The organism is Asticcacaulis sp. W401b (assembly GCF_046503825.1).
Lineage (GTDB): Bacteria > Pseudomonadota > Alphaproteobacteria > Caulobacterales > Caulobacteraceae > Asticcacaulis.
The window spans coordinates 1-57,671 of the sequence record NZ_JBKFEE010000013.1 but is presented as its reverse complement, the minus strand read 5'-3'; the positions used below and the strand labels follow the sequence as shown (position 1 = coordinate 57,671).

Annotated in this window: 46 protein-coding genes; 23 read left to right on the top strand and 23 right to left on the bottom strand. The window is 61.7% G+C overall.

Going from position 1 to position 57,671, the window contains the following annotated elements:
* Window positions 1-2 precede the first annotated feature (2 nt).
* From kdpF to ACK8OE_RS17425, 6 genes are read left to right on the top strand one after another with little or no spacing between them, the layout of a single operon-like run.
* Window positions 3-95 carry a K(+)-transporting ATPase subunit F gene (gene kdpF / locus ACK8OE_RS17450; RefSeq protein WP_126422718.1) on the top strand — a complete coding sequence of 31 codons (93 nt, stop codon included), beginning with the start codon at window positions 3-5 and terminating at the stop codon, window positions 93-95.
* Between the two features lie 15 nt (window positions 96-110).
* Window positions 111-1,820 carry a potassium-transporting ATPase subunit KdpA gene (kdpA, locus tag ACK8OE_RS17445; protein ID WP_410273627.1) on the top strand — a complete coding sequence of 570 codons (1,710 nt, stop codon included), beginning with the start codon at window positions 111-113 and terminating at the stop codon, window positions 1,818-1,820.
* 4 nt (window positions 1,821-1,824) lie between these two features.
* A complete protein-coding gene (gene kdpB / locus ACK8OE_RS17440) occupies window positions 1,825-3,891 on the top strand; it encodes a potassium-transporting ATPase subunit KdpB (protein ID WP_410273626.1) in 2,067 nt (688 codons plus the stop codon).
* Window positions 3,892-3,919: 28 nt separating this feature from the next.
* Entirely contained in the window at window positions 3,920-4,480 is a 561-nt protein-coding gene (gene kdpC / locus ACK8OE_RS17435; RefSeq protein WP_410273640.1) for a potassium-transporting ATPase subunit KdpC, read from the top strand.
* The gene (locus ACK8OE_RS17430; RefSeq protein ID WP_410273625.1) at window positions 4,477-7,137 is read left to right on the top strand and encodes a DUF4118 domain-containing protein; all 2,661 of its coding nucleotides are present in this window, start codon (window positions 4,477-4,479) and stop codon (window positions 7,135-7,137) included. Before kdpC ends, ACK8OE_RS17430 begins: the two co-directional genes overlap by 4 nt.
* Entirely contained in the window at window positions 7,134-7,811 is a 678-nt protein-coding gene (locus ACK8OE_RS17425; protein ID WP_410273624.1) for a response regulator, read from the top strand. The genes ACK8OE_RS17430 and ACK8OE_RS17425 overlap by 4 nt, the downstream gene beginning before the upstream one ends.
* 83 nt (window positions 7,812-7,894) lie before the next feature.
* On the opposite strand, the gene ACK8OE_RS17420 is transcribed toward ACK8OE_RS17425, so the two are convergent.
* The 15 genes from ACK8OE_RS17420 to ACK8OE_RS17350 form a co-directional block, all read right to left on the bottom strand.
* Complete coding sequence (locus ACK8OE_RS17420) at window positions 7,895-9,394, bottom strand: CoA-acylating methylmalonate-semialdehyde dehydrogenase (RefSeq protein ID WP_410273623.1); 1,500 nt, start codon at window positions 9,392-9,394, stop codon at window positions 7,895-7,897.
* 110 nt (window positions 9,395-9,504) lie between these two features.
* Window positions 9,505-10,680, bottom strand: coding sequence for an aminotransferase (locus ACK8OE_RS17415; protein WP_410273622.1), 1,176 nt, complete (start codon window positions 10,678-10,680; stop codon window positions 9,505-9,507).
* Window positions 10,681-10,694: 14 nt separating this feature from the next.
* Complete coding sequence (locus ACK8OE_RS17410) at window positions 10,695-10,847, bottom strand: DUF2256 domain-containing protein (protein WP_290795748.1); 153 nt, start codon at window positions 10,845-10,847, stop codon at window positions 10,695-10,697.
* The gene (locus ACK8OE_RS17405) at window positions 10,847-12,367 is read right to left on the bottom strand and encodes a cryptochrome/photolyase family protein (protein ID WP_410273621.1); all 1,521 of its coding nucleotides are present in this window, start codon (window positions 12,365-12,367) and stop codon (window positions 10,847-10,849) included. The genes ACK8OE_RS17410 and ACK8OE_RS17405 overlap by 1 nt, the downstream gene beginning before the upstream one ends.
* Window positions 12,368-12,398: 31 nt before the next feature.
* Window positions 12,399-12,797, bottom strand: coding sequence for a hypothetical protein (locus ACK8OE_RS17400; RefSeq protein ID WP_410273620.1), 399 nt, complete (start codon window positions 12,795-12,797; stop codon window positions 12,399-12,401).
* A gap of 268 nt (window positions 12,798-13,065) precedes the next feature.
* The gene (locus tag ACK8OE_RS17395; RefSeq protein WP_410273619.1) at window positions 13,066-14,379 is read right to left on the bottom strand and encodes an NADPH cytochrome P450 oxidoreductase family protein; all 1,314 of its coding nucleotides are present in this window, start codon (window positions 14,377-14,379) and stop codon (window positions 13,066-13,068) included.
* Entirely contained in the window at window positions 14,376-15,377 is a 1,002-nt protein-coding gene (locus ACK8OE_RS17390; protein WP_410273618.1) for an FAD:protein FMN transferase, read from the bottom strand. The genes ACK8OE_RS17395 and ACK8OE_RS17390 overlap by 4 nt, the downstream gene beginning before the upstream one ends.
* 141 nt (window positions 15,378-15,518) lie before the next feature.
* Window positions 15,519-16,025, bottom strand: coding sequence for a DUF2271 domain-containing protein (locus ACK8OE_RS17385; RefSeq protein WP_410273617.1), 507 nt, complete (start codon window positions 16,023-16,025; stop codon window positions 15,519-15,521).
* A gap of 8 nt (window positions 16,026-16,033) precedes the next feature.
* Window positions 16,034-16,654, bottom strand: coding sequence for a PepSY-associated TM helix domain-containing protein (locus ACK8OE_RS17380; protein ID WP_410273616.1), 621 nt, complete (start codon window positions 16,652-16,654; stop codon window positions 16,034-16,036).
* Between the two features lie 73 nt (window positions 16,655-16,727).
* A complete protein-coding gene (locus ACK8OE_RS17375) occupies window positions 16,728-17,825 on the bottom strand; it encodes an alpha-hydroxy acid oxidase (RefSeq protein ID WP_410273639.1) in 1,098 nt (365 codons plus the stop codon).
* A complete protein-coding gene (locus ACK8OE_RS17370) occupies window positions 17,825-18,505 on the bottom strand; it encodes a Fe2+-dependent dioxygenase (protein WP_410273615.1) in 681 nt (226 codons plus the stop codon). Before ACK8OE_RS17370 ends, ACK8OE_RS17375 begins: the two co-directional genes overlap by 1 nt.
* A 116-nt stretch (window positions 18,506-18,621) precedes the next feature.
* Window positions 18,622-20,259, bottom strand: coding sequence for a TonB-dependent receptor domain-containing protein (locus tag ACK8OE_RS17365; RefSeq protein WP_410273614.1), 1,638 nt, complete (start codon window positions 20,257-20,259; stop codon window positions 18,622-18,624).
* Window positions 20,260-20,392: 133 nt separating this feature from the next.
* Window positions 20,393-20,860 carry a TonB-dependent receptor plug domain-containing protein gene (locus tag ACK8OE_RS17360; RefSeq protein ID WP_410273613.1) on the bottom strand — a complete coding sequence of 156 codons (468 nt, stop codon included), beginning with the start codon at window positions 20,858-20,860 and terminating at the stop codon, window positions 20,393-20,395.
* A 313-nt stretch (window positions 20,861-21,173) separates the two neighbouring features.
* Complete coding sequence (locus tag ACK8OE_RS17355) at window positions 21,174-22,097, bottom strand: DUF4198 domain-containing protein (RefSeq protein ID WP_410273612.1); 924 nt, start codon at window positions 22,095-22,097, stop codon at window positions 21,174-21,176.
* Window positions 22,098-22,907, bottom strand: coding sequence for a TonB family protein (locus tag ACK8OE_RS17350; RefSeq protein ID WP_410273611.1), 810 nt, complete (start codon window positions 22,905-22,907; stop codon window positions 22,098-22,100).
* Between the two features lie 205 nt (window positions 22,908-23,112).
* Between ACK8OE_RS17350 and ACK8OE_RS17345 the strand changes: the two genes are divergently transcribed.
* The 3 genes from ACK8OE_RS17345 to ACK8OE_RS17335 all read left to right on the top strand — a co-directional run bounded on the left by ACK8OE_RS17345 (window position 23,113) and on the right by ACK8OE_RS17335 (window position 28,494).
* Complete coding sequence (locus ACK8OE_RS17345; RefSeq protein ID WP_410273610.1) at window positions 23,113-25,584, top strand: prolyl oligopeptidase family serine peptidase; 2,472 nt, start codon at window positions 23,113-23,115, stop codon at window positions 25,582-25,584.
* Between the two features lie 290 nt (window positions 25,585-25,874).
* Complete coding sequence (gene typA / locus ACK8OE_RS17340) at window positions 25,875-27,710, top strand: translational GTPase TypA (protein ID WP_126420263.1); 1,836 nt, start codon at window positions 25,875-25,877, stop codon at window positions 27,708-27,710.
* Window positions 27,711-27,843: 133 nt separating this feature from the next.
* Window positions 27,844-28,494, top strand: coding sequence for a hypothetical protein (locus tag ACK8OE_RS17335; protein WP_410273609.1), 651 nt, complete (start codon window positions 27,844-27,846; stop codon window positions 28,492-28,494).
* A gap of 59 nt (window positions 28,495-28,553) precedes the next feature.
* On the opposite strand, the gene ACK8OE_RS17330 is transcribed toward ACK8OE_RS17335, so the two are convergent.
* Together ACK8OE_RS17330 and ACK8OE_RS17325 are read right to left on the bottom strand one after the other, a co-directional pair.
* Complete coding sequence (locus ACK8OE_RS17330; RefSeq protein ID WP_410273638.1) at window positions 28,554-30,149, bottom strand: FMN-binding glutamate synthase family protein; 1,596 nt, start codon at window positions 30,147-30,149, stop codon at window positions 28,554-28,556.
* Window positions 30,150-30,259: 110 nt separating this feature from the next.
* Window positions 30,260-32,443 carry a TonB-dependent receptor gene (locus tag ACK8OE_RS17325; RefSeq protein ID WP_410273608.1) on the bottom strand — a complete coding sequence of 728 codons (2,184 nt, stop codon included), beginning with the start codon at window positions 32,441-32,443 and terminating at the stop codon, window positions 30,260-30,262.
* A 270-nt stretch (window positions 32,444-32,713) separates the two neighbouring features.
* On the opposite strand from ACK8OE_RS17325, the gene ACK8OE_RS17320 reads away from it, so the two are divergent.
* Complete coding sequence (locus ACK8OE_RS17320; RefSeq protein WP_410273607.1) at window positions 32,714-35,878, top strand: autotransporter domain-containing protein; 3,165 nt, start codon at window positions 32,714-32,716, stop codon at window positions 35,876-35,878.
* Between the two features lie 232 nt (window positions 35,879-36,110).
* A complete protein-coding gene (locus tag ACK8OE_RS17315) occupies window positions 36,111-37,058 on the top strand; it encodes an SMP-30/gluconolactonase/LRE family protein (RefSeq protein ID WP_410273606.1) in 948 nt (315 codons plus the stop codon).
* Here ACK8OE_RS17315 and ACK8OE_RS17310 read toward each other — a convergent pair.
* Window positions 37,055-38,221, bottom strand: coding sequence for a Gfo/Idh/MocA family protein (locus ACK8OE_RS17310; RefSeq protein WP_410273605.1), 1,167 nt, complete (start codon window positions 38,219-38,221; stop codon window positions 37,055-37,057). The two genes, ACK8OE_RS17315 and ACK8OE_RS17310, sit on opposite strands and share 4 nt — an antisense overlap.
* 158 nt (window positions 38,222-38,379) lie before the next feature.
* On the opposite strand from ACK8OE_RS17310, the gene ACK8OE_RS17305 reads away from it, so the two are divergent.
* Both ACK8OE_RS17305 and ACK8OE_RS17300 read left to right on the top strand, forming a co-directional pair.
* Window positions 38,380-38,757, top strand: a complete 378-nt coding sequence (locus ACK8OE_RS17305; protein ID WP_410273604.1) for a hypothetical protein — start codon at window positions 38,380-38,382, stop codon at window positions 38,755-38,757.
* Complete coding sequence (locus ACK8OE_RS17300) at window positions 38,648-39,502, top strand: PA0069 family radical SAM protein (protein WP_410273637.1); 855 nt, start codon at window positions 38,648-38,650, stop codon at window positions 39,500-39,502. Before ACK8OE_RS17305 ends, ACK8OE_RS17300 begins: the two co-directional genes overlap by 110 nt.
* Here ACK8OE_RS17300 and ACK8OE_RS17295 read toward each other — a convergent pair.
* Window positions 39,499-40,227: a TetR/AcrR family transcriptional regulator gene (locus ACK8OE_RS17295; RefSeq protein ID WP_410273603.1), complete on the bottom strand. Its 729-nt coding sequence runs from the start codon at window positions 40,225-40,227 to the stop codon at window positions 39,499-39,501. The genes ACK8OE_RS17300 and ACK8OE_RS17295 overlap by 4 nt on opposite strands.
* A gap of 279 nt (window positions 40,228-40,506) precedes the next feature.
* Here ACK8OE_RS17295 and ACK8OE_RS17290 point away from each other — a divergent pair, with 279 nt between their 5' ends.
* The 4 genes from ACK8OE_RS17290 (at window position 40,507) to ACK8OE_RS17275 (ending at window position 47,772) form a co-directional block, all read left to right on the top strand.
* Window positions 40,507-41,709 carry an efflux RND transporter periplasmic adaptor subunit gene (locus ACK8OE_RS17290; protein ID WP_290795693.1) on the top strand — a complete coding sequence of 401 codons (1,203 nt, stop codon included), beginning with the start codon at window positions 40,507-40,509 and terminating at the stop codon, window positions 41,707-41,709.
* A 188-nt stretch (window positions 41,710-41,897) separates the two neighbouring features.
* Window positions 41,898-45,122 carry an efflux RND transporter permease subunit gene (locus ACK8OE_RS17285; protein ID WP_410273602.1) on the top strand — a complete coding sequence of 1,075 codons (3,225 nt, stop codon included), beginning with the start codon at window positions 41,898-41,900 and terminating at the stop codon, window positions 45,120-45,122.
* Window positions 45,122-46,639: an efflux transporter outer membrane subunit gene (locus ACK8OE_RS17280; protein ID WP_410273601.1), complete on the top strand. Its 1,518-nt coding sequence runs from the start codon at window positions 45,122-45,124 to the stop codon at window positions 46,637-46,639. Before ACK8OE_RS17285 ends, ACK8OE_RS17280 begins: the two co-directional genes overlap by 1 nt.
* 125 nt (window positions 46,640-46,764) lie before the next feature.
* The gene (locus tag ACK8OE_RS17275; protein ID WP_410273600.1) at window positions 46,765-47,772 is read left to right on the top strand and encodes a family 43 glycosylhydrolase; all 1,008 of its coding nucleotides are present in this window, start codon (window positions 46,765-46,767) and stop codon (window positions 47,770-47,772) included.
* Here ACK8OE_RS17275 and ACK8OE_RS17270 read toward each other — a convergent pair whose 3' ends face one another.
* Window positions 47,773-48,225 (bottom strand): Lrp/AsnC family transcriptional regulator, encoded by a 453-nt coding sequence (locus ACK8OE_RS17270; protein ID WP_272740131.1) that lies wholly within the window; start codon window positions 48,223-48,225, stop codon window positions 47,773-47,775.
* 129 nt (window positions 48,226-48,354) lie between these two features.
* On the opposite strand from ACK8OE_RS17270, the gene alr reads away from it, so the two are divergent.
* From alr to ACK8OE_RS17255, 3 genes are all read left to right on the top strand, one after another.
* The gene (alr, locus tag ACK8OE_RS17265; protein WP_410273599.1) at window positions 48,355-49,485 is read left to right on the top strand and encodes an alanine racemase; all 1,131 of its coding nucleotides are present in this window, start codon (window positions 48,355-48,357) and stop codon (window positions 49,483-49,485) included.
* Between the two features lie 3 nt (window positions 49,486-49,488).
* On the top strand, window positions 49,489-50,745 hold the full coding sequence (locus ACK8OE_RS17260; protein ID WP_410273598.1) for a D-amino acid dehydrogenase: 1,257 nt from the start codon (window positions 49,489-49,491) through the stop codon (window positions 50,743-50,745).
* A 114-nt stretch (window positions 50,746-50,859) separates the two neighbouring features.
* Complete coding sequence (locus ACK8OE_RS17255) at window positions 50,860-52,617, top strand: DUF885 domain-containing protein (RefSeq protein ID WP_410273597.1); 1,758 nt, start codon at window positions 50,860-50,862, stop codon at window positions 52,615-52,617.
* Between the two features lie 24 nt (window positions 52,618-52,641).
* On the opposite strand, the gene ACK8OE_RS17250 is transcribed toward ACK8OE_RS17255, so the two are convergent.
* Together ACK8OE_RS17250 and surE are read right to left on the bottom strand one after the other, a co-directional pair.
* Window positions 52,642-53,289 (bottom strand): protein-L-isoaspartate(D-aspartate) O-methyltransferase, encoded by a 648-nt coding sequence (locus tag ACK8OE_RS17250; protein WP_410273596.1) that lies wholly within the window; start codon window positions 53,287-53,289, stop codon window positions 52,642-52,644.
* Entirely contained in the window at window positions 53,286-54,095 is an 810-nt protein-coding gene (gene surE / locus ACK8OE_RS17245) for a 5'/3'-nucleotidase SurE (RefSeq protein ID WP_410273595.1), read from the bottom strand. Before surE ends, ACK8OE_RS17250 begins: the two co-directional genes overlap by 4 nt.
* 332 nt (window positions 54,096-54,427) lie before the next feature.
* Between surE and ACK8OE_RS17240 the strand changes: the two genes are divergently transcribed.
* The gene (locus ACK8OE_RS17240) at window positions 54,428-55,153 is read left to right on the top strand and encodes a sugar transferase (protein ID WP_410273594.1); all 726 of its coding nucleotides are present in this window, start codon (window positions 54,428-54,430) and stop codon (window positions 55,151-55,153) included.
* Between the two features lie 223 nt (window positions 55,154-55,376).
* Window positions 55,377-56,390, top strand: a complete 1,014-nt coding sequence (locus ACK8OE_RS17235) for an NAD-dependent epimerase/dehydratase family protein (RefSeq protein WP_290795666.1) — start codon at window positions 55,377-55,379, stop codon at window positions 56,388-56,390.
* A gap of 222 nt (window positions 56,391-56,612) precedes the next feature.
* On the opposite strand, the gene ACK8OE_RS17230 is transcribed toward ACK8OE_RS17235, so the two are convergent.
* Window positions 56,613-57,095, bottom strand: a complete 483-nt coding sequence (locus tag ACK8OE_RS17230) for a GNAT family N-acetyltransferase (protein ID WP_410273593.1) — start codon at window positions 57,093-57,095, stop codon at window positions 56,613-56,615.
* 173 nt (window positions 57,096-57,268) lie between these two features.
* Here ACK8OE_RS17230 and ACK8OE_RS17225 point away from each other — a divergent pair.
* On the top strand, window positions 57,269-57,671 hold a 403-nt coding region (locus ACK8OE_RS17225; protein WP_410273592.1), incomplete at its 3' end, for a WbqC family protein.

The following is a 57,671-nucleotide window of genomic DNA, read 5'->3' as shown; positions in this document are numbered from 1 at the left end:
CAATGACCGCGCTCTACATCGCTTCCGCCATTATCGTCGTGGCGCTGGCGGGCTATCTGATCGTTGCGCTGATCAAGCCCGAACTTTTTCCTTAAATCCGGAAGACTAACATGTTCCTCGGTATCACCTCCGCAGGCTGGCTTCAGCTTGTGCTGTTTATGGCTGCGCTGACGGCGCTGGCCGTGCCGCTCGGCGGCTATGTGGCGCGCGTCCTGTCGGGTCAGCGCAACCTGCTCAGTCCGGTCATTAAACCGGTTGAAGGCCTCATCTACACTATGGGCGATGTCCGCCCCGATCAGGACATGACGTGGACGGATTACGCCACGGCGGTCATCCTGTTTTCGTTCGGCGGGTTTATTTTGCTGTTCGGGCTGTTGCTAACGCAGGGCTTTCTGCCGCTAAATCCGCAGCACCTGCCCAATCTCACGCCGGATCTGGCGTTCAATACAGCGGTCAGCTTTGTGACCAACACCAACTGGCAGTCCTATGCCGGCGAAGCGACCCTAAGCTATTTCAGCCAGATGGTCGGCCTGACCGTGCAGAACTTCGTGTCGGCGGCCGTCGGCATCGCTGTCCTGGCGGCGCTCATCCGGGGTCTGACAGGTCAGACGACGGATAAGCTCGGTAACTTCTGGGTCGATCTGGTCCGCATCCATCTCTACATCCTTCTGCCTCTGGCGCTGATCGTCGCGGTCGCGCTCAGTAGTCAGGGCGTCATCCAGACCTTCGCCAGCTACGTCACCGCTCACACGCTCGAAGGGCCCCATCAGACCCTCGCTCTGGGTCCGGTGGCCTCGCAGGAAGCCATCAAGATGCTGGGCACCAATGGGGGCGGCTTCTTCAACACCAACTCCGCACACCCGTTTGAGAACCCGACGCCCCTGTCAAACCTGATCGAGATGCTGTCGATCCTGCTCATCCCGGCGGCCCTGTGCTTCACCTTCGGCCAGATGATCGGTGAGCGCAGACAAGGCATCGCGATTTTCGCTGCAATGACGCTGGTCTTTGTGCCCCTGACCGCCGCGTGCATCGGTTTGGAGCAGGCCGGCAATCCGCATCTGACCACAATAGGTTCCGATAGCGCAACCAATATGGAAGGAAAAGAGACGCGCTTCGGCATCGCCAATTCGGCCATCTGGGCGACGGCGACCACCGCGGCCTCAAACGGCTCGGTCAACGCCATGCATGACAGCTTTACCCCGCTGGGCGGGCTGATCCCGATGATCCTGATGCAGTTCGGTGAAGTCATCTATGGCGGCGTTGGTTCGGGGCTTTACGGGACGCTGGTCTTTGTCATCCTGACGGTCTTCATCGCAGGCCTGATGGTCGGGCGCACGCCGGAATACCTCGGCAAGAAGATCGGCGCGTTTGAAATCAAGATGGCGTCCATGGCGGTGCTCCTGCCCTGCGCCCTTGTGCTGATCTGCACGGCTTTGGCGGTGCTGACGCCGTGGGGTCAGGCCGGTATCTACAATCCGGGCGCGCAGGGCTTTTCGGAGGTACTCTACGCCTTCACCTCAGCCGCCAATAATAACGGTTCCGCCTTCGCCGGTCTGAGCGCCAACACCCCCTTCTACAATTCCCTGCTTGGCCTGTGCATGTTGTTTGGCCGCTTCTTTGTGCTGCTGCCGGTGCTGGCCATTGCGGGCTCACTCGCCGCCAAGCGCACCGTTCCGGCCTCTTCTGGTACACTTCCCACCCACACGCCGCTGTTCGTCGTCTTCCTGATCGGCGTCATCGTCCTCGTCGGCGTTCTGACCTATGCCCCGGCGCTGGCGCTCGGCCCGGTCATCGAACACCTGAGCCTGATCAAGGGCTAACCCCATGTCCGCAACTCCGCAAACCCGTAAAACCGACTTCAGGCTGGCCGTTCTTCAGGCTATCCAGCGGCTCGATCCGCGCTATCAGGCGCGCAACCCGGTGATGTTCCTTGTCTGGGTCGGGTCGATCATCACCACCCTCATCCTGGCCATCATGCTGGTCGTTCCCGGCACGGTCATCAGCGGCGGGCAGCCTATGTGGTTCGTCGGCCTGATCGCCTTCTGGCTATGGTTCACCGTCCTGTTCGCCAACTTCGCCGAGTCCCTCGCGGAAGGGCGCGGCAAGGCGCAGGCCGATAGCCTCAAGATGGCGCGCCGCGATGTCGAAGCCCGCAAGCTCGACAAGTCTGGCAAGCTGACCACGGTCGCCGCCAGCACCCTGCGCAAGGGCGATACGGTCCGCGTCGAGGCCGGGGATATCGTCCCCGCCGACGGGCAGGTCATCGAAGGCATTGCCAGCGTCGATGAAAGCGCCATCACCGGCGAGTCCGCCCCGGTCATCCGTGAATCCGGCGGCGACCGCGACGCGGTAACCGGAGGCACGCGCGTCCTCAGTGACTGGGTTATCGTGCGCGTCACCGCCGATCCGGGCGAGAGCTTCCTCGACAAGATGATCGGGCTGGTGGAATCCGCCAAACGGCAGAAGACCCCCAATGAAATCGCCCTGTCTATCCTGCTGGCAGCCCTGACTCTGGTCTTCCTGATGGCCTGCGCCACGCTGTTGCCCTTCTCGCTGTTCAGCGTCGCTAAGGCCGGATCGGGCACGGTCATCTCCATCACCGTCCTCATCGCCCTGCTCGTCTGCCTGATACCGACCACCATAGGCGGACTTTTGTCAGCCATCGGCATTTCGGGTATGCAGCGCCTGATCAAGGCCAATGTCATCGCCACCTCTGGCCGGGCGGTCGAAGCAGCTGGCGACGTCAATGTGCTGCTGCTGGACAAGACCGGCACCATCACCTTCGGCAACCGTCAGGCAGTCGAGTTCTTCCCCGCCCCGAATGTCAGCCTTCAGCAACTCGCCGAAGCCGCCGAACTGTCGTCGCTGGCCGACGAGACGCCCGAAGGCCGCTCAATCGTCGCCCTGGCGCGCGGCCAGTACGGCTTGCCGGAACGCTCGGCCGCCGACCTCAAGGCCGAGTTTATCCCGTTTTCGGCCGAACAGCGCGTGTCGGGCATCGTCATCAACGAGCGCCACATTCTGAAAGGCGCCGGCGATGCCATTGCGGGCCTGATCAACCTCAAGGGCGGGCTGGTCCCCGCTGAGGTCACCACCACCGTCGAGGACATCGCCAAAAAGGGCGGCACGCCCCTGATGGTGGCCGAAGGACCCAAGGTTCTGGGCGTGGTCTATCTTAAGGACATCGTCAAACCGGACATCAAGGTGCGTCTGGCCGAACTGCGCAAGATGGGCATCAAGAGCGTGATGATCACCGGCGACAACCCGCTGACGGCAGCGGCCATTGCGTCCGAGGCCGGTGTCGATGACTTTGTGGCCGAGGCCACGCCGGAAACAAAGCTCAGATATATCCGCAAGATGCAGGAAGGCGGCGAGATGGTCGCCATGGTCGGCGACGGCACCAATGACGCTCCGGCTCTGGCGCAATCGGACGTGGCCGTGGCCATGAACTCCGGCACGCAGGCCGCCAAGGAGGCCGGGAACATGGTCGATCTCGACTCCGATCCAACCAAGCTGATAGAAATTGTGGAGATCGGCAAGCAACTGCTGATGACGCGCGGGGCGCTGACGACGTTCAGCATCTCAAACGATCTGGCCAAGTATTTTGCCATCATCCCGGCGGCCTTTGCCACGACCTACCCGGCGCTGGGCGTGCTCAATGTCATGGGCCTGTCGTCCCCGCAAAGCGCCATCCTGTCGGCGGTCATCTTCAATGCGCTGATCATCATTGCCCTGATCCCGCTGGCGCTGAAGGGGGTCAAGTACCGGGCCGAGTCCGCGTCCCACATGCTGACCCGCCACGCGCTGATTTACGGGCTGGGCGGCATTGTGGCGCCCTTCATTGGCATCAAGCTGATCGATATGGCCCTGACCGTGGTCGGTCTGGTTTAACCCCACACAAAGGACAACCACCATGTCACTGATCAAACACATCCATCCCACCGTCGTCTCTCTGGCCGTCTTCACCGTCCTGTTTGGTGGGCTCTATCCGCTGGCGACCACGGCCATCGTCCAGACCGCCTTTCCCGACAAGGCGCAGGGCTCGCTGATCCGCGATAGTCAGACCGTTATCGGTTCGCGCCTGATCGGGCAGAACTTCACCCAGCCGCAGTATCTGTGGGGTCGCCTCTCCGCCACGGGGCCAGCCCCCTACAACGCCGCCGCCTCGTCAGGCTCCAATTACGGCGTGAATAATCCCGCCCTGATCGAAGCGGCCAAGGCCCGCCGCGATGCGCTGAACCTGACGGGCCCCGTGCCCATTGATCTGCTCACGGCGTCGGGCTCCGGCCTTGATCCGCACATCAGCCCGGCGGCGGCGGCGGTACAGGTGCCGCGTATCGCCGCCGCCCGCCGCATCCCGCAACAGCGCGTGCGTGACGTCATCGCGGCCGCGACACAAACGCCCGATTTCGGAGTGCTCGGCGAAGCCCGCGTCAATGTGCTAGAGGTGAATCTGCGACTCGACGGAAGGCTGAAGTGAAGGCAGACACCCGACCCGACCCCGATAAACTGCTCGCCCTCGTCAGCCATGACGCGGGCGGCTTGTCGCGCGGGCGGCTGAAGATCTTTTTCGGGGCCTCCGCCGGGGTGGGCAAGACGTTCGCCATGCTCAGCGAGGCGCGGCGTCTTCACGGCGAAGGGCGAAACGTCATTATCGGCGTGGCGGAACACCACAATCGCCCGGAGACCCTCGCCCTGCTCGACGGCCTGCCCGTCCTGCCGCAAAAGACGATCGACCATCGGGGCGTCAGCGTGCGTGAGTTCGATCTCGACGCCGCCCTGCAACTGAAGCCCGATCTGATCCTGGTCGATGAATACGCCCACACCAATGCACCCGGCTCACGCCACCCCAAGCGCTGGCAAGATATCGAGGAACTGCTGGAAAACGGCATCGACGTTTACACCACGCTCAATGTCCAGCACCTCGAAAGCCTCAATGATGTGGTGGCGCGGCTGACCGGCGTCTGGGTCAAGGAAACCGTGCCGGATGTGGCGTTTGACGAAGCTGATGAAATCGCGCTGATCGACATTCCGCCCGAAGACCTGTTGCAACGCCTGTCGGAAGGCAAGGTTTATGTCGCCGAAGGCGCGCCGCAGCGGGCCGCCGACAACTTCTTCAAAAAAGGCAATCTTGGCCGCCTGCGTGAGCTGGCGCTGCGTCGGGCCGCCGAGCGGGTGGATGCGGATAATGACGCCTTCAGCGCGGCCATGGGGCAATCCGAAGCGGCCACGGGCGACAAGATTCTGGTGCTGGTGGGGCCGGACGCCCTGTCCGAACGCCTGATCCGTCATACCAAGCGCATGGCCGACCGCTCACGCACGCCGTGGTCCGCCCTCTACCTGCAAACCGACCGGCACGAAACCCTGTCCGACAAGGCCCGGCTGAGGGTCGAGCACCATCTGCGGCTGGCCGAAAAGCTGGGGGGGCGCGTCGTGCGTCTGATCGCTGGCGGTGCCGCGGCCACCATCCTTGACTACGCGCACCACAATGGCTTTACGCGTCTGGTGCTTGGCCACAGCCGGCCCGTCTGGTGGCGCTTCGGCCAGCCCTCGCTATCACAAAAGCTGATGGCGCAGGGGGCCGGGCTGGAGATTACGACGCTCACGGCGGATCAGGCGCAAGCGCGGCCCCGCGACGCCATCGGGCACACGCTTCTGGCCACGGCCGCCCGCAACTACGTGATGGCGGGTGTGGCCGTCGGGGTCTCGACCCTTCTGGGCCTGCCCTTCCGCGAAATGATCGACCCGGACAGTCTGGTCATGCTGTACCTGACCGGCGTGGTCATCGTCGCGGCGCGCTATGGCATCGGGCCGTCGATCTTGGCGTCGGTCCTTTCGGTCGCGGCGTTCAACTGGTTCTTTGTCAAGCCCTATTACAGCTTCACCTTTGACAACATCAGCTACGCCCTGACTTTCGCCGTCATGCTGGCGACCTCGCTGATCGTAGGCTCTCTGACGGCACGCCTGTCCCTCCACGTCCGGCTGGCGCGCCGCGGCGAGGCCGAAACCCGCTTGCTTTATGACCTGTCCCGAGACCTTTCGGCGGCGCGGGGCATCGATGAGATAGGCGACGCGGTCCGGCGCGGTCTGACGACGGCCTTTGATGTCGAGGTCGCCTTGTGGAACGAGGGCGCTCAGATCACGGGCGTCCCTGAAACCGATCCGCGCGAGCTGGGGGCTATGCAATGGGTGGCCCAAAACCGCCAGATCGCGGGGCGGCATACCGACACCCTTCCGTCCGCCAGCGGCCTCTACGTGCCCCTGCCCGGCGAACCCGGTGTGCTGGCGCTGACGCCGCGCCACCGCGATCGTCAGTTCACCGGGGCCGAGTGGCTGGTGTTTGAAACCGTCGCCAGCCTGATCGCCAGCGCCTTGCAGCGCGCCCGCCAAAGCCGGGAAGCCGAAAGCGCCCGCGTCGAAACCGAGAATGAGAAGCTGCGCAATGTCCTGCTGGCCTCGCTGTCGCACGACCTTAAGACGCCGCTGACCGTGATGAACGGCGCGGTCGCGTCGCTACTAAAGATGCGCAAGAAGCTGCCGCGTGAGGCGGTCGATGAACTGACCTCCCTGTGGGGGCATCTGACCAGCCTGCAAAAGTTCGTAGCGAATCTCCTGCGCATGGCCGCCATCACATCGGGCCAGCTCAAGCTCAACTTCGGGCCCTACCTCATTCAGGAAATCGCCGGGGCCGCGTTGCAGCGCGTTGACCCTCAAAAGGGGGATCGCCAGCTTCGTACAGTCACGAGCGGCCAGATTCCGATGGTCAATATCGACGGGGCCCTGATCGAACAGGTCCTCATCAATCTGCTGGAAAATGCCATCGCCCATACATCGGACGACGGCATCATCACCCTCAGCTTTGAGACCGACGCGGATCGCGTCCGCGTTCGGATCAGTGACAATGGACCGGGCCTGCCCCCCGGTGAAGAAGACCAGATTTTCGAGAAGTTCCACCGGGCGGGGGGGCTGTCTTCCGACCGGCTAAGCTCTGACCGCTCAGCTCAGGGCAACGGTCTGGGTCTGGCGATCTGTAAAGGCATAATCGAAGCCCACGGCGGCCTGATCTACGCCAAGACCAACCCCACCGGTGGCGCCAGCTTTATCTTTACCCTGCCAGCCTATACACACCCCGCATGACCAAGGTTCTGATCATCGAAGACGAAGGCGATATCCGCCGCCATCTGCGCGCCATCCTGTCTGCGCAGGGTCACGAAGTGCTTGAAGCTGGTAATGCGCAGGACGGCCTGAAAGCGCTGACGCTCAATGCCCCCGATCTGCTCATCCTTGACCTGGGCCTGCCGGATCATGACGGGCAGGACGTCATCCCGTCCCTGCGCGAATGGTCGCAAATCCCCATCATCGTGCTGTCGGCGCGTGAACAGGAGGCGGACAAGATCAGAGCCCTTGAAAACGGTGCCGATGATTACCTGACCAAGCCGTTTGCCCCCGGCGAATTACTGGCCCGTATCAAGGTGGCGCTGCGCCACGCCCAAAAGCAGAGCGATGTGCCGCAGGTCTTCGAGCGTAACGGGCTTAAGGTCGATACGGCCGCCCGGCGCGTCTGGCTTGAGGGGGAAAACGTCCACCTGACGCCCATCGAATATAAGCTGCTTTCGGCCTTTATTGCCCATCCGGGCAAGGTCCTGACCCACGCCCAGCTTCTTAAGGCGGTGTGGAATCGCCACACCTCGGACCAGACCCATTACCTGCGCATCCACACCCAGCACCTGCGCGAAAAGCTGAAAGATGATCCGCTAAAGCCCCGCTTTATCCTGACCGAGCCCGGCATTGGCTATCGCTTTCAGGATTAGGGCGCGACAACAAGCCGCTGCGTCCGGTTCCCACCCACTGCAACTCGACAGTGCCCCATGGCCGCTAAGGGCCAAAAACGCCCCTACCCCATCGTCGGAATGACAAAACTCTGGTCGCGCACCACCCCGCCCTGCGGCCATCTCTGGGTGACGGTTTTGGTGCGGGTGTAGAAGCGCACGCCGTCCATGCCGTACTGGTTGAGGTCGCCAAAGCCGGAGCGCTTCCAGCCGCCGAAGGAGTGGTAGGCCACGGGCACCGGGATGGGGACATTGATGCCGACCATGCCGACCTCGACCTGTAAGGCGAATTCGCGCGCTGCGTCGCCATTGCGCGTGAAGATGGCCACCCCATTGCCGTAAGGGTGTTGCGACGGCAGGCGGATGGCCTCTTCTAGCGTTCTGGCCCGCACGATTTGCAGCACCGGGCCGAAGATTTCGTCCTGATAGGTCTGCATCGCGGGCGTCACGTGGTCGAACAGGCTGGGGGCCAGGAAGAAGCCGTCCTCATGCCCCTGAAGTTTAAAGCCGCGCCCGTCGAGCACCAGCTCGGCCCCCTCATCGACACCCATCTGGATATAGTGTTCGATGCGCGCCTTGTGCGCCGCCGACACGACCGGGCCATAGTGGGCCTCGGCATCGGTCGAGACACCGACGCGCAAGGCTTCGGCGGCCGCCAGCAGTTTGGGCCTAAGACGCTCGGCCGTCTCTTCGCCCACCGGCACCACCACGGGCAGGGCCATGCAGCGTTCACCGGCAGAGCCATAGGCGGCGCCCATAATATCGGCCACCGCCTGATCGAGATCGGCATCAGGCAGGACGATGCCGTGGTTCTTGGCCCCGCCCATGCACTGCATCCGCTTGCCGTTCTGCGACCCGCGACCATAGACGTATTGCGCGATGTCAGACGAGCCGACGAAGCTCACGGCGCGGATGTCGGGGTGATCGAGTATGGCATCGACCACCACCTTGTCGCCGTGCACGACATTGAGCACGCCTTCGGGCAGCCCTGCCTCCAGCAAAAGCGCCGCCAGCCGCACGGGCACGGAGGGGTCACGCTCGGACGGCTTGAGGATGAAGGCATTGCCGGTGGCCAGCGCCGGGGCGAACATCCACATGGGGATCATGGCCGGAAAGTTGAACGGCGTGATGCCGGCCACCACCCCCAGCGGCTGCCGCAGCGAAAAGACGTCGATGCCGGGCCCGGCCCCTTCGGTATACTCGCCCTTCAGCAGGTGCGGGATGCCGCAAACGAACTCCACGACCTCCAGCCCGCGCTGAATATCGCCCCTGGCGTCCGAGATGACCTTGCCGTGCTCAGAGGCCAGAAGATGCGCCAGCGCGTCCATATCGCGTTCCAGCAGGCGCTTGAACTCGAACATCACCCGCGCGCGGCGCTGAGGGTTGAGCGCGGCCCAGCCCGGCTGCGCGGCCTTCGCCACCGCTACGGCCCGCGCCAGCTCATGGGGCGTGCCCAGATCGACCTGCGCCTGCACCCGGCCGGTATTGGGATCGAAGACCTCACCCACCCGGCCCGACACCCCCGCTACCGCCTGACCGCCGATAAAGTGTGAGATGTGTCGCATTGGGAGCCTCCACAAGCGCATCCCGGAAAGTGGTCCGGTTTTAGGACCCGATACGCGCTAAAACTGTGATCACAGATTAGCGCATTTCTCACACGGGAAAAGAGGCAATCTCAGCTCAACAACTGCCGCACGGCGCTGAGGCGTTCAATGCCACGATCCAGCGTCGCATCGCTCTTGGCAAAGCACAGCCGGACGACCGGCAGGCCCTCGCCACCGGGCGCGCAGAAGGCATCCAGCGGGATAGTTGCCACACCGGCTTCTTTTACGGCGCGCAGGGCAAAAGACTGCCCGTCCAGAGCCACACCCGACCCCGGCAAGTCGATATTGAGGAAATAGGTGCCTTCGGACGGCAGGGTGCGGAAGCCTACGGCCTCAAGCCCGGCGCGCAGGCGGTCGCGCGACCGCTGAAGGGCGGCCACCTCTTCGGCAAAGCGGCTATTGGGCAACCCCAGACCAAAGGCGACGGCCGATTGCAGCATGGGCGGCGTGGCGAAGGTCAAAAACTGATGCGCCTTCGCCATCTGGCTGATCAGGCGGTCATGGGCGCAGACAAAGCCGACCTTCCAGCCAGTCAGGGCAAACAGTTTGCCCGCCGAGCCGATTTTGACCCCCAAAGTCTCCAGTCCGGGGACGTTCAGCACGCCGTGGTGGGCTGCGCCGTCGAACACCACCTGCTCCCAAACCTCGTCCGACACCACATAGGCCTGATGCGCGATGCAGAACCGCCCCAGCAGCGCCCAGTCTTCGGGCGACATAAGGCGGGTGGTCGGATTGTTGGGCGTGGTGACCATCACCATGCGCGTGCGCGGTGAGAAGGCTTCGGTCAGTTGCGCCTCGGTAAAGCGCCAGTCGGGCGGGCTGAGGCGCACACGCACCACCACGCCCCCGGCGCGTTCGATCAGGGGCGCATAGGCGTCGTAATGGGGCTCAAAAACAATCACCTCATCGCCCGGAGAAATCAGCGAGAACACCGAAGCCGCCAGCGCTTCGGTCGCGCCGGAGGTGATCAGCACATTTTTTGCCGGATCAAGGCTGAGGCCCTGCGTGCGGCTATAAAACCCCGCCACCGCCTCCAGCAACGCGGCCTGCCCCTTCATTGGCGCATACTGGTTTGAACCGTCGATCAGGGCGCGGGCGGCGGCCTCACGCACCTCCGGGAAGCCGTCTGTTTCGGGAAAGCCCTGCCCCAGATTGATAGCACCGGTCTCCGCCGCCAGCGCCGACATGGTGGTGAAGATGGTCGTGCCAATTCCGGCATAGACCGGATTGAGCGGCGGCAGGGTCATGAGGGCGGTTCCGGTTATCGGGCGCTCTTTTTAGCCCGACGGCAGCGGTCCGAGCAATAGCGCACCTCTGCCCACACCTTTTCCCACTTCTTGCGCCAGGTGAACGGCAGGCCGCACCCCTGACAGGTCTTTTGCGGCAGGTCGGATTTCTTTACCCCGCGTGGCATCACAGGCGGCCTTCGCGCATGGCCTGAAGGTGGGCTTGTGCTTGGGCGCGCAATGCTTTTTGCTTGTCGTCACCCATGCGCGCCCAGTTGGCATAGACGTAGGACAGGCGCGGATTTTTGCGGAAACGCTGTTCGTGACGTGCCATAAAATCCCAGTACAGGGCGTTGAATGGACAGGCTTTTTCACCGACCGGCACATCGACCCGATAGTGACAGTCTTTGCAATAGTCGCTCATGCGGTTGATATAGGCGCCCGACGCCGCGTAGGGCTTTGAGGCCATAATCCCGCCGTCGGCGTGCAACGCCATGCCGAGCGTATTAGGCAGTTCCACCCACTCATAGGCGTCGGCATAGACGGCCAGATACCATTCGTGCACCTGTTTTGGATCAATTCCGGCCAGCAGGGCGAAATTGCCAGTAATCATCAGCCGCTGGATATGGTGCGAATAGGCGTGCTCCAGCGTATGCGCCACCGCCGTTCGCACGCAGTTCATCTGCGTGTCGCCGGACCAGTAGAACCACGGCAGGTCTTCGTGGGCGTCCAGCGCATTCATCGCCCCATAGTCCGGCATGGAATGCCAGTAAAGGCCGCGCACATATTCACGCCAGCCCAGCACCTGACGGATAAAGCCTTCGACGGCATTTAGCGGCGCACCGTCTTCGCGATAGGCGCGCTCAGCGGCCTGACAGACTTCCAGCGGATAGAGAAGACCAGCATTGATATAGGCCGAGAGCAGCGAATGATACATATAGGGCTCGCGCCCCAGCATGGCGTCCTGCCAGGTGCCAAACTGCGGCAGGATGTGCGCCACAAAGTGATCGAGTTCTTTCAGCGCCTGCGAACGCGTGACCGCGAAATGGAAGGGCTCCAGTTGACCGGGATTGTCAGGGAAGGCTCTGGCGACCAGATCGAGCACCTCGCGCGTGATGGCATCCTTGCGGAAGCTGAGGCGGCGCGGAATGACCAGACCGTCGCGCGGCGGCGCGCGGTTTTCGGCGTCGTAATTCCATTCGCCACCGCACGGCTTGCCATCGTCCATCAGTATGCCGTGGGCGCGGCGCATTTCGCGGTAGAAATACTCCATACGCAGTTGTTTGCGCCCTTCGGCCCAGCGTGAAAACCACTGCGGCGGACAAAGAAAACGGCTGTCTTCGAGCAGGGTGACCTCGTCCATGGCTGCAAAGACCTGCTTCAGCCGCCATTCGCCGGGCTCGGTCACCTGCACCTTAGACAGGTTCAGTTCCGTGCGGGCGCGTTCGATCTCGCCCTTCAGGCTGTGGGTATTGTCCGGATCATCAAACCGTACATAGCGCACGCGATAGCCGGCCTGTTGCAAGGCCTCAGCATAGTGGCGCATGGATGAAAACAGGAAGGCTATTTTCTTGACGTGGTGTCGGACATAGCTGGCCTCTTCGGCCACCTCCGCCATCAGAAAAACGTCGGTTTCCTTATCGGCGCGAGTCCGGATGTCGAGCCGCGCCGACAACTGATCCGCAAGAACAAGCCTGAGTGTACCCATGTGGCCAATACGACCCGCAACCGGTGACGGTTCAGCAAGCGGGCGCGTGTTCTTTAGGGCCGTAGGTGACGATCAGGCGATAAAGCTCATCCTTGCCGGCAAAACTGCGCGGCAGCATGACCTCCTGACGCTGGATCAGAGCGGGGTCGTAGCCCTGAAGCGTGATCTTTGACTGCACATATTTGAGACCGGCGGCCTGAAGATCGACGATTTCCGGGTGCACCCGTACCGAGGCAAAGGTCAGTTCGATGCGGCCAGTGTCCGGATCGACCTTGTCGAGCAGAGGTTTGAGCATCGGATCATAGGGTTTGGATTTGTAGTCTATGGTGCGGATATCGAGCGTAATCGTCCGCTCGCACGGCTGCGCCACTGCCTGTCCGGCTGCAAACACCAGACAGAAACCTCCCAGCAGGACAGCCATTGACTTCATGCGGTTTGTACCCTCGCAGTTGTTGTCACCGCTTGCAAGTGTAACCGAAATCGCCGCAACACCTATTCGCATTTCCGTGAACGGAAACCGGCAAGGCCAATAATGCGAATAATTCTCATTGACGAATGCACGCAATCAGGGCTAGATAGTCTCAAGCGTTCGGGACCGGACAGCCTCCCCTTCCGGCGCTTTCTGAGGGACGTCTTGTCGCTCAATTATCCTCGGTGCACTCAAACCCGCCTCTGCCTGAGGCGGGTTCTTTTTTGGATCAATACAGGTCGCGGCGATAACGCCCATCGCTGAGCGCCGCTTGCAGCCAGTCCGGGCCGAGCGCCTCTTTCAGAGCCGCATCGACTCCGCGCCCCATATCCAACCCGCCGCAGACCAGCACGCTGCCGCCCTGCCCCAGCCAGTCGCGGATGGCCGGGGCCTGTTGGGCTATCACGTCCTGCACATAGGTTTTCACGCCATCGTCAGGACGCGAAAAAGCCAGATCCAGCCTGCGGAGACGCCCGCCGTGTTGCCAGCCGCGCATCTCATCAGACAGACGCCCATCGTGCAACGGATGGCGCTCGCCATAGATCAGCCAGCACGCCCGCCCACGCCCGGCCAATTCCAGCAGATGCGGCCGCAGTCCGGCCAGACCCGACCCGGCGGCGATCAGCAGCACTGGACCGTTGCCCGACGGGGCCTGGAAGCCCTTATGGGTCTTCAGCCGCAGCGGCACGCTTTCGCCCAAGGGAAGCGTCGTCAGCAGTCCGGAGCCTTCGCCGCGTGAGCCGTCAGCCTTGATGACTTCGCGCACAAACAGGCGCACCCGCCCCTCTTCGGGCAGGGAGGCGATGGAATAGTCGCGACGATGCCCGGACGGCGTCAGAACTTCGGCCAGATCGCCGGCCACCCACGTCGCGCCTTCCGGAATGGCCAGGTCGATGGCAAAAAGCCCCGCCGCCGCGCTGTGGGGATTGAGCCGTCCGCGCGCGATCAGGGGCGTCAGGGCGAAGGGATTATCCGCTTGCATCGCCGCGCCACCCCATTCCTTGAGGTAGGACTCCCACTGTTTCAGGGCCGTTGCATCGAGATCATCGACCTCGGTGATCGGTTTTTTGGCCGTCGCGCCGCAGGCGGTAAACCAGTCGTGCACGCGATGGCCAAAGGCGCAGAAGTCTTCGTAGCTGCGGTCGCCCAGGGCCAGTACGGCAAAGCTTTGGGCCGACAGGTCGGGACGCGCAGACATAAGTGCGCGCTCAAAGGCCGCGCCGTCGTCCGGGGCATCCCCGACACCGGTGGTCGAGGCCACGACGAGCACCAGTTTGGCCTGTTGCAGGTCTTCGACCGTTGCCTTGCCCAGCGACATCAGGCGCGTGGTCAGACCGCCCGTGCTCAGCGCCTTGTGCGTATGGCGCGCCAGTTCTTCGGCCTGCCCGGTCTGCGAGGCCGAGAGGATCAGGGCATCGACGGCCACGGCCGACGCACGGGTGCGACCGCGCGTCAGCATGACGCCGCTCATCAGCATCCACAACAGGCCGGCCCCGGCGGCCAGTCCCACGCGCAGCGGATCAGTGGTAACGAAGTCGATCATAGCCAGTCCTCAAGGGCAGGGCTCAGCACCTCACGCCCGTCGCTCAGCCCCATCAGACAAGGGATAGCATGGGTTTGTGCAAAAGACATGGCACGCTGTTCGCCCATCACCATCAGAGCGGTGGCCAGCGCATCGGCGCGCCAGCACTGCGCATCAAAGACGCTGACCTGACGGATACCGCTCTGCACCGGAGCGGCGCTGGCGGCGTCGATCGTGTGCGACAGGCGCACGCCGTCATGGATAAAATAGCGTTGGCTGTCACCCGTGGTGGCCACGGCCAGATCGCAGAGCGCCACAAGGGTTTCGGTATTGAAGCCGTTATCGGCGCGGTCAATCTCAATCCACCACGGCTGACCTTCGGACCGGATGCCGAACGCTTTCAATTCGCCACCAATCTCGATCAGTGCCGAATGTACCCCCGGCGTCGCCTTGAGCCTGTCGGTCACGGCATCGACGGCAAAGCCTTTGGCGATGCCACACAGATCGAGTTTGAGACCTTCGGGTTTAATTAGCCCGTCCGGCCGCCAGTCAAGCGCGCGCCAGTCCTGACGCTGTTTCAGCGCGGCGCGCGCTTGCGGTGTCGGCAGGCCTTCGGGCACGATCTTCGCGCCGAAACCCCACAGTTCAACGGCTTCCAGCAGGGCCGGATCGAAGCCCCCCCCGGTCAAACGCGCCATATCAAGCGCGTGGGCGATAACCTGCATCAGCATAGGCGGCAGGGGTACAAACGCCCTTGCCTTGGCCTCATTGAAGCGCGTCAGGTCGGAATCAGCGCGATAGGGCGACATTTCGGCATCAATGCGGTCGAGAATAGCCTGAATCCGATGGCAAAGGCCCTGCCGATCCACCGGCCCGTCGCTGAACAGCCGCACCTGCCACGTTGTGGCAAAGGCCTTCCCTGACACTTCGCACGGCAGGCACGCCGATACATCTTCCGGCGGCGTGATCCGCGCCGGAACCAGAACGCGCCGGTTTGGTAAAGTGTCAGTTTGGGTCATTACACTTAGCTTAAGCCCCTCCCCTAATTTTAGGGGAGGTGGCATTCGAGCCCCAGGCGAGAATGACGGTGGGGTTAATGGCCGAGCTTTGCCCCCACCGCCTTTGTCACTATTTCGACCGAAATCAGGAGAGGGATTTTCTTACGGCTTGATGGCGAACGCCACGGCACCCAGTTCGGTCGTGCCTTTGGTCGAAGCCGCCACGGCCTTCTTGCCGTCCCACTTGAACGGCGCCTTGACCACTTCGCGGCCGCCGCCTTCGCGCGACGCTTCGACATTCAGCACGTAGTCACCGGGCGTCAGGCCCTTCAAAGCCGAGGTGTCGATCTTCGCCGTCTGACGGCCTGGGGCCTTGGTGGCCGACGACAGACCGCTGACCTCAGACGCGCTGAGGTCGCGGCCCGACTTACGCCACCAGGTCCGCAGGTCCTTCAGCCACTTGTCGCCCTTGCCCACCTGATACCAGATAAACAGGTTCGATTTGTGCGCGCCCGCGCCGTCCTCGATCCACGCCGCCACATAGGGCTTATGGTATTCGGCGACATTGAGACGCGGCACTTCGACATCGACGGTTACGGTCCCGGCCTGAGCGGCACCGACCGCACCGGCGCTGAGGACCGTCGTCCAGATGGCGGCTTTAGCGAACATGATAAACCTCACGCATGAATAAACAGAAGGAAGAGGATGAAGGGCACGATGGTGCCCAGACCGACCAGCGGCCAGGTGATGCGCCGCCCCCGCGCATAGATCCACAGAAGGCCCAGACCGGTGACGCAGAAGATGACCGAGGCAATGGCGATGATGTCGATAAACAGGCTCCAGGCCGGACCGGCATTGCGCCCCTTATGCAGGTCATTGAGCACCGCAATAAAGCCGCGATGGCTCTTTTCGTAGGTCACATAGCCCGTATCGCGCTCGACGCTCATCCATTCGTCAAAGCCCGGTCCCGGCATGGCAAAATAGAGTTCGCTATCAGAGACTTCGGGCAGGACTTTTGAGACGTCAATGCCGGTATCCGCCTTGAGCGCCCTGGCCAGATCGTTCGGCAGGCGCGCCTTGTCCTGCGCCTTCGGCAGCAGGGCCAGGGTCTGCGCGCTCAGGTCCTTTTCCCAGTTGGTGACCTGCGGCTTGGCCTCGATGAGGCTGGCGTGATTGAGCGTAAAGCCGCTGACCGAAAACAGGATCATGCCGACCAGACAGAGGGCCGAGGATATCCAGTGCCATTGGCGTAACTGATTGCGCCAGAAGGAGGGTGTCGGTTTGAACGAGGTCGTCATCAGGCTTGGGGCTCTATTTAATAATCATTCTCATTATCAAGGCGTCCCGCTTTTTGCAAGGCAGCAAAACATCTTAAATAGACAGATGTTCAGCTCTTATACGGTCCAAGGTCGGCGTTCCCGACAGGGCCATGACCACTTCCAGTTCTTCCCTTAGCGTGCGTATCGCATGGGCCACACCCAGAGGCCCGGCGGCGGCCAGAGCCTGCACGTAAGGACGCCCGATCAGCACTGCCGACGCCCCTAAAGCCAGCGCCTTGAACACATCGCTGCCGCGCCGGATACCGCCATCGAGCAGGATCGGCACCCGCCCCGCCACAGCCGCCGCAACGGCGGGCAAGGCTTCGATGGCCGCCGGCAGGGTATCGAGCACCCGGCCGCCGTGATTGGAGACGATCAGCCCATGCACCCCCATGTGGCAGGCGTGGTCGGCGTCTTCCGGGGCCATAATGCCCTTGAGGATGACCGGCAAGCGCGCTTCGGACAGTACCCATTCGATGTCGTCCCAACCGGGGGCCGTCTTCATCAGACCGTCGAAGACGCGGCTTTGCCCCGGCGCCGCGACAGGTGCAGACAACTGAGACGGCAGATTGACCGCCGACAGGTGCGGCGGCAGGCGGAACCCCGCGCGTTGTTCGCGATTACGCACCCCGGCCATGGCCGCATCGACCGTGATTACCAGCGCGCGATAGCCTTCGCGTTCGGCCCGGTGAATCAGGTCGAGCGATACGCCGTGATCGGCCTGAAGATAAAGCTGAAACCACAGCGGCGGCGCGGTTTCGGCCTGCGCCACGTCTTCGAGCGCGAGGGTCGATAGGGTCGAGAGCACCATCAGAGTCTGGGTCACCGCTGCGCCCAAAGCCGTGGCACGCTCGCCGTCGGTATGGAACAGCTTCTGATAGGCCACGGGGGCTAAAAAGATCGGATGTTCATAGACATGGCCGAAGAGGTTCAGTCGCGTGTGACCGCCGGCCACCGACCCCAGTACCCGCCCTTTCAGCAGAATTTCGGAGAAGGCTTCAAGGTTACGGCGGACCGTGTGCTCATCCCCGGCCCCCGCCTGAAGATAGGCCCAGGCCATATCGCTCAGCCGCTCGCGCGCATAGGCCTCATAGTCTGAGACCGCGACTATATCGGGGGGAATGACCGTCAGGGGCGCCTTGGCTGACATCACATCTGCGCCCATTGCCGCAGAAGGTTGTGATAGTGGGCGGTGAGACTCACCACCTCTTCGCTGTCGCCCAGTTGGCTGCGCAGGCGCAGAATGGTCATGTCGAGTTCAAACAGCATCCGCCGTTGCTCGCTGTCCTTCACCAGACTTTGCGTCCACAGGAAGGCGGCCAGCCGCACGCCGCGGGTGACCGGTTCGACGCGGTGGAGCGAGGTGGACGGATAGAGGATGGCGTCCCCGGCGTTCAGCTTGACCTCATGCGCGCCGTAGGTGTCTTCGACGATCAGTTCGCCGCCCTCATACGCTTCCGGATCATTGAGAAAGACCGTGGTCGAAACGTCGGTGCGCGCCGTGAGGCCCTTGAACGGATCGTGATGCAGGGCGCTGTCCACATGGTTGCCGTAGTGCCCGCCGCCTTCGTAAGCGTTAAAGCGCGGCGTCAGGACAACATGCGGCAGAGCGGCCGACTGAAACAGGGGATGACGGCGCAGCGCCGCCTCTATGCGTTCCCCCAGTATCCGCGCCTCAGGTGCATCGGCGGGCAGTTGCTTGTTTTGCTTGACCTTCTGTGCCTGCGGCCCGGCCGAAGCCGCGCCATCGGCCCAGCGCGCCTCAGCGAGTGCGGCGCGTATCTCGGCCACCTCTTCGCGGCTCAGGACTTCGGGCAGATGCAGCAGCATGGCGAACTCATATAAACATGGCCCCGACCGGAAGGTCGGAGCCAGAAGATCATGAAGCGATTGATAGAAGGTGGAAAGGGCCGCGTCTGCGAAACAGTGACGCAGCCCCGCCTTTTTTAGAACTGGTAGTTCAGGGTGACGGTGGCCGAACGCGGCGCACCGGGGATCAGACGCGAACCGCCATTGTTCAGCGTGGCGATATAGTCTTCATCCAGCAGGTTATAGACGTTCAGTTGCACCGACACCTTGTCCGTCAGCTTATACGAACCATAGGCATCGACCACCCAGTATTCCGGGATGAACGGCACGTTCTGGGTCGCCAGATCGACGCCTGGCGTATTGGCGCGCACCTGCTCACCGGTATAGCGCGCCCCGCCGCCCAGGGTCAGCTTCGGCGAGACTTCGTAGGTGGTCCAGACCGTGGCCGCCAGTTCCGGCGACCAGCGGGTCACCGCCCCCGTGGCGTTCGCGCCCGTCGTACCTCTTTCGACCTCGGTATCCATAGTCTGGATACCGGCGGTAAGGTTCCACTTGTCGGTGATCTTGCCGACCACGCCCAGATCGAAACCCTTGACCGTGCGCTTGCCGAAGTTTTCACCAAAGCCCGTGTTGAAGGGGTCTTCGACGAACTCGTTCAGATGCTCGGTCGAGTAATAGGCGGCGGTCAGCGACACCCGGCCCGACAACACGTCCCACTTGACCCCCGCTTCGAGGTTGCGCGTCTCAGTCGGATCAACATTCGGGTTGTTGATATTGGTCGAGGTTTCACTACCGCCAACCGTGGTGGTCGAAGCGCCCAGATTGACCGTGCCCGGAGGCGTTTTGGAATTGGCATAGGCCACATACAGGCTGGCCGTTTCGACCGGCTTATAGACCAGACCCGCCTTATAGCTGGTCAGGGTGCCGTCGCCCTCGATACGGCTATTGGTCGCCGTTGTGGTCGTGATGCCGTAGCTATCGACGCGTACCCCGGCATTGAACAGCCACTTTTCACCGAAATGGATAGTGTCGAACAGATAGGCCGAACCCACATTCAGCTTAACGAAGGCGCGTGTGCCGTTGAGCCCATTGACCGGCAGATCGACATTGGGGTTCGGATTGTACAGATTGGCCTGCTGGGCGGTGGTCAGGGTCACGGCGTTGACGCCATAAACGGCGACTTTTTCCGTCGAAAACTCCAGACCGTAGGACAGATCGTGCGTGAAGGCACCCGTGGTCGCCGAAGCCGTAAAGTTGGTCGCATTGATCAGGGCGTCATTATCCTTGACCACGTGCTGACGCGAACGGTTGACGATCCAGGTCGAACGATCATTGAGATTGGTCGCGGTGATCCCGGCATTACCCGTGCTCACTCCGGTCAGGACACGATCGAGCGAGGTACGGCTAAGGCGCGTCGTATTGGTCATATAGACGCCGGACTCAAAGTCGTGCTCGAACTTCACGGTGAATTGCGAAGATTCCGTGTCTTCGTAATCGCGCACCGAGCCGTAGTAATTTTCCGAATCGACACGCGGAGCGGCCTGAATGGTCGGCGTAGCGTTGTAGAACCCCGGATAACCGACCGAAGGGATGCCGCCGTCAGGCACATTGTCGCCCTTTGACACTTGCGCAAAGCCATAGAGGCGCGTCGGCGTACCGATGCCGATGCCATAGGCCGCCGCAACGGCATAGCCCGACTTCTTCACCTCGTCGCGGCCCACGGCATTCACGTCATCGGCCATCAGGTTGAGACGCAGACCGCTGGTCTTACCCACAGCGCGGTTGACATCGACCGTGGCGCGCGCCCCACCCTGACTATAGGCCGCCAGTGTACCGGAAGCCGCCGCCTCAAGCGTCGGGTGCTTGGAGACCAGATTGATATAGCCCGAAGAGGCCCCGCGACCGATATCAGCACCGCCGGCCCCCCCGGATCACTTCGACCTGCTCCAGATTGAAGGTATCGCGCGACGCCGAACTCATATCGCGCACCCCATCGACCAGAACCGAGGTCGAAGCGTCGAAACCGCGCATCTGGAAGGTATCACCGGCTGAGGTATTGCCGTTTTCGCCCATCTGGACCGTGATCCCCGGCACATTGCGCAGGGCTTCCATCAAGGACGCGGCCTGTTGCTGCTGAAGGACTTCCTTCTTGATGACGCTTACGGTCTGCGGCGTGTCAATCAGGGCCTGGGTCTGCTTGGGCGACGACACCACGTCGGCCTTATAGCTGTTGTCATCGGCGGTAACGGTGACGCCTTCCAGCTTCTTGTCCTGCGCCAGAGCCGTTGCGGAAAGCGCTGGAACCGCCGCTGCGGCCATGAGGGCGGCGGTCAGATAACGGTTGGAAGCGTGCTTGCGATTGCGAATGTGAGACATGTGCATCAACATCTTTGAAAAAAGGCGTCGCGGTTTCCGTCTGACGCCGAGGGAGGGTGACCGGCAGACCGGCCTGCGAGCATTCTCGGTGGAATTGCGAATAATTGTCAGGTGCAAATACCGCACTTCGGCTTTATTGCAACCGCAAAATGACCCTTTTCCACCGTATGACGTCGTTTTTTGCAAGTGTGTCGCAAATTCAACAAGCAGCGCCGCAGAAATGACCGGGGGCCGACGCCGTGGTCCCACACCCGCAACGCCGCCCCCCGTTCCCGCCGGAGCGGGTAAGGCATATGGTACCCTCTGACAAACCTTAGAAAGGCAGAACTTCCAGCGTCACGGCGTATGACGAGCGCACCGGCGGCATGTCACGTTGCACCGGTTGCCCCTGCGGGCGGGCGCCCTGAGGGCCGGGCTGAGCACCGGCCTGCTGACCCGCTTGCGGACCGCCCTGCGGACCATGGTCGTCGTCGGCTTCGGGACGCGGCGGATAAGAGGTGTTCAGATAGTACTGACCACCGAACTTCCAGTTGACGGCAATCGTACCTTCGGCATCAGCGGTCACCGTCTGCTCGTCAAGTTCGCCACGGAAACGCACGCCGCCCGGCACCACCTTGACCTTTAGGCCGGGCATCGGCTTGCCATCCATCAGTACACGGAACTTTGCCGTTTCACCCACCACCAGATCGGTCGTCGGTTGCAGCGGGAACAGTTCAAGTCCCTGCCCCACCGGCTTGATTTCAGACGGTTTTCCCGACGTCACGAAGGTTTCGACCCGCCCGAAATTGCGGCTGACCTTAAGCTCCGGCGCATTGGCCGGCACCTGCTTGGCGAAGTCGTCTTCGGAACCACGGAAGCTCTTGGTTTCTTCGCCCGCCTTCCATGTGGCCATCACCATGCGATTGACCGAAGCGATGCGATAGGTGCCTTCGGTCGCCAGCTTGACGTCAAAGGTCGAGCGCAGCTTGCCCGTTGAGGCGTTTTCGGCTTCGACCGGCGAACCGTCCGGCGCGCTGATCTGAAGATTGGTCAGGCGCATGGCGTTATGGTCGGCGTAGAACAGGCCGTTAGACGAGGCGGCATCCACCGTCACATAGGTCGGGCGCTGCGGATTGGTCGAGGCTTCGACCTGCGTCGCCGAGGGCAGCAGCCACTGGCTGTGGGCCAGAGCCGCCGGGGCCGCCGCCAGAAGGCCCAGCGCGGCGGTGCCGGTCAGAAAGCGCTGAATCAGGGTCATTTAGGAGTCTCCGGAAGTCTGTTCTGATGCGAGAGAATTGTGATCATGGCCCCGTCGGCGGTCGCCGCGTCTGAGGCCAAAGGTAATGGGGACGGTAGCCCAGGATTCGACCGCCTGACCGCCGCGCGTCGCGGGCCGGAACTTCCAGCGCTTGACGGAGTCTATGGCGGCGCGATCCAGTCGCATGGAGCCACTGGACGCCTGCACCTGTACCTCACCGACGCTGCCGTCGGGGCGCACCTGAAGGCGTAGCTGCACCGTCCCCTCCTCGCGCCGCGCCTTGGCTTGCGGGGGATAGGCGGGCGGCGGATTGCTGTTGAGTGCCGACTCGACATCGACACCCACAAATTCATTGCGCGGTTGCGCCGCCGCCGGAGCGGGCTTGGCCACAACGGGAGCTGCTACCGGTGCCTGCACCGGCGGGGCCTTCACGGGGGCCATATCCAGCGGCGCGACCTGAGCCACCACGGGGGCCGGGGTTTCGCGCGGCTGAAGCATCGGCTTGTGCTCAACCACAGGCGTTTCGGGTTTGGGCGTATCGGGCGTGATCACGGGCTTAGGCGGTGCGCGGCGCGTTTCAATCGGCACCATCTCAACGACCACGGGCGCGGTTTCCTCGACCTCCGGGGTCGTCAGACTAAACTGTGTACTGACGATATAGGCGGCCAGAGCGGCATGGACCGCCAAGGACACACCGATGGCCACCGATGCCCCGCCGCCTGTGCCCTTGCGACGCTTCACAGGGGCAGACACGCTACGTTCGCTGCGCGTTGTGCCGTTTGCGTCGGTGAGGATACTCTGAGCGGTCATGCGTCAAAAGCCAGTGACAACGAACCGGACCCCAACGATCCGGATGATAGGGCTGACTAGCACTCCTGCAACTCATTCGCAAGCGCATTGAAAACAATTCTCATTATGATAAATCGTCGCACCCCTGTGGTGATATGTGTATCCGCCCCTTGATTACATTTGTGACCAACGTAAGACTGTCGCCCTAATCAAAAGGGGCCATGCCATGAGACTCAGCCATCTGCGCGCCACTGCGGCCGCCGTCACCGCCTTTATTGCCGCCGCCAGCCTGACTCCGGTCTGGGCCGCACCGGCCACAGGCTATCAGTTACCTCCGGCACCGATTGCGCAGATACTCGATGCCCCGCCGACCCCCGGCGTCATGGTCAGCCCCGAACGCCGCACCATGGCGCAGATCGGTCGTGAGAACCTGCCCTCCATCGCCGCCGTGTCGGAACCGATCCTGCGTCTGGGCGGCTATCGCATCAATCCGCGCAATAATGGCCCTATCGAAGCCCGCGCTGCCTGGCTGAACAGTCTGGCCTTTGAAGACGTGGCCACGGGGGCCGTGCGTCCGGTTGCCTTGCCCGCCGGGACGCGCTTCCTGTCGCCGCGCTGGTCACCGGACGGTACGAAGCTGGGCTTTCTGGTCGATGCCAGCGGTGGTCTTGAACTGTGGGTCGCCGACGTCAAAACGGCTACGGCCAAAAAGCTGACCGGCGGCATCGTCAATGCGGCCTTCGGCGCCGGTTTCGACTGGCTGTCTGACGGTTCGGGGGTTCTCGTCTCGGCCGTTCCCGCCGGACGCGGCGCCGCCCCGGTGAAGGACACCACGCCGTCCGGCCCCGTTATTCAGGAATCGAAGGGACGCACCGCCGCCATCCGCACCTATCAGGACCTGCTGGCCAATGCCTATGACGAGGCCCTGTTCGACTATTATTTCACGTCCCAGATCACGCGCGTTTCCCTGAGCGACGGGGCGATCACGCCGATCGGCACGCCGGGTCTCTATACCTCGATGTCCGTTTCGCCGGACGGCAAATACCTGCTGACCAGCCGCCTGAAGCGTCCCTACAGCTATCTTGTCCCCGCCGGGCGTTTCCCGACCGAAATCGCGGTGAGTACTTTGGATGGCAAACCGGTCAAGCTTCTGGCTGATCGTCCGTTAACGGACAATCTCCCCGCGGCCTTCGACGCCGTACCCACCGGGCCACGCTCCGTCTCGTGGCGCGCCGATGCCCCGGCCACGCTGGTGTGGGCCGAAGCACAGGACGGCGGCGATCCGAAAGCCAAGGCGGCCGTCCGCGACACCCTGTTTACGCTCAACGCGCCGTTCGATGGCACGCCGCAAAAGCTGATCGACCTTGATCAGCGCTATGCCGGGCTCGACTGGGGCCGCGCCGATTTCGCGCTGGTCACCAGCCGCTGGTTCGACACGCGCAAGGAAAAGCGCATCGCGCTCGATCCCTCCCGGCCCGGCAGCGGCCGCGTACTGCTGGAGCGCAACTATCAGGACCGCTACAATGATCCGGGCAACGCCGTGTCGCGCCTCACCGCCGAGGGCGAAGAGGTGCTGCACTTCACCCCGGACGGCAAGTCGGTCTTCGTGATGGGGGCCGGCGCCTCGGCCAGGGGCGAATTCCCCTTTGTGGGCAAGATGTCCCTGAGCGACGGCAAGGTCACCCGCCTGTGGCAGGCCGAAGCCCCCTATTATGAAGCGCCGGTGGCGTTGGCCGATCTGGCGGGCAAGTCGGTCATCACCCGCCGCGAAAGCAAGGACGACGCCCCCAACTACTTCATCCGTCCGGTGGGCACAAGCTCAAAGACCCGCGCCCTGACGCAATTCCCGGACCGCGCGCCGCAATTTGCAGGCGTCACCAAACAGACCCTGACCTATACGCGCGCCGATGGCGTCAAGCTGTCGGGCACCCTCTACCTGCCCGCCGGTTACGATAAGGCCAAGGACGGTCCCCTGCCCCTGTTCATGTGGGCCTATCCGGAAGAGTTCACCGACGCCTCGGTCGCCAGCCAGACGGTCGATAGCGGCAATCGTTTCGTCCGTCCGGGCGGGGCCAGCCACCTGTTCCTGCTGACCCAGGGCTATGCCGTGCTGGACGGGCCGTCCATGCCGATCATTGGTAAGGACGGGGCCGAACCGAACGACACCTATGTCGAGCAACTGACCGCCAGCGCCAAGGCCGCGGTCGATGCCGTCGTCGCTCTGGGCGTCGCCGACCGTAACCGCATTGCCGTGGGCGGCCACAGCTATGGGGCCTTCATGACCGCCAACCTGCTGGCGCACACCGACCTGTTCCGCGCTGGGATCGCGCGCTCAGGGGCCTATAACCGCACCCTTACGCCGTTTGGTTTCCAGTCGGAACAGCGCACCTACTGGGAGGCGACCGACACCTACACCAAGATGAGCCCCTTCACCTATGTGCGTAACATCAAGGACCCGATCCTGCTGATCCACGGCGAAGCGGACGACAATTCCGGCACCTTCCCCATCCAGAGCGAGCGCTTCTACGCCGCCCTGAAAGGCGCCGGGGCCAATGTGCGCTACGTGGTCCTGCCCAATGAGGCGCATGGCTACCGGGCGCGCGAGTCCAACCTGCATACGCTGTGGGAAATGACGCGCTGGCTGGATACCTATGTCAAGAACGCCCCGCCGCGGGCAGAAAAACCGGCCGCGAAGTAAGCGAAGTACGGAGCGCCTCCGGTAAGAGGCGCTCCGTACTTCGCATCCGCAAAAATAATCCACGGTTCGGGGTGGCGCTTTGACGCAGATTCGGTTATAGACCGCGCCAAATCACGCGCGCCGAACCGGTTTGGCCTCTCACATATGTCTGCGAGAGGCTTTTTTATGGGTTGGCAAGCGCCTCCGGCACCTGACGGAGGCGTGCGGAAAAGCCCCCCACCCGGCCCCCGGTTTATATATCGGCGCGCCATCCTCTCCCGATATGGGCCGAGGAAAGATCAGAGTCTTTTATGAATCTTCGCAATATCGCCATTATCGCCCACGTTGACCACGGCAAGACGACGCTCGTGGACGCCCTCCTGGCTCAGTCGGGCGTGTTCCGCGCCAACGAAGCCACGGTTGAGCGCGCCATGGACTCCAACGATCAGGAGCGCGAGCGCGGCATCACCATCCTCGCCAAGTGTACCTCGGTCTTGTGGAACGGTAAGGCCGGCGAAACCCGCATCAACATCATCGACACGCCGGGCCACGCCGACTTCGGCGGCGAGGTTGAGCGTATTCTGGGCATGGTGGACGGCTGCGTCATCCTCGTGGACGCCGAAGAAGGCGTCATGCCGCAAACCAAGTTCGTGCTGGGTAAGGCGCTGAAGCTGGGTCTGCGTCCCATCCTGTGCATCAACAAGGTCGATCGCGCCCACGCCGATCCGGACCGCGTGCACAACGAAGCCTTCGACCTGTTCGCCGCCATGGGCGCGACGGATGAGCAACTCGACTTCCCGCACATCTATGCGTCGGGCCGTTCGGGCTGGGCGACGCTGGACCTCAATGTGCCGTCCGACAACCTCGCGCCGCTGTTCGACCTGATCGTCGATCACGTGCCGCCGCCCGCCGTGCAGGCAAAGGTCAATGAACCGTTCCAGATGCTGGCCGTGCTGATCGAATCCGATCCGTTCCTGGGCCGCATCCTGACGGGCCGTATCGCGCAGGGTAAGGCCACCCCCGGTCTGGCCATCAAGGCGCTGAATCGCGACGGTCAGGAAATCGAGCGCGGCCGCATCACCAAGGTGCTGGCCTTCCGCGGACTGAAGCGTCAGCCGCTGGACGAAGGTTCGGAAGCCGGTGACATCGTCGCCATCGCCGGACTGTCGAAGGCCACGGTTGCCGACACGCTGTGCGATATGTCGCTCGACACCGCCCTGCCGGCGCAGCCGATCGACCCGCCGACCATCTCGATGACCGTGTCGGTCAACGACTCGCCGCTGGCCGGTCGTGAAGGCTCCAAGGTGCAGTCGCGCGTGATCCGCGACCGCCTGCTGAAGGAAGCTGAATCCAACGTCGCCATCCGCGTCACCGAGTCGGGTGAAAAGGACGCCTTCGAAGTCGCCGGTCGCGGCGAACTGCAACTGGGCGTGCTGATCGAAAACATGCGCCGCGAAGGCTTCGAAGTCGCCATTTCGCGTCCGCGCGTGGTCTATCAGACCGATCCGGAAACCGGTGAGCGCATGGAGCCCATCGAAGACGTGATGATCGACGTCGATGAAGAGTTCACCGGCGTCGTCATCGAAAAGCTGTCGGCGCGTAAGGCTGAACTGAAGGACATGGCCCCGTCGGGCGCGGGCAAGACGCGCATCCAGCTCAAGTCGCCGTCGCGCTCGCTGATCGGTTATCAGGGCGAATTCCTGACCGACACGCGCGGTTCGGGCGTGCTCAACCGCGTCTTCTCGCACTACGAAGCCTATAAGGGCCCCATCGAGCAGCAGCGCAAGGGCGTGCTGGTGTCGAACTCGGACGGTGAAACGGCGGCCTACGCTCTGTGGAACCTCGAAGAGCGCGGCGTCATGTTCGTAGGTGCCGGCGAAAAGACCTATATGGGCATGATCATCGGCGAAAATTCGCGCGCCGACGACCTCGACGTCAACCCGATGAAGGCCAAGCAACTGACCAACGTCCGCGCGTCGGGCAAGGATGAAGCCATCCGCCTCACCCCGCCGCGTCGCCCGACTCTGGAACAGGCCATCGCCTATATCGAAGACGATGAACTGGTCGAAGTGACCCCGCTCAACATCCGCCTGCGCAAGAAGGAACTGAACCCCTCGTTCCGTAAGAAGCGCGCCAAGGAAGATTAAAACAAACGGCCCCGGAAACGGGGCCGTTTTTGTTTGTGGGCAAAGGCTCATCAAAGGTGCCTGCGCTTTGCGATTGCGTTTTTTATCGTTCCTGATAACTTATCGGCGCTAAGTTATGATGGGGGGAGTTCACATGCGTCGCTTTTGGGTATCGGTGGTTTTAAGTTTGGGGGTGATTGCCGGTTTTGTTGTCATCGGACTTTATTACGTACCTGATAGCGCCCGCTTGCGCCCGGCCGATGAAGCGAAGTGGCGGGCGTTGACCTTGCCCAAACCCTATGTGGAATACGCCTGCGGGGATAGCATCGGGAAAGAAGAGCGTACTGAGTGCGAGGCCAACCTGTCGGAATATGCCCCCGGAAACGGTTTCGACCTCATCTTTCCTCAAAACATACCCGATGAAGACTGCGCGCTGATGGCCACAGTGCTGCGCGACGAGGCCAAGGCTGAAAGCGATGGCGAAGTCTATCTGAACGTCAAGGGTCAGATGAACTGTCCTTTTTCAAAATATGGACTCAAGCATTATACCAAACACGAGCCCGAAGGCGGATATTTTATTATGAACTACTATAGCCTTGACGAACGCCGTGTATCGGCCGACGTCTTTGCCTTCGCCTATCGCCATACCTACGTCTCACGACCCCAATACAGCCTGTTTCGTACGCGCGCCGTCATTGCCTATGGGCATGAAGTCGAAGCAGGTTCCGGTTATATATGCACCTATAACCGCTTTTCAGGTCAATGGCGGCGTGAGGGCACCTGCGCAATGTCCTGGGTAAGCTGACTTAAAGTATTGGGGTCAAGGGGGCCTTGCCCCCCCCTGTCTTGCCCCCCTGTCTTGCCCTAGGCCTTCAACATTTGCTCGACAATGGCCTCGTCCAGCGGTTCGAAGGTGTCGATCTGGGCGCGGTGCCACTGCTTCATCAGTCCTTCGCGCGCTGTGCCGTTGAGAATGGCGCCCGGTTCGACGTGCGGATAGGCGACATCGCCACGCACAACCTCACCATTGGCGGCGCGCACGTGCAGGTGCCACGGCTTGAGGTCACGCGGGTGGTTGAGGCCCGCCGCCGCCAGCATTTCGGATAAGGCTTTCAGCGTATTGCGATGATAGTGTTCGACACGCGGGGCCTTGTCCCTGACCACAAGCGCGCGTCTGCGCCACCAGGCCTGAGTCGTCACGCCGGTTGGGCAGTGGTTGGTATGGCAGGCACGGGCCTGAATACAGCCGGCAGCGAACATGAAGGCGCGCGCCGCCATCACGAAATCGGCCCCCAGCGCATGCACGCGGCAAAAGTCAAAGGCCGAGACGACCTTGCCCGAGGCGCCGATGCGGATATGACCGCGCAGCCCGGCCCCCACCAGCGCATTGTGCACAAAGCTCAACCCTTCGAACAAAGGCAGACCGACGTGGTTGGACAGTTCGACCGGTGCCGCGCCTGTGCCGCCTTCGCCCCCATCGACCACGATATAGTCCGGCGTGATGCCGGTGGCCAGCATGGCCTTGACCAGCGCCAGAAACTCGGCCCGGTGGCCGATCGCCAGTTTCAAACCCACAGGTTTGCCGCCCGATAGGCGACGCAGTTCGGCGATAAAGCTCATCATTTCGCGCGGCGTCGAAAAGGCAGGGTGGGCGGCGGGCGACACGCAATCGCGTGTCCGGTCGATCAGGCGAGTGCGGGCGATTTCGCCAGTAATCTTGGCGCGCGGTAGAACGCCACCGTGTCCCGGCTTGGCCCCCTGACTGAGTTTCAGTTCGATCATCTTCACCTGATCAAGCGCCGCCGTGCGCGCAAAGGCCTGTGGATCGAACTGGCCCTCCGGCGTGCGACAGCCGAAATAGCCGGAGGCGATCTGCCAGATCAGGTCCCCGCCATATTTGCGGTGATATTTGGAAATGGCCCCTTCGCCGGTATTGTGGGCAAAGCCGCCCAGCTTCGCCCCTTTGTTGAAGGCCATGATGGCATTGGCCGACACGGCCCCGAAGCTGGTGCCCGAAACATTCAGCACCGAAGCGAAATAGGGCTTCTGACAATCGCGCCCGCCTATGCTGAGGCGAAAGTCGCTGGAGGCGATTTTGGACGGGCGCATCGAATGCGATATCCAGCCGTAACCCACGGCATTGACGTCACGAATGGTGCCGAAGGGCAGCTTGTCCGACACATTCTTGGCGCGGCGATAGACCAGCGCGCGCTGTTCGCGGGTGAAGGGCACCGGGTCGCGGTCGTCCTCGATCAGGTACTGGCGGATTTCCGGCCGCACCGCCTCAAGGATAAAGCGAAAATGCCCGATGATCGGATAGTTGCGCAGGATGGCGTGTGAGGTCTGGGTCAGGTCGCGCAAACCGATCAGGCTCAACGGCGTAAGGAGGAGCAAACCCCACCACAGATGCTGATCAACAAAATAGCCCGCCACCGCGCAGGCGAGCGTCAGCAACCACACACCCTGAAGGATAAAAAATCTCGATATCACCGCCGCCCCGCCCGATTAGTCATATAGCTGACATTATCAAGCGCTTGCGACGGTTTTCTGAACGGTGCTGTTAAACCGCATCAGGGCTTTTTGGGTACGGAACTGAAACCACCCAACTGCCGGCTGAGGCCAATCATTATGGTCGGTGTGCGATTTTCGCTGGCAGACACGCTACGGAAGCGATTCGTCTCGGTAACCGTTTCGATCTTCGTCAGGGGCAGCGGTTCCTGCACCGTGATCACCAGCGACAGCTTCGGCATCAGATTGCGACGATAGTCAATCATCCCGTAACCATTGGCGCCGCGATACCCCTGCGTCGTGTAGCGTCGCCCGTTCAGCTTGTAATTCAGCGACAGAGAGCCCGTCTTGAGCGTATAGTTGAGCGACACACCGCCACTAAGGGCTGTATCCGAACGACTGATCGACAGTTCCGGCACATCAATGTCCACAAAGGTCACCGTCGTGTCGAAGTTCACAGTAAGCGTGTTGTTCCATCGCTGACTATAGGTCGCCGTCAGGCCGTAATTGCGTTCCTGGCCCGCATTCTTTCGCGTTGTCTCGGTGACGAAATTGCCAAGGTTCTGCGGATCGGCAATGACGCGGCTTGAAGTGACGAGCGTTTTGTCCTTGAACCGATAAAAGCCCGTTATTCTATAGTCCGAATGCGGCCGGTTAACCTCGTAAGTGACTTCCAGATTGTCGGCCTCTTCGGGCCCAAGGGCCGCATTCCCGATGGTGACGGCAGTCGCAGAACTAAACACCAGACCGGGGTTGAGATCGACAGGCTGTGGTCGTTGCTGCTTGTGGGTATAGCTGAAGCGCAGACGGCGTTTGGGGGAAAAGGCATAGGTGGCAAACAGGCTGGGGTTTAAGCGGGTGTAGTCGATATGATTTTCAAGCGTCGTTCCCGGCGCTTCGGTCGAAAGCTCAAGGGTTTCGGCCCGCAGACCGGCCAGCAGTGTCCATTTGGGCGTCAGTTCCCACTGCGCCGTTGCATATACCGCCGCCGACTGTTGCTCATAGCGGAAGCGATTACTTAAAAGGGCATCAAGCTGCAAATCCGCGACGGAGCCCGCCGGACCATAGGACAGGGTCTCGGTTTTGCTGGTTTCCGTATCGAATTGTGCACCGACGCTGACCTGAACGCGGTCAAAGGTGGTGTTGTACGCGGCGGACAGCATGGCGGTGCGGGTATTGGAACCCCCATCGCGCCGGGTATAGCGTGTGCCGGTGTTGGTGCTTACCGAAGCGCGTTCATAGTCTAAGCGAGTGAGCGAAGGCGTGTCCCGGTTCGATTGCGAGACCGTCAGGTCGAGCTTGAAAGACTGATCCGGCTTTTGTCCGTAGTGGGTGTAACCAAAGCTCAGACTGCCGTTGTCGTTAGGGGTGCGCCCGTCGCTTTGCGAGCGAAAAACATCGCTCAAAGCACCGTCGGCCCCACGGGAGGCGGTATAGCCTGCAAAGTCGCTATTCACCTTCACCTGGGTGTAGCTGAGCCCGCCGGTCAGAACATCATTGTCGCTCAGGTCGTATTGCAGATTCGTCGTCAGCGAGCCTATGCGGTATCGACCTGTGACGGTACCCTCGGATCGCGCCTCACGGATTGCGCTGCCCGACGCATCAAAGGCGGTGGAGGCGCTATCGAAATCACTTTCGGAACGTCCGTCAAACACCGCCGCAAAGCCACTTATATTCAGCTGACCCTGCGTGTAGCTGAGATAGGTGTAGGCGTTACCGCCACCGCGCGAAGCGACCTGCGCAGACACGGACCCAAACAAGCCCGGCGGCAGATTGCGTTTGGTGACGATATTAACAATCGGCCCCGAGCCGCTGGAAGAGTATTGCGCGCCGGGATTGGAGATGACTTCGATGCTGGAGATATAGGCCGACGGCATGGCGCGCAGTGCCACAGCGCGATTATCTCCGGACAGCATCAGCGATGGACGACCGTTCAGATAAACCCGCGCGATCTGACCGCGCACACTGACATCGCCCTGCGCATCGACGGACACACCGGGTACCTTGTTCAGGGCCTCGGCCGCTGTTCCTGTGGCGGCCGCCGGGTCCTTCGAAACGTCATAGACCTCCTTACCCGTTGGGTCCACGCGCTTCTTGCCCTGAACCGTAACGGTCGTAGCGGCTTTATCATCACCTTCCGGGGTCTTAGGCGTTTCCGCCTTTTTCGCCTCTGTCGCTTTGGTCGCGTTCTGGGTATGCCCCGTCGTCGGCAAAGCGAACTGAGCGGCAAACAGTAAAGCGACCATGGGAAAACCATGGCGTGAATAAGCGGACAAAGCCCCCTCCCCGCGATGTGTACAACTCAACCGAACAGAGTCGTCTTACACAATTATGACTTACACATCGGATTAAGCAAGCATCGCTTTTCCGTCTTTGATCCTCCGATGACTTTTTTGCTCTGTCGCTTTGGATTGCAGCCCTGACACTCTGCGACCTGCGCGTAATCTTAAGGCCCTTCTGCCGCCTCAGCGGCCCTTTACCCCCTTGGCGACTGTCATTCCCCGCCAAGGTCGATCATGCGCCATCCCCGTCGTTCGCTGCTTCTTTCTGCCACCGCTCTGGCTCTCGTTTTTGCGACCCCGGCGGCACTGGCGACCACCACGGTTTCGACGGCCACCACCACGCCCTTACAAACGGCCACAGCCAATAGCGGTGGTGCAGACGATATCGACATCACCGACGCCGCCACGATCACCTTAACCAGCGGCACCGCCCTCACCGTCAATTCCGACAACACATTGGTTCTCAATGGTGTGATCGAAATGTCGGCGTCAGAAAGCGGTGCTACGGGTATTCTGATTGACGGGGCGCGCACAACCAACCTAGACCTTTCAGGCACGATCACGGTCACAGACGACTATACTGCCGAAGACGAGTACGATGATGATATCGTCGATGGTGTCTTCGCAGAAGGGACCAACCGCTATGGGGTGCGCGCCACCGGCCTACTGACCGGCAACGCCGATATCGACTCGACGATCACCGTGCACGGCAATCAGTCCGCCGCCATCCTGTTTGAAAAGGGGCAGGTCGGTGATTTCCTGTTTGACGGGACGATCAGCGTTCTGGGCGACGACGCCCGCGGTATCGCCCTGCGCGGCCCGCAAACCGGTCAGGTCTATCTGAGTGGCTCTATCTATACGCAGGGCAAGGGCGCACAGGCGGTTGAGCTGTCCGGCGCGATCAACGGTGCTCTGGTCATCGACGCTTCGGTGACCAATACCGGCTATCGCTACACCAGCATCTCTGACGATTATCTGGATCTTCTGGACGCCGATGACCTCTATCAGGCCAGGGCCGCGGTGCAGGTCTCAAATACTGTCAGCGGTGGCGTGCTGATCAACGCCGCCGTCACCAGCGAGGACGACACCAATACCGACGAAAACGGCAACGGTATAGAAGATACCGAAGAGGGCACGGCCTCTATCGCCCAGTACGGCACGGCGCCGGCCCTGCTGATCGGTTCCGATACGCAAGCCATTACGCTGGGGGCCATAGCCTATAATGACACGGCCACTGACGATTACAGCAGCCGGACCTATGGACTGGATATACGCGGTTCCGTCTCGGCCTATGGCGTCTATGAGGGGGTAAATGCCACAGCCGCACAGATTGCTGGTCTGGGATACGAGGTACTGGTCACCAATGGCATTGGCCTGTCCGGATCGGTCAGCGCCTCCGCTTATGAAGCCATAGCCACGGGTCTGGCGCTAAAAAGCGGTGCCAGGGTTGGCACGCTTAATCTGTCGGGCACGCTGTCGGCCAACACCACCACAACCGATTCTCACACGGCCTATGGTCTGGATATCGACAGCGGCGCGACACTAAGCACCTTGAAGATTGAAACAGGGGGTGCCCTCACCGCCTACGGCTATGGCACGACGGCCAATGCCACGGCCTTGCGCGACACTTCCAACACCCTGACCTCCCTACTCGTCAATGGCAGCATCTCCGCCGGCATTACGCCAGGTGATGAGGACGAAGACGATGTGACCGACACCGCCGTAAACCGCGCGGTAGCCATAGACCTCAGCGGCAATAGCGTGGCAACGACGATTGAGCTGGTCAATGCCCATCTCGATGATGACGATTATGCCCTTCCCTATATCGCCGGTGATGTGAAACTGGGTTCCGGCAATGATACCGTCCGCGTGTCCAACGGTTATATCTATGGCAATATCGACTTCGGTGCGGGTAGCAATAGCCTCACGATCGAAGAGGAAGGCGTCGTTCTCGGCAAGCTGACGGGGGCCGGAACGGTGGCCGTCGATGTCGCCAACGGCCGTCTCGGGCTGAGCGCGGGCTCACAACTGACCCTGTCGAGCCTGCATGTGGGGAGTGAGAGCGAGCTTTATCTGGGGCTGAGCACCGCAGACCCCACTAGGCCTCTTCTGATCAATACCGGCACGACGGTGTTCGACGATGGCGCGGCGCTCTATCTGACGCTGGACAAGATTATCCAGACGCCGACGCGCTTCACTCTGATGACCGGCAAAAACATCGACTTTGGAACGCTCGACTTCGCAGACATGGATGAGCAGGTCCCCTGGCTTTACAAATCCACCCTGACGACGGGCAGCGCCAATGACGGGCTCTATGCCGATTTTCGTCTGCGCACGCAGTCCGAATCCGGTTTGAGCGTCACCGAGTACAGCGCCTTGGGGGCGGTGCTGACGGCGGCCGCGACCGACGATGACACGACCAGTACGCTACTGGCCGCTACCACTGAAACCGGTTTTGTCAGCACCTATGCGGCCTTCCTGCCCGATTTTTCGGGTGAAACCCTGCTGTCTCTGTCGCGCGGCCGTGAGGCCCTTACGCGCTCGATTCAAAAGCAGTCGATCCTGCCCGGCGTGGGCGAAACTCACTACTGGCTTCAGGAAGAGGGCTATCAGCTCAACCGCGAACGCGGCCAGACCCTGGGTTTCAAAACCACGGGGTTCAGCTTTGCCGGCGGTATCGAACGCGGTCTGGGCTATGGGCAGGCGGTGGGTCTTTTCACCAGCTACACAGCGGCGACTCCCAAAGACACCTACGCCACCGCCTATGAAACCTCTTCGGCGGCCGATTTCACCGTGGGCGGCTACTGGCGACTGGAGAGCGGTGGTCTGAAAGCCTGGTTAAGCGCCGGGGTGGGCGGCACCTTCTTCGAGACGGAGCGTCAGATGGTGGGCTCCGCCAATACCCTCACGGCGCGCGCCAAATGGAACGGCTACAGCCTCTCAGGCAGTACGGGGGCCTCCTATCGGGCGACACTGGGGCCAATCAGCGTAAAGCCGCTTGTCTCAATAGACTATTACGCGCTGAAAGAAGACGCGCGGGATGAGAGCGGCGGCGGAAGCGCCTTCGACCTTAGCATAGACGAACGCCAGAGCCATATCGCTACGGCCTCTGCGCTCCTGAGCTTTGGGCGCGGTGACCTTACGGCCCTGCTGCAACCGGAATTCTGGGTGGGTTATCGCAATAATGTCTCGGTGAAGGTGGACGATACCGTCGCGCGCTTTACGGGCGGGGATGCGTTTACCCTCTCGGCAGGCGACGTGAAGGGCGGCGCGCCGGTCATCGGTATGCGTATGATGGCAGGCAACGAATATGGTTATGTGGCACTTGAAGCGGAAGGCGAAAAATACAGTGAATACAGCAATTACAAACTGAGCCTTCGCACGGGTTTCAAATTCTGAGTTCACACCTAAGGTATTAGCTTATTATAATTCATATTATTATTCAAAAACAATATTTTGTTGATATATTCTAATATATTGGTTGAATCAAATTCTCTGATGTGTGGAATGAGCCCCTGTCACGACAGGGGCTGAGGCGCGCTTTTTTCTGTTCGCGCGGCGCGAGAGGTGATAACGTTGTCACCCTATAAAGCAGGGCGAATCCGCGCCCTCCGGACAGAGGAAACCCGCCATGATCACCCGTCGCCACAGCCTTGCCCTTGGACTGGCCGCCCTTACGCTACCGATAAAGGCCGTGGCTGCCGACACGGGTATCCGGGGCCTTGGGGGGGCGGGTGATGCGCTGGGCGAAGGTCCCTACTGGTCGGCGGCACACAAGCGCCTTTTCTGGGTCAATATTTCAGGGCAGACCATCTACGCGCTCGATCCGCAGAGCGGCGATCTGAAGGCCTGGAAAACGCCCAAGCCCGTCTGCTTCCTCGCCGATCGCAAATCCGGCGGCCTGATTGCGGGCCTTAGCGACGGGGTCTATGGCTTCGATCCCAAGACCGGCGCCTTCACGCTTCTGGTTCAACCGGAAAAGCGCGACGATACGCGGCTGAACGACGGCAAGGTCGATGCCAAAGGCCGTCTGTGGACCGGCACCATGGACACCAAATGGAAGGAAAAGGTCGGGGCCTTCTATCGCATCGACGCCGATCTGAGCGTCACCAGGGTTGATGGTCCCTATCTGTGCGCCAATGGCCCGACCTTCAGCGCGGATGGCCGCACCCTGTGGCACACCGAAACCTACGACAAGGAGGTCTTTGCCTTCGATGTCGCACCCGATGGGGCACTGTCGAACAAGCGGCTTTTCGTAAAATTTGACGGCGATATGGGCGCGCCGGATGGCATGACCACGGATGCGCAGGGCGGCGTATGGATCGCCCATTATGGCGGCGGCCGCGTCAGCCGCTACACTCCGGAAGGCAAACTGGATTTCACTATTGCCCTGCCCGCCACCCAGATTACCAGCATGGCCTTCGGCGGCGCCAAACTCGACCACCTGTATATCAGCTCAGCGGCGCAGTTCCTGCCCGACACTGCGCCGGATAAGGCCGTGGCCGGGACACTGTTTGAAGTGTCGCCGGCCCGGCTGCGCGGGCACACCGGCCTGCCCGCGACGCCTTTTGCGGGTTAAACCTTAACCACTACCCCGCCCTGATCGGCGCTGCGGTACATGGCCTGAATCAGGCGGATGTCGCGCAGCCCCATCTCGCCCGGCGTGCGGTGCGGCGTATTGCTGCGCGCGGCCTGCGAAAAGCCGTCCACCTGCGCGGCGAACTGCGTGTAGGGCGGGGCCGCGCGCACCGGCGTACCGGGGTCCCAGCCGCGGTGCAGATTGGCGCGATTGTCGTAATAGTCCGATGCCGGGTCCATATTGATGGCAGCGCTGGCACCGAACACCTTGATGCGTGATCCGCCGGCGTAGCAGTAGGAGGACGAGCCCTGTGCGCTGAGCCCGGAGGGGAAGGTCATGCGCCAGTTCAGCCCGCCTTCGACGGTCTTAAAGCGCGGATCGTCCTTCGGATAGGCATAGACGGCCGACACCGTGTCGGGCATCTGATCGGCCAGCATCAGGGCACCGTTCAGCGCGTAGATGCCGATATCGTACATCGAACCGCCACCGGCCAGCGGCTTGTCCAGACGCCACTTCATCGGCGGGTATTGCGGGTCAGCATTGAACCCGGCATCGCCGGTGATATAGCGCAGGTCGCCCAGTTCACCCTGTTTGCAGCGGCGCTTCACCTCGATATTGAGCGGCTCGAAATGCACGCGATAGGCCACACCCAATTGCCGATTGGCCGCCTTCGCGGCGGCCACCATGGCCTCGCATTCCTCGACCGTCGAAGCCATCGGCTTTTCGCACAGGACGTGCTTGCCGGCCTTCAGGGCACGGATGGTATACTCGGCGTGCAGACCCACCGGCAGGACGATATAGACACAGTCGATGTCCTTGTCGGCGGCGATCTTGTCGAAATCGTCATAGCCATAGGTTTTGGCCACGCCATACCGCTCAGCCAGGTCCTTTGCCTTGGCCGGATTGCCGGAGACGAAGGCGGTCATGCGCGACTCATCGGCCTGAAGGAAGCCGGGAATCACCTGATTAATGGCGTAGCTGCCCAGACCGACCACGGCCCAGCCCAGACGCTTTTTGGGCGGCTCCGGCAGATCAACCCCGTTGGGCAGGGGCTGACCGGCGGCTTTGCCTGTTGTTTGAGCGGTGGCTGCGGCGGTAGCGGCGGCACTGGCGACCAGCGGCAGGCCTCCGGCACCTAGTAAAAGCTGTCGGCGATCCATCATGGGCGTTTTCCTCTGTTTGAACTTATGCAGTGGTCGCACTGTAAACCGGAATCCGGACAGGTGACAACGTTTACCCACGGCTTTTTTACCGAACAGGCCCAAGTCGTTTTTCTGAATTTTGTTCTTGTTATGTTCTTATTTGATGCTAATCTCAGGGCATGACGTCAAAGCCCCTCCCTGCCCTGCGCACCGAACGCATCACCGACGAGAACGCCCTGCCCGATCGGGTGCGCAAGGGACGCGGCGCGGTGTCGAACCGCCTGAGCGGCCGTTTCGATGCGCCCGATCGCTATGAAACTACCGACGGCTGGGAGAGCGAAGACCATCCTGATATCGAGCGTGTGCAGACCATCCTCGGCATAGACGCCGTGCGCAAGATCATCAGCTATAACGACTCGCCGGATGTAGGGTCGAGCCGCTCCATCAATCCGTACAAGGGGTGCGAGCTCATGCTGTATCTATTGTTTCGCCCGTCCGACCCACGCCTATCTGGACCTGTCGCCGGGACTGGATTTCGAAACCCGCATCTTTCGTAAACCCGACGCCCCCGAACGTCTGCGCGAAGAACTGTCGCACCCCAAATACCGCGCCGCGCCGCTGGCGCTCGGGATCAATACCGACGCCTATCAGCCGATTGAGCGCAGTGAACGCCTGACGCGACGCCTGCTGGAGGTGCTGTGGGAGTTTCGCCACCCGGTGCACATCGTCACCAAATCGGCCCTGATCCTGCGCGATCTGGATATTCTGGCCCCTATGGCGGCAGCCAATCTGTTTTCCGCCACCTTGTCGGTGACGACGCTTGACCGCCATATTGCGCGAGTGATGGAGCCGCGCGCCGCGACGCCTATGAAGCGTATCGAAACCATCCGCACGCTCAGTGCCGCCGGAATTCGGGTAAATGTACTGGCGGCCCCGCTGATCCCCGGCCTGACCTGTCATGAACTGGAAAACATCCTCAAGGCCGGTGCCGAGGCCGGTGCCATCCGCGGCGGCTATATTCCGGTGCGCCTGCCGCACGAGATCAAGCTGCTGTTCGAAGACTGGTTGCGGCTCAACTTTCCGGACCGCGCCGATCGCGTGCTTAATCGTATCCGGGCCCTGCGCGGCGGTAAGCTGAACGATCCCAATTTCAAGACGCGCATGACCGGCACGGGACTGGAGGCCGACCTGCTGAAACAGCGCTATGAGCTGGCGCTGCGGCGGTATGGGCTGGATGCGCCGCGCACACCCCTCAATTCGACGCAATTTCGTGGCGGTGACCCGCAGATGTGCCTATTTTAGGCTCCGAACAGCATCCGCGTCATGTTCCCGGCAATGAGGCGCAATTCGTCGGCCGATGCCCCGGCACGGGCGCGCACCCCCAGATTGGCGGTGATGCCGCCGATCATCTGGGCCAGCACCTTCGGGTCATGATGGGCAGCCAGACAGCCATAGGTCTGAGCATCGGTAAAGAAGCGCTCGAAACGCACATCGAACTCTTCGATGGTGTTTTGCAGCATTTCCAGAATCGACTCGTGCTGCGGCGCTTCGTTGAGCGCCGTACACATAAAGGCGCAGCCCAGCGGGTGTTCGCTCTGGCCGGTATAGGTGCCGATCATGATGTCGAAATAGCGCCCGACAATGGTGCTTAAGCTATCGCCCTGCCCGTTGCAGCTCAGCACCGTATCCAGTTGCTCGCTGATACGCTGACGATAATGCTGCATGGATTTGAGATAGAGCGCTTCCTTGTCGCCAAACCCGGCATAGAGGCTGGGGCGGTTGACGCCCGTGGCTTCGACCAGATCGTCGAGAGAGGTCGCCGCAAAGCCTTTTTGCCAGAACACATGCAGGGCCTTTTTCAGCACCAGATCGGGGTCATAGGCACGCGGACGCCCGCGCGGACGCTTGCAGCACGCGCTCGCCTCCAGCGCCTGATCCCCGCAGACATCGGGCAGACCCAGCGACACAGCGTCGGCCTCTACGGCCTCGCTCTTATGGATCAGCGTCTCGTAAGGCTGGTGCACCATGGCAACACGATTACTCCTTTTACTGCCCCATATGTAGCGTGTCCGCTCCCCTGCTGCCAGTCCCCGACACGCAGATGTCATATCTGCCGTCTTGACCTTAAGATTTCGCCCCCCCTTTCGCGACTGCTGACAGATTTTTGTACCAATTCGCACAAATATTTTTCCGAGCCTCTATTAATTTGCGAAACAGTACATAAATGGATGTCTGCGGCTCCGGTTCAAGGGCTGTTCCTGTGGCCGCTTCCCTTTCTTTTCCCTTTCTCCCCAAAGGTGACCCGCATGTTGACCCCGTCCGATCTTTACCGGCGCGCGCCGCGTCAGGCGCTCCTGACCGCCGCCGCCATCGCCACCCTGAGCGTGGGGGCCTTCGGTATCTACGCCCTGACCACAAAAGCCGACGCTCAGGCCACCGCCGCCGCCCCGCAGGCCATTCCCGTCAAGGTGGCGCTCATCGAAGAACAGACCGTCAGCGGCTGGGACTCCTTCTCCGGCCGTCTGGAAGCGGTCGAGCGCGTTGAAATCCGCTCGCGCGTCTCCGGTGCCGTAAAGGCCATCCATTTCCGTGAAGGCGCTTTCGTTCGGGAAGGCCAGCTTCTGGTGACCATCGACCCGGCCCCCTACGCCGCTGAGGTTGCCCGCGCCCGCGCACAGGTGCAGGCCGCCGAAGCGCGCCTGACGCTGGCGCGCTCTGAAAACAGCCGCGCGGAACGCCTGCTGACTGAGCGTGCCATCTCGCAATCCGAGGCCGAAACGCGCATCAATGCCTTGCGCAGCGCCGAAGCCGACCTCGCTGCCGCGCAGGCCGTTCTGCAATCGGCCAATCTCAACCTCTCCTACACGCAGGTTCGCGCCCCGGTGTCGGGCCGCGTGGGTAAGATTGAAATCACGCAGGGCAATCTGGTCGCCTCCGGCCCCGGTTCGGCCGTGCTGACGACCCTGGTGTCGGTCTCGCCCATCTATGCCAGCTTCGATGCCAATGAAGAGGTGATCAACCGCACGCTGGCCGATCTCAACGGGGCGGAATTTGGCAAGGTGCCGGTGAAGCTGGAGCTGGATAACGGTTCCGAACCGCTGAGCGGCCACCTGCAACTGATCGACAATCAGTTCGACAGCCAGTCAGGCACCGTGCGCGCCCGCGCCGTCTTCGCCAATACCGACGGCAAGCTGATCCCCGGTCAGTTTGTGCGCGTCAAGCTGGGGGAGGCCACGGCCAAGCCGGCCATACTGATCAACGAAGTGGCCATCGGCACCGATCAGTCCAAGCGCTTCGTCTATGTGGTGGGCAAGGGCAATGCGGTCGAATACCGCGAAGTCCAGTTGGGTGGCACGATTGACGGTCAGAAGGTAGTCACGGCGGGGCTAAAACCCGGTGATCGCGTGGTGATGTCGGGGCTTCAGGCCCTGCGGCCGGGTACGGTCGTCGCGCCGCAACTGATCGCCGCCCGTCCGGTCATCGACGCCACGCCCAAGCCGAACGCGTAAAAATCTCCTCCCTGTCGTGCAGCGATGGGGGGGTAACGCCCAAAGCCTGATTTCGTTGAAACCTTTGGCGTAATCCCCCTCCGTTTTTTGCCCCTTCGCGTCAAAATCCACCTCCCCATGCCTGCGGCACAGGGAGGAGGGCGTGCCTGCGCCGCAATCTTTTCCCGTCCGCCCATAAGGGGGCACTTATGAACCTCTCAAAATTCTTCATCGACAGGCCGATCTTCGCCGGTGTGCTGTCGCTGCTTATCGTGGTGTTCGGGCTCCTCAGCCTGCGCACCCTGCCTGTCTCCGAATACCCGGAAGTCGTGCCGCCGCAGGTGGTGGTGCGTGCCGTCTATCCGGGGGCAAGCCCCGCCGTCATCGCTGAAACCGTCGCCACCCCCATCGAAGAAGCCCTCACCGGCACCGAAGACATGATCTACATGTCCTCGGCCTCGACCTCCGACGGGCAGATGACCCTGACCCTCACCTTCAAGCTGGGCACCAATCCGGACCTGGCGCAGCAGATGGTGCAAAACCGCGTGTCGCAGGCCGAGGCCCGCCTGCCCTCAGACGTGCGGGCGCTGGGCGTCACCACGCAAAAAAGCCAGTCCTCCCTGCCGCTGGTTGTGCACCTCGTCTCGCCCAATGGCCGCTATGACGAAAACTATCTGCGCAACTACGCCCTGATCCACGTCAAGGACCGTCTGCAAAAGATCGAAGGCGTCGCCCCCATCCAGATGTTCGGCGGCGGCGAATATTCCATGCGGATCTGGCTTGACCCGCAAAAGGTCGCCGAACGCGGCCTGTCGGCATCGGACGTCGCCAATGCCGTGCGCGGCGAAAACGTGCAGGCCGCCGCCGGTATCGTCGGGGCCTCGCCCGGACAACCCGACATCACGCTCCAGATGTCGGTCAATGCACAGGGTCGCCTGAAAACCGAAGAGGACTTCCGCAACATCATTGTCCGCTCCGATAACGGCGCCGTCACCTATCTGGGCGATGTGGCCCGCGTTGAACTGGGGGCCGCTGACTATTCGCTGCGCTCGCTGCTGAACAATCAGAAGGCCGTTGGTATCCCGATCTTTGAACAGGCCGGGGCCAATTCGCTGAAGGTGTCTGCCGACGTCAAAAAGGCGATGGCCGAGCTTCAGAAGACCATGCCCGAAGGCGTCGAATACCGCATCGCCTACGACACCACGGAATATGTGCAGGAATCCATCGACTCGGTGATCCACACCCTGCTCGAAGCCATCCTGCTGGTGGTGATCGTCGTCATCGTCTTCCTTCAGACCTGGCGCGCCTCGATCATCCCGCTGCTGGCCGTGCCTGTGTCCGTTATCGGCACCTTCGCCGTGATGCACGCCTTTGGCTTCTCGATCAATGCCCTGACCCTGTTCGGCCTCGTTCTGGCCATCGGTATCGTCGTCGATGACGCCATCGTCGTCGTTGAAAACGTCGAACGCAATATCGAAGCCGGCAAATCGCCCAAGGAAGCCACCTATCAGGCCATGCGCGAAGTCTCCGGCCCGATCATCGCCATCGCACTGGTGCTGGTCGCGGTCTTCGTGCCGCTGGCCTTCATCACCGGCCTGTCGGGTCAGTTCTACCGTCAGTTCTCGCTGACCATCGCCATCTCAACCGTCATTTCGGCGATCAACTCGCTCACCCTGTCCCCGGCTCTGGCGGCGCTCCTGCTCAAGGACCACCACGCCAAAAAGGACGCCCTGACGCGCTTCATGGACCGCTGGCTGGGCGGCTTCTTCCGCCTGTTCAACCGTTTCTTCCACCGGTCGTCGGAAAACTACGGCAGGGGTCTGGGGGGCATTATTTCACGCAAGGCCCTGATGCTGGGCGTCTATGCGGTGCTGGTGCTGGCCACCCTGTTCATGTTCAGGACCGTCCCCACCGGCTTTATCCCGGCGCAGGACAAGCAGTATCTGGTCGGCATGGTGCAGCTTCCCGACGGGGCAACGCTCGACCGCACCGAAGCTGCCGCCCGCGCCATGACCGATATCGCCATGAAGCAAGAAGGCGTGAAGGACGCGCTTGCCTTCCCCGGCCTGTCGATCAACGGGTTTACCCTCGCCTCCAATTCGGCGGTAGTGTTTCTGGCGCTCGACTCGTTTGAGGAACGCGGCAAAAACCACCTCGATGCCGGCACCATCGCCGGTGCGCTGAACCAGAAGTTTCTGGGCATTGGCGACGCCTATGTCGTCGTCTTCCCACCGCCGCCGATCCTCGGCCTCGGCACCACGGGCGGCTTCAAGCTTCAGCTTCAGGATCGCGGTGCGCTTGGGCCCGAAGCGCTCGATCAGGCCACCAAGGCCTTTGTCGCCAAGGCCTATCAGACCAAGGAACTGGCCGGCGTTTTCTCCAACTATCAAATCAATGTGCCGCAGGTCTATGCCGACATTGATCGCGTCAAGGCCCGTCAGCTCGGCGTCAATGTGCAGGATGTCTTCGACACCATGCAGATCTATCTCGGCTCAATGTATGTCAACGACTTCAACAAGTTCGGCCGCACCTACTCCGTCCGTCTTCAGGCCGATGCGCCCTACCGCGCCCGCCCGGAAGACATCGGTCAGCTCAAGGTGCGCGCCAGCAGCGGCGAAATGATCCCCCTGTCGGCGCTTCTGAAGGTCGAACCGTCCTTCGGGCCGGTCAACGCCACCCGCTATAACGGCTATCTGGCCGCTGACATCAATGGCGGCCCCGCCCCCGGCTTCTCTTCGGGTCAAGCCGAAGCCGCCGCCGCCAAAATCGCCGCCGAAGTCCTGCCGCCGGGGATCGAGTACGAATGGACCGACCTGACCTATCAGCAGATTCTGGCGGGCGACTCCTCCGCCATCATCTTCCCGCTGGTCATCCTGCTCGTCTTCCTCGTGCTGGCGGCGCAGTATGAAAGTCTGGTCCTGCCGCTGTCGATCCTGCTGATCGTGCCGATGGGTCTGCTGGCCGCTATCACCGGCGTATGGGTTTCGGGCGGCGACAACAACATCTTCACCCAGATCGGCCTGTTCGTTCTGGTGGGGCTGTCGGCCAAAAACGCCATCCTGATCGTGGAATTTGCCCGCGAGCTGGAACTGGCCGGACACAGGCCGCTACAGGCCGCTATTGAGGCCAGCCGGTTGCGTCTGCGCCCGATCCTGATGACCTCCATCGCCTTCATCATGGGCGTCCTGCCTCTGGTTCTGGCGCATGGAGCCGGGTCAGAAATGCGTCACGCCATGGGTGTGGCCGTCTTCGCCGGCATGATCGGGGCCACCGTCTTCGGTCTGTTCCTGACGCCCGTCTTCTACGTCACCCTGCGCGCCCTGACCGGCAATCGCCCGCTCAAGGCCCATACCCACCCCGATGAGTCCGGCGACGAAGGGATCGACCCCGCGCCGAGCACCGCCACGCTGAACTCACATCCGGAGGCACATTAATGTCCCCATTTTTATCGCTCAAACGCCGCGGGGCTCCTCGCCCATCGAAGCGTGCTAACGCTTCGCTCTCTGAGCACAAAGCCTCGGGCGGCCAGTCGGCCTTGCCAAAGCGTGACGGGTCACGCTTTGGAGTCATCCCTCTTACCTTTGCGGCCCTTCTCCTGACGGGGTGCGCTACCGCCCCCCTGACGCAGGACGCGGGCCTCACCCCGCCCGCGGCCTTCAAGGCCCCGGCCACAACCGAGACCACCGCGCCACCTCTGGCCCAGAAGGCCGACGCCTTCTGGCTGATCTTCGGTGACCCGGTGCTCGACGATCTCGAAGCGCGCGCCATGACCCGCAATACAGACGTGGCCATCGCCGCCGCCCGCGTGCAGCAGGCCCGCGCCCTGATCCGTCAGGCCCGTGCCGTGCAGCTGCCGCAGGTCAGCGCCGGACTGCAATCGTCGCGCGCCTCGCAAACGGGCCAGTCGCCCAAGGCCTCGACCCTGCACGCGGCCGGCCTCGACCTCGGCTATGAGGTCGATCTGTCCGGCCGTCTGTCGAAGGCGACACAGGCGGCGACGCTCGACGCCTCTGCCGCCGAAGACACTGCGAAATGGGCGCAACTGCTGGTTCAGGGCGCGGTGGCTGAGACCTATTTCGCCCTGCGCGCCCTCGATGAAGACCGCGCCATCGTGACCGAAACGCTGGAGGCCTATCAGGGCACGCTCAGCGTCACGCAAAACCGCTATGCGGCCGGTGATATCGCCGAACTGGACGTGGTGCGGCTGCAAACCGAGGTCGCAACAACCGAGGCCGAGCTGAAGGCGCTCAATCGTCAGCGGGCGCAGGTCGAAAACGCCCTGAGCCTGCTGGTCGGTGACCTGCCTTCGACCTTCCGCGTCGAAAGCAAAGCGTGGGAAGCACAGCCCTGGGCCGGGGCCGGGCCGCTGATCCCGGCGGGGCTGCCGTCTGAGCTTCTGACGCGCCGCCCGGACGTCACCGCCGCCGAAAAGGCCATGCAGGCCGCCCAGAAGCGCGTCGGCATCGCCAGGGCCGCGTGGTTCCCGCGCCTCAGCCTGACCGCCTCTGCCGGGGGCACGTCGAACGAGCTGTCGGACATTTTCTCCGAAGGGGCACGCAACTGGTCGCTCACCGCCATTGTGGCGCAGGCGATTTTCGACGGCGGCCAGCGCAAGGCCGGCGTCGAGCTGGCGCAGGGTGATCTGGCCATTGCCTTTGCGCAGTATCGTCAGTCGGTTCTGGTGGCCTTTGGCGACGTCGAAAACGCCCTGTCGGACATAGACGGCCTGACCGGCGAAGCCGAGACCCAAGCCACGGCTCTGGCGGCGGCGCGCCGGGCGCTCGACCTGTCGCAGGCGCGCTACAAACACGGCTATGTGTCGCAGCTTGAAGTGCTGGATGCCCAGCGCTCCTATCTGCGCATCCGCCGTCAGGATCTTCAGGTGCGCGCCCAGCAATATCAGGCAACCGTGCGCCTCATCCGCGCTTTGGGTGGCGACTGGACCGTGTAAACCGGGCTCTTCATGACTCTGACGCCTGCCGACCCGCTCGGCAGGCGTTTTTTTGTGCGCGATAACGCTTGGAATTGAACGTATTTGCTCTATAAGTCAGACAAATAACCAAAGGGAAACGTCCGATGAAAATGCGCCTCAGCCTCGCCCTTATAGCTCTGTCGCTGGCGGGCTGCGCCGCCCTGCCCCACACCGAGGCGTCGTCCATAGCGCCGAAGCCCCTCTACCGCGACCCGGTCTATGATGGGGCAGCCGATGTGTCGATCATCTACGACCGCGCGGCCAGGGACTGGAAGATGTTCTACACCAACCGCCGCGCCACGCTGAAAACGCCCGATGGCGACGTATCGTGGGTGCATGGCACGCCCATTGGGGTAGCGACCTCGAAAGACGGCGTGAACTGGGCCTATCAGGGCATGGCCGATATCCCGCTGTCATGCACGGGCGAAACCCTGTGGGCGCCGGAAGTCTATGCCGATAACGGCACCTATCACATGTGGCTGACGGTTGTTCCGGGCGTTTTCAAGGACTGGAAGGCCGGGCGCTTCATCGTCCACCTGACCAGCCCGGACCTGAAACACTGGACCTGCGGTGAGCGGCTGGAACTGGGAACCGACCGAGCGATTGATGCCAGCGTCATCCAGAAGGACGGCCTCTATCGCCTGTGGTTCAAGGACGAGCGCAAGGGCAGCCGCCTGTTTGTGCTGCAAAGCCCGGACCTCAAATCATGGGTGCGTCAGCCCGATCCGGTCATCGACACCAATGCCGAAGGGCCCAAGGTGTTCCAGTTCGGCGGCCACTACTGGCTGATCGCCGATGTGTGGAAGGGGCTGATGGTCCTGCGTTCGGACGATCTGAAGACCTGGACGCCACAACCCAACCGCCTGCTGGAACAGCCGGGCACGCAGGCGACTGATAATGAAAAGGGCCAGCATCCCGACGTGGTGGTCAACAATGGCCGCGCCCTGATCTACTACTTCGTGCATCAGTATAAGGCCCCGGAAGCCGCGACCAACCCCAAATACGGTCAGCGCACCGTCATTCAGGTCGCCGAACTGAAGATCGGCCCCGATGGCTGGCTGACGGTCGATCGCAATGCGCCGGTCGATGCGCGGCTGACGCCGCCGAAATAGTCAGACCGCCCGCGCCAGTACGTTGCGGATCGAAAAGCTGGAATGGATGCGCTGCACACCGGGGAGCTTCGACAGCACCTCGGTGTGGATACGCTCAAATTCGCGGGCGTCGGCAATATCGACGCGCAGCACATAGTCGGCGTCCCCGGTCATCAGCAGACACTCGCGGATTTCCGGATAGCGGCGCACCGCTGCCTCAAAGCGCCTGAGCGTCCCCTCGCTCTGTCGCTCCAGCGAGATGCGGATAATGACGGCGATAGACTCGCCTTCGACCTCTTCGCCGATCAGGGCGGTATAGCCGCGGATGACACCGCTTTTTTCCAACAACTGAATGCGCCGCAGGCAGGCCGAAGGCGACAGGCCCACCTCGGCGGCCAGTCGGGCATTGCTCATTCTCGCATTGAGCCGGAGAAGCCGGATCAGGCTGCGGTCCACCGCATCGAGAGGGCGCATGACAGATTCTTTCGAAAAGCGAACAATTGTTGCGACATATGACACATATATGAACTAATCACGTCAAATAGCACGAACATTCGACGATCCTTGCGTTAATCTTGTCTCTATTGGCGGAAAGAGGGCGGCATGGATCAGGTTCTGGCGAATGAGGCTTTGGCAAACGGCGCAGGCGGCATTCTGCGCGTCAATCTCGGCGCTCTGAAAGCCAACTATCTTAAACTCTGCCAGCTGGCGGCGCCTACCCCGGTCAGCGCCGTTGTCAAGGCCGATGCCTATGGTCTGGGCGTCGCAGCGGTGACAGACACCCTTTACGCCGCCGGTTGCCGCCATTTCTTCGTGGCCCTGACGCGCGAAGCGCTCGATCTGCGCCCGCATCTGCCCGCTGATGCTGCGCTCTATGTGCTGAACGGACTGACGCCGAGCAGCGAAGACCGCGCTGCCGAAGCCGGGCTGATCCCTGTACTGAACTGCCCCGAACAGCTCGACGCCTGGGCCAATGTAGCGCGCCAGATGGGGCAGACCCTACCCGCCCTGCTACAGGTCGATACCGGCATGTCGCGTCTGGGTTTCATGCCCGAAGACCTTAAGGCGCTGGCCCACACACCGGAGCGTCTTGAGGGCGTGCGCATTGACTATCTGATGAGTCATCTGGCCTGCGCCGATGAGCCCGCCAGTCCGGCCAATGGCCAGCAACTGGAAGCCTTTGAGTTAGCCTCGCGCCTGTTTCCCGACACGCCCCTGTGCTTTGCCAATTCCGGCGGGCTGTTTCTGGGGGCGGAATACCACGCCGATCTGTGCCGTCCCGGTATTGCCCAGTACGGGGCCGCGCCGCACCTTGAGCGACCCAATCCGATGCAGCCGGTCATTGCGCTCGATCTGGCCGTCATCCAGACCCGCAGCGTCCCCGCCGGGACGCGCATCGGCTATGGCGGCACGGTGGTGACCGACGCGCCCAAGCGTCTGGCCACGCTATCCGCGGGCTATGCCGACGGCCTGCCGCGCCGGTTGGGCGATCAGGGCGCGGTCTATTTCAAGGGCGTGCGCCTGCCCTTTATCGGCCGCGTGTCGATGGACTCGATCATTATCGACATCGACGCCCTGCCCGAAGGCGCGCTGAAGGCCGGTGATTTTGTCGAGCTTATCGGTCCGCATCAGTCGCTGGACGATGTGGCAGCCGCCGCCGGCACCATCGCCTACGAAATCCTGACCCAGTTGGGTCCGCGGTATCACCGTCACCTCATCGCAGCGGAGGGCTGAGGCATGAAGATCGTCGTTCTGGGGGCCGGGGTCATCGGCGTCACCTCGGCCTGGTATCTGCGTCAGGCCGGGCATGAGGTGACGGTCATCGACCGTCAGCCCGGCCCGGCGCTGGAAACCTCGTTTGCCAATGCCGGAGAAATTTCGCCCGGCTATTCTTCGCCGTGGGCAGCACCCGGTATCCCGCAAAAGGCGCTGCGCTGGCTGTTCATGAACCACGCGCCGCTGATCATCCGCCCCAATCTCGACCCGCAGGCCGTGCGCTGGATGTGGCAGATGCTGATGAACTGCAATAGCGCGAGTTATAAGCGCAACAAGGGCCGGATGGTGCGCGTCGCCGAATACAGCCGCGACTGCCTGATGGCGCTGCGGCAGGACATTGGCATCCGCTATGATGAACGCACGCAAGGCACGCTGGAAGTCTTTCGCACGCAAAAGCAGATCGACGGCCTCACCAAGGATATTCAGGTGCTGAAAGACGGCGGCGTGCCGTTTGAACTGCTCGATACCGACGGCTGCGTTGCCGCCGAACCGGGGCTTACGGCCTCACGTCACAAGATCGTCGGGGGCCTGCGTCTGCCCAATGATGAAACGGGTGATTGTTTCAAATTTACCAATGCCTTGTCTGAAAAAGCTGAGGCGGCGGGTGTGGTGGTCCGCTACGGTGTCGATCTGCGCGGACTGGTCCGCGAGGGCGAGCGCATAAAGGCGGTGCAGACCGCCGATGGCGATATCGAAGCCGATCTGTTTGTGGCGGCGCTGGGCAGCTATACGCCCGCCTTCCTGCAACCGCTGGGTCTGGACGTGCCGGTTTATCCGGTCAAGGGCTATTCCCTGACCCTGTCCATCATTGATGAACACCGCGCCCCTCTGTCCACCGTGATGGATGAAGCGCATAAGGTGGCCATCACGCGCCTCGGCACGCGCATCCGCGTCGGCGGCATGGCCGAGATTGCTGGTTTTTCAAAAGACCTGCCCGAAGCCCGCCTCAACACGCTGAAATACGTCGTCGAAGACCTGTTTGGCGGCGCAGGCGACCTCAATCACCCGAACCTGTGGTCGGGCCTGCGCCCGATGACACCCGACGGCACGCCGATTATCGGCCCGACGCGCTATGGCAATCTGTGGCTCAATACCGGCCACGGCACCTTGGGCTGGACCATGTCGTGCGGTTCGGGCAAGGTGCTGGCGGACCTGATCAGCGGCCAGATCCCGGACATTGAAACGGGCGATCTCAGTCTTAAGCGTTACGCCGCCTGAGCTTCGGTGCGAGTGCCGGTGCGGTTAAATTAGGTGTTACGGTATAACCCGGATTGCCAAGTTCAAATTATACGGTATACATTTTGACATTGCCACGCCTCACAGAGTGATCTCATGAAAGCCCTTTTGCGCGCCACCGCCCTGTCTGTCATTCTCGCCACCTCCGCCCTGCCTGTCTGCGCCGAGGTCGATCCGGCCGTTCAGGCGAAGTTCGCGACGATCTACAAGACCGAATGGGAATGGCGCGGCAAGCAGTCGGCGGCCAATGAAGACACGCCCGCCGATCAGCGCGGGGGCGGCCTGCCCGACGTCTCAAAGGCGGCTCAGGACAAAAAACTGGCTTACTGGCAGACTGTGCTTAAGCAACTGGATGCCATCGACATCAGCAAGTTGTCAGAAAAGGACGCTGACAATTATCGCGTCTATCGCTTTCAGATTGAAACCCTGATCAATGCTCAGCTCTATAAGCTCTATGAGCGCCCAGTGGCAGGTGATACCTCCTTCTGGTCTGATCTGGGTTATATTGCGAGCGGCACCTTCCGCAGCGAGGCCGATTATCGCAACTATATCAAGACGCTGGGCGACATGCCGCGCTATTTCGGTCAGAATATCGACAATATGCGCTCTGGCCTCAAGCGGGGTTTCACCCTGCCGCGCGTCTCGCTGCAAGGCCGCGATGTCTCGCTGACGCAGGTGATCGAGGCCAAAGGTGAAGCCAACCCCTTCTATAAGCCGTTCAAGGACTTCCCGGCGACTATTCCTGCCGACAAACAGGCCGAACTGAAAAAACTCGGCCTTGAGGCCATCCAGAAAAGCGTCATTCCGGCGCACCAGAGCGTGCTGACCTTCCTCAATGGCGAATATACGCCCAAGGCGACGACCTCCATCGCCGCTATCGACCTGCCGGATGGCCGCAACTTCTATCAGGCTCAGATCTACGAATACACCACCCTCACCCTGACGCCGGACCAGATTCATCAGATCGGTCTGGACGAGGTCGCCAAGATTCGTGGCGAAATGGACGCGGTGATGAAAGAGGTCGGGTTCAAGGGCGATCTCAAGGCCTTCCTGACCTTCCTGCGCACCGATCCGCAATTCTATGCCAAGACGCCGCAGGAACTGCTCGACCGTTCGGCCTGGGCCGCCAAGATGTTCGACGGCAAGGCTGGTGACTATTTCGGTCGCCTGCCGCGCATGCGCTTTGCCATCATCCCCGTGGCTCCGGAAATCGCCCCCTTCTACACCAGCGGACGCGGCGGACCCGGCGGCTACTGGGTCAATACCTATAACCTGCCGTCGCGCCCGCTTTATTCGGTCATGGCGCTGACCTTGCACGAATCGGCGCCCGGCCACGCCTTCCAGATGCCACTGGCCATGGAAAACAAGGGCCTGCCGCCCTTCCGTCAAAATGGCTACATCTCGGCCTATGGCGAAGGCTGGGCGCTCTATTCTGAACGTCTGGGCGTCGAGATGGGCATGTATCAGACACCCTATGAGCGCTTTGGCATGCTGAGCTATCAGATGTGGCGTGCGGCGCGTCTGGTGGTCGATACCGGGATGCACGCCAAGGGCTGGACGCGCGATCAGGCGCTCGATTTCCTGCGTGAAAACACCGCCCTGTCCGAGCATGAAATCACCACCGAGGTCGATCGCTACATCGCCTGGCCGGGTCAGGCGCTGAGCTACTATCTGGGCGAAATGGCCATCTGGAAGGCCCGCGCCAAGGCCGAAGCGGCGCTCGGTGAGAAGTTCGATATCCGCGCCTTCCATGACACGGTTCTGGAACTAGGCTCTGTGCCCCTGCCGGTGATGGAACAGGCCGTGGACCGCTTTATCGCGCGCGGCGGCACAAGTCCGTACAAGGATGAATAATTAGTCCGGTGGCGGATTAATCATTTAGCCATCCTTGGCCACGCCTTCGATCAGCGGCACAAAGCGCACCTCGCCGAGGTCTTCCACCTCATAGGCTTCGGGGGTGCGCGTATAGCGCAGCAGGCGCTGCACCGACCCGCGCCCCTGTGGTGCGACCATGATCCCCTTGACCTTGAGCTGCGCCAGAAGGGGTAGTGGTTCGTCAGGAAGCGCCGCAGTGACAAGGATGCGGTCAAACGGCGCCTGCTCCGGCCAGCCGTCCCAGCCATCGGCAAAGCGATAGATGATGTTCTCCATCATCAGCCGCTTATGGCGGATTTCGGCCTCCAGCATCAGGGAGCGATAACGCTCGATCGTATAGACGTAACGGCACAGGCGCGACAGGATCGCCGTCTGATAGCCAGAGCCTGTGCCAATTTCCAGCACACGATGGCGACCTTCCAGCTTGAGGGCCTGCGTCATCAGGGCGACGATATAGGGCTGCGAAATGGTCTGGCCCGCGGCGATGGGGATGGCGGAATCCTCCCACGAGCGGTCAAGGAACAGTTCCGGCACGAACAGGTCGCGCGGGGTGTACTCCATAGCGTGCAGCAGCTTTTCGTCCTGAATACCCTGTGCTTTCAGGCTGGCCAGCAGGCGCTCGATGCGGGTTTCCGGCAGGGCCTCGCTCATCGACCGGTCTCCTTGAGGTCGGGGGTACGGATACGCTTCGGGGCCGCGCCACCGAAAACGCCTTTATAGGCGTGCAGCGTCTCGTAATGTGTCAGATCAAGATGCAGAGGCGTCACCGAAATGCGGTTTTCGGCGACGGCTTTGAGATCGGTGCCATCGACCAGCTCGCAGTCATGACCGTGAAAATCGAGCCAGTAATAGGGCCGGCCGCGCGGATCGACGCGCTTGACGGCGTGCAGATCATGCAGGTCGCGGAAGCCCTGCCGCGTCATTTCCACGCCCGTCACCGCCTCATCGTCGCAGTCGGGGAAATTGATATTGAAGATGAGGTTTTTCGCCCAACCCTTTGTTAAAAGGGATGAAATGACCGGCGCACCATAGGCCCTCGCCGCTTCCCACTGCGCTTCGACGTCCAGATCGAAGTCCAGACACTGCGACAGGGCAATCGACGGGATGCCGAGCGTCATCCCCTGCAAGGCCCCGGCCACCGTGCCGGACAGGGTCACATCCTGAGCGAGGTTAAAGCCGCGATTAACCCCCGACAGGACCAGATCAGGGGGTTCAGGCAACAGGTCATTGACGGCAATCTGAACGCAGTCAGTCGGCGTGCCGGTAACCGCAAAGGTGCGTTCATCCAGACGGTGCGCGCGCAGCGGGTCGTGCAGGGTGATCCCCCGTCCCTTGCCCGACTGCTCATAGAGCGGCGCACACACCCAGACGTCATCCGACAGTTGCGCCGCAATCTCACGCAGCACCATCATGCCATACGCTTCGACGCCGTCGTCATTGGTCAGGAGGATACGCATGGGACTCACCTTTCGCCCTCCGTACTAGAGCGCTCTTGGCGAACGCACAAGACATCCCCGTCAGGCGTGGCTCAAAACCGTCTTCAGGACCGATGATCCACAGACCACACGCTTCGGCAAAAATCCCCAGGCACGCGAGTCGCATATCAAGATTCTCCAATTTGACGAAAAACATGGTTAACGCCCGGGCGTGCGGTTAATGGCAACCGGCGTAACAGCGGCCGATAGTGCCGGGGGCCACTCAGTAAATGCCTTCCTTTCAGCCTTACACTTCCTGATTTTCAGACATTTCAAAACACAGCCGTCTGTCGAATATTTTAAAGGCTACAACCATGTCGGAATATGTTGGGTGGACGGATTACGCCGACGTGGCAAATACCCCTGCCGCCCTGTCCGCCTCTCTTCTGCGCCGCCGCCCCGATCCCGAGGCCCTGATCCTGCACCGGAAGCCTCAGAGCTGCCGGGTGGCGGATAGCCCCTATAAACGCTTTCTGGATATAGGGGTTGCGTTTCCGGTGCTGCTGTTCCTGCTGCCCGCCTTACTGATCCTCAGCCTGCTGATCAGGCTCGATTCCGCTGGTCCGGTTCTGTTCTGCCAACGCCGCACCGGCCTGAACGGGCGCGTGTTTAAAATCTACAAGTTCCGCACCATGCGGGTCGCAGAGGATGGCGCGCACGTGGTTCAGGCACAGCGCAACGATGCCCGCGTCACCCGCCTGGGCCGGTTTCTGCGCCGGACCAGCCTCGACGAACTGCCACAACTCGTGAATGTGCTGAAAGGCGACATGTCTCTGGTCGGGCCCCGCCCGCACGCCATCGCGCACGACAAAGCGTTTGCTTCACGCGTCCCCGGCTACACCGCCCGCTTTCGCGCGCGACCGGGCCTGACCGGGCTGGCGGCGATCCGTGGCTATCGCGGGGAAATCCACACACCCGCCTGCATCGAAAACCGCGTGAAGGCGGATAATGAATATATCCAGTCGTGGTCGATCCGCGACGATCTCGTTATCCTCATACGGACGGCACTGATAATCAGTCGCGATAAAAATGCCTATTGATCGGCGGCTTACGCCCATAGGCTGACATAAATGCCCGATATTTGCCGCTCAGATGCACGGAATGACCGCGCGGGCTTGCAGCTTTGACAGTGATCGGTCAGTAGGATGACGAACACCGATCTTCAGAATCAAACGTCAGGTCCGTCTGTCGGCGATTCCAGATTAACGTCTTTGATGTATCCCGGACGCGATGCCACCTCGGCGTCCGGGCGAGAGTGATAATATGAGAGTCTTTATTACCGGCACCGCAGGCTTTATCGGCTTCCACCTGGCGCAGCGCCTGCTGACCGAGGGCCATACGGTTCACGGCTATGACGGCATGACCGAATATTACGATGTGCGGTTAAAGCGCGCGCGCGTGGAACTGCTGAAGCGTGAGCCTCTCTACACACACACAGAGGCCATGCTGGAAAACATGGACGCGCTGATGACGGCGGCTGAGGCTTGTCAGCCGGAGATCATTATCCACCTCGCCGCGCAGGCGGGTGTACGCTACTCACTTGAACAGCCGCGTACCTACGTCAATACCAATGTGATCGGCTCTTTCAACATTCTGGAGATCGCCCGCCTGTACACGCCACAGCACCTGCTGCTGGCTTCGACCTCTTCTGTCTATGGCGCCAATGAGAAGGTGCCGTTCGAGGAAGTGGACAAGACGGATGAGCCGATGACCCTCTATGCCGCGACCAAAAAGTCGATGGAGGTGATGGCCCACTCCTATGCGCATCTGTGGAAGATACCGACGACAGCCTTCCGCTTCTTTACCGTCTATGGCCCCTACGGCCGTCCCGATATGGCGCTGTTTAAATTCGTTAATGCGGCCGACAGGAATGAAGCCATCGACGTTTACGGCATGGGACAACACGCGCGCGACTTTACCTATATCGACGATCTGGTCGAGGCGATTGTCCGGTTGATCCCGGTCATTCCTTCCGAAGACAATCGTGTGCCGGACGATCAGGCCCGTGACACCCTGTCCAGACTGGGGCCCTTCCGGGTGGTCAATCTGGGGGGCGGTCAGCCGGTGAGCCTGATGTCTTTCATCGACACCATCGAAGAGGCGCTGGAAACCCCGCTGAAGCGTAACATGCTGCCTATGCAAAAAGGCGATGTGCCGCGCACCTATGCCAGCACCCGCTTGCTTCAGGCCTTAACCGGCTTTCTGCCCGGCATGGGCATCAAACAGGGCGTTACAGCTTTTATTAACTGGTTCCGGGGGTATGACAGAAGGACCTGACAACCAACACATCCACGCCCCTAAAGCGGAATGATTTCAAATAGAAACATTCCGCTCAAGCCACCATTGAGGCGGCGGCCAAGGTGGCGGAGCCCGTACCCGGCGAGGGGCTAAACAAAAATCCAGATCATTATGTTTCTATCAGAAATCATAATGATCCAGGTGTTTGATCCCGGCCAATCCTGAGTCGTCAGGCGGAAGATGTCCTATGGCAAGCGGTCGTTACGGCAGCGCCCGTACCATTTTCTGGTAAAGCCCGTTATGCGCGCCGTCTTCCACAAAGCCCAGACGCCGGTAAAGGCTTTTCGCACGGTTATGGATGTCGACATGCAGGCTGAGCGTGCACCCGGCGGCGGCGGCATCGGCAGCCGTGGCGGTGATCAGGCCTGACCCCATGCCCATTCCCCGCCATTCCGGCAAAAAGGCAATGTCGATGATGCGCCAGTCTTTGACACCGCAGTAAAGGAAAAAACGACCGACCGGCCTTCTGGTCGCACCTGTGTCACGGATGATGATCCACTGTCGTGCACTCGGATAAGAAGTCGTGTAGCAGAGATCCTGCGCATCGAATTGCTGTCGCAGGAAGGCGGCCTTGACGGCTTCGGGCCAAGGCACGACGGCCATTTCCTCCGCGCGAACCGTCGCATAAAGTGCTCGCAGGAAATCCGTGTCTTTGTTCGCGCGAAGTCTCAGCCGGACATGCATTCGGCTGAGGCCTGTACTCAAGGGTGCGCTTATCGGCACGGCCGCGATCCATGGGACAAACCCCAGTATCTGGCGCTGCCAGCGGCGGAACGACAACGCTATGAGAACTGGTCACGGCTGCGCGATGAGTTGCGCCGCCGCCCGGCCACCCGTCTTGCAATGGCGTGGGATACATGAGGCACAGCCCCGTTCTGGCGATCATGCAGCCCTATTTCTTTCCCTATCTGGGCTATTGGCAGTTGATCGCAGCCAGCGATATTTTCGTCCTCAATGACGACGTGCAATATATCCGGCACGGCTGGATCAACCGCAACCGGATCCTGCGCCCGGACAATGGCTGGACCTATATGGTCGTCCCCCTGCACCGTTCGGCCTGTGACACACGCATCCGCGACATGCGCATAGATGATAGCCAGCCCTGGCGCGAACGCATCCGCGGCCAGCTTGCGGCCGCCTATCGCAAAGCACCGCACTTCCGTCTGGTCATGGAACTTGTTGATACAGCGCTGGACACACGTACATCCCACATCGCCGACCTCAACGCCGCCATCATCGTGCGGATTCCGACGATGCCGC

What these genes read in the sequence shown, in the direction of transcription:
- kdpF (WP_126422718.1), top strand. Translation starts at nt 3, where the DNA reads ATGACCGCGCTCTACATCGCTTCCGCCATTATCGTCGTGGCGCTGGCG.
- kdpA (WP_410273627.1), top strand. Translation starts at nt 111, where the DNA reads ATGTTCCTCGGTATCACCTCCGCAGGCTGGCTTCAGCTTGTGCTGTTT.
- kdpB (WP_410273626.1), top strand. Translation starts at nt 1,825, where the DNA reads ATGTCCGCAACTCCGCAAACCCGTAAAACCGACTTCAGGCTGGCCGTT.
- ACK8OE_RS17425 (WP_410273624.1), top strand. Translation starts at nt 7,134, where the DNA reads ATGACCAAGGTTCTGATCATCGAAGACGAAGGCGATATCCGCCGCCAT.
- ACK8OE_RS17420 (WP_410273623.1), bottom strand. Translation starts at nt 9,394, where the DNA reads ATGCGACACATCTCACACTTTATCGGCGGTCAGGCGGTAGCGGGGGTG.
- ACK8OE_RS17415 (WP_410273622.1), bottom strand. Translation starts at nt 10,680, where the DNA reads ATGACCCTGCCGCCGCTCAATCCGGTCTATGCCGGAATTGGCACGACC.
- ACK8OE_RS17410 (WP_290795748.1), bottom strand. Translation starts at nt 10,847, where the DNA reads ATGCCACGCGGGGTAAAGAAATCCGACCTGCCGCAAAAGACCTGTCAG.
- ACK8OE_RS17405 (WP_410273621.1), bottom strand. Translation starts at nt 12,367, where the DNA reads ATGGGTACACTCAGGCTTGTTCTTGCGGATCAGTTGTCGGCGCGGCTC.
- ACK8OE_RS17400 (WP_410273620.1), bottom strand. Translation starts at nt 12,797, where the DNA reads ATGAAGTCAATGGCTGTCCTGCTGGGAGGTTTCTGTCTGGTGTTTGCA.
- ACK8OE_RS17395 (WP_410273619.1), bottom strand. Translation starts at nt 14,379, where the DNA reads ATGATCGACTTCGTTACCACTGATCCGCTGCGCGTGGGACTGGCCGCC.
- ACK8OE_RS17390 (WP_410273618.1), bottom strand. Translation starts at nt 15,377, where the DNA reads ATGACCCAAACTGACACTTTACCAAACCGGCGCGTTCTGGTTCCGGCG.
- ACK8OE_RS17385 (WP_410273617.1), bottom strand. Translation starts at nt 16,025, where the DNA reads ATGTTCGCTAAAGCCGCCATCTGGACGACGGTCCTCAGCGCCGGTGCG.
- ACK8OE_RS17380 (WP_410273616.1), bottom strand. Translation starts at nt 16,654, where the DNA reads ATGACGACCTCGTTCAAACCGACACCCTCCTTCTGGCGCAATCAGTTA.
- ACK8OE_RS17375 (WP_410273639.1), bottom strand. Translation starts at nt 17,825, where the DNA reads ATGTCAGCCAAGGCGCCCCTGACGGTCATTCCCCCCGATATAGTCGCG.
- ACK8OE_RS17370 (WP_410273615.1), bottom strand. Translation starts at nt 18,505, where the DNA reads ATGCTGCTGCATCTGCCCGAAGTCCTGAGCCGCGAAGAGGTGGCCGAG.
- ACK8OE_RS17360 (WP_410273613.1), bottom strand. Translation starts at nt 20,860, where the DNA reads ATGTCTCACATTCGCAATCGCAAGCACGCTTCCAACCGTTATCTGACC.
- ACK8OE_RS17355 (WP_410273612.1), bottom strand. Translation starts at nt 22,097, where the DNA reads ATGACCCTGATTCAGCGCTTTCTGACCGGCACCGCCGCGCTGGGCCTT.
- ACK8OE_RS17350 (WP_410273611.1), bottom strand. Translation starts at nt 22,907, where the DNA reads ATGACCGCTCAGAGTATCCTCACCGACGCAAACGGCACAACGCGCAGC.
- ACK8OE_RS17345 (WP_410273610.1), top strand. Translation starts at nt 23,113, where the DNA reads ATGAGACTCAGCCATCTGCGCGCCACTGCGGCCGCCGTCACCGCCTTT.
- typA (WP_126420263.1), top strand. Translation starts at nt 25,875, where the DNA reads ATGAATCTTCGCAATATCGCCATTATCGCCCACGTTGACCACGGCAAG.
- ACK8OE_RS17335 (WP_410273609.1), top strand. Translation starts at nt 27,844, where the DNA reads ATGCGTCGCTTTTGGGTATCGGTGGTTTTAAGTTTGGGGGTGATTGCC.
- ACK8OE_RS17325 (WP_410273608.1), bottom strand. Translation starts at nt 32,443, where the DNA reads ATGGTCGCTTTACTGTTTGCCGCTCAGTTCGCTTTGCCGACGACGGGG.
- ACK8OE_RS17320 (WP_410273607.1), top strand. Translation starts at nt 32,714, where the DNA reads ATGCGCCATCCCCGTCGTTCGCTGCTTCTTTCTGCCACCGCTCTGGCT.
- ACK8OE_RS17315 (WP_410273606.1), top strand. Translation starts at nt 36,111, where the DNA reads ATGATCACCCGTCGCCACAGCCTTGCCCTTGGACTGGCCGCCCTTACG.
- ACK8OE_RS17310 (WP_410273605.1), bottom strand. Translation starts at nt 38,221, where the DNA reads ATGATGGATCGCCGACAGCTTTTACTAGGTGCCGGAGGCCTGCCGCTG.
- ACK8OE_RS17305 (WP_410273604.1), top strand. Translation starts at nt 38,380, where the DNA reads ATGACGTCAAAGCCCCTCCCTGCCCTGCGCACCGAACGCATCACCGAC.
- ACK8OE_RS17295 (WP_410273603.1), bottom strand. Translation starts at nt 40,227, where the DNA reads ATGGTGCACCAGCCTTACGAGACGCTGATCCATAAGAGCGAGGCCGTA.
- ACK8OE_RS17290 (WP_290795693.1), top strand. Translation starts at nt 40,507, where the DNA reads ATGTTGACCCCGTCCGATCTTTACCGGCGCGCGCCGCGTCAGGCGCTC.
- ACK8OE_RS17285 (WP_410273602.1), top strand. Translation starts at nt 41,898, where the DNA reads ATGAACCTCTCAAAATTCTTCATCGACAGGCCGATCTTCGCCGGTGTG.
- ACK8OE_RS17280 (WP_410273601.1), top strand. Translation starts at nt 45,122, where the DNA reads ATGTCCCCATTTTTATCGCTCAAACGCCGCGGGGCTCCTCGCCCATCG.
- ACK8OE_RS17275 (WP_410273600.1), top strand. Translation starts at nt 46,765, where the DNA reads ATGAAAATGCGCCTCAGCCTCGCCCTTATAGCTCTGTCGCTGGCGGGC.
- ACK8OE_RS17270 (WP_272740131.1), bottom strand. Translation starts at nt 48,225, where the DNA reads ATGCGCCCTCTCGATGCGGTGGACCGCAGCCTGATCCGGCTTCTCCGG.
- alr (WP_410273599.1), top strand. Translation starts at nt 48,355, where the DNA reads ATGGATCAGGTTCTGGCGAATGAGGCTTTGGCAAACGGCGCAGGCGGC.
- ACK8OE_RS17260 (WP_410273598.1), top strand. Translation starts at nt 49,489, where the DNA reads ATGAAGATCGTCGTTCTGGGGGCCGGGGTCATCGGCGTCACCTCGGCC.
- ACK8OE_RS17255 (WP_410273597.1), top strand. Translation starts at nt 50,860, where the DNA reads ATGAAAGCCCTTTTGCGCGCCACCGCCCTGTCTGTCATTCTCGCCACC.
- ACK8OE_RS17250 (WP_410273596.1), bottom strand. Translation starts at nt 53,289, where the DNA reads ATGAGCGAGGCCCTGCCGGAAACCCGCATCGAGCGCCTGCTGGCCAGC.
- surE (WP_410273595.1), bottom strand. Translation starts at nt 54,095, where the DNA reads ATGCGTATCCTCCTGACCAATGACGACGGCGTCGAAGCGTATGGCATG.
- ACK8OE_RS17240 (WP_410273594.1), top strand. Translation starts at nt 54,428, where the DNA reads ATGTCGGAATATGTTGGGTGGACGGATTACGCCGACGTGGCAAATACC.
- ACK8OE_RS17235 (WP_290795666.1), top strand. Translation starts at nt 55,377, where the DNA reads ATGAGAGTCTTTATTACCGGCACCGCAGGCTTTATCGGCTTCCACCTG.
- ACK8OE_RS17230 (WP_410273593.1), bottom strand. Translation starts at nt 57,095, where the DNA reads ATGCATGTCCGGCTGAGACTTCGCGCGAACAAAGACACGGATTTCCTG.